General features: G+C 35.2%; 54 protein-coding genes and 1 riboswitch (2 of these 55 only partly in view). Of the genes, 29 read left to right on the top strand and 25 right to left on the bottom strand.

Annotation, left to right across the window (positions count from 1 at the left end):
- From BAZ10_RS03230 to BAZ10_RS03215, 4 genes are all read left to right on the top strand, one after another.
- Nucleotides 1-1,763, top strand: partial view of an FdhF/YdeP family oxidoreductase gene (locus tag BAZ10_RS03230; RefSeq protein ID WP_078770820.1) — the 3' portion only. It extends 631 nt beyond the left edge of the window; 1,763 of the gene's 2,394 nt are visible here — the last part of the coding sequence; its start codon lies off the left edge, out of view; the stop codon is at nucleotides 1,761-1,763.
- 22 nt (nucleotides 1,764-1,785) lie between these two features.
- A complete protein-coding gene (locus BAZ10_RS03225) occupies nucleotides 1,786-2,271 on the top strand; it encodes a molybdopterin-dependent oxidoreductase (protein ID WP_078770819.1) in 486 nt (161 codons plus the stop codon).
- A 29-nt stretch (nucleotides 2,272-2,300) separates the two neighbouring features.
- Entirely contained in the window at nucleotides 2,301-3,212 is a 912-nt protein-coding gene (locus BAZ10_RS03220) for a bestrophin family protein (protein ID WP_078770818.1), read from the top strand.
- A 217-nt stretch (nucleotides 3,213-3,429) separates the two neighbouring features.
- The gene (locus tag BAZ10_RS03215) at nucleotides 3,430-3,837 is read left to right on the top strand and encodes a VOC family protein (RefSeq protein ID WP_078770817.1); all 408 of its coding nucleotides are present in this window, start codon (nucleotides 3,430-3,432) and stop codon (nucleotides 3,835-3,837) included.
- Between the two features lie 10 nt (nucleotides 3,838-3,847).
- Here the strand turns inward: BAZ10_RS03215 and BAZ10_RS03210 are convergent, their stop codons facing one another.
- The 5 genes from BAZ10_RS03210 to moaA are packed head-to-tail and all read right to left on the bottom strand — an operon-like array spanning nucleotide 3,848 to nucleotide 8,161.
- Nucleotides 3,848-4,891, bottom strand: coding sequence for a HesA/MoeB/ThiF family protein (locus tag BAZ10_RS03210; protein WP_078770816.1), 1,044 nt, complete (start codon nucleotides 4,889-4,891; stop codon nucleotides 3,848-3,850).
- A gap of 1 nt (nucleotide 4,892) precedes the next feature.
- Nucleotides 4,893-5,507 carry an NTP transferase domain-containing protein gene (locus BAZ10_RS03205; protein ID WP_078770947.1) on the bottom strand — a complete coding sequence of 205 codons (615 nt, stop codon included), beginning with the start codon at nucleotides 5,505-5,507 and terminating at the stop codon, nucleotides 4,893-4,895.
- Nucleotides 5,485-5,964, bottom strand: coding sequence for a cyclic pyranopterin monophosphate synthase MoaC (moaC, locus tag BAZ10_RS03200; RefSeq protein ID WP_078770815.1), 480 nt, complete (start codon nucleotides 5,962-5,964; stop codon nucleotides 5,485-5,487). Before moaC ends, BAZ10_RS03205 begins: the two co-directional genes overlap by 23 nt.
- A gap of 5 nt (nucleotides 5,965-5,969) precedes the next feature.
- Nucleotides 5,970-7,172 carry a molybdopterin molybdotransferase MoeA gene (locus BAZ10_RS03195; RefSeq protein WP_078770814.1) on the bottom strand — a complete coding sequence of 401 codons (1,203 nt, stop codon included), beginning with the start codon at nucleotides 7,170-7,172 and terminating at the stop codon, nucleotides 5,970-5,972.
- A 2-nt stretch (nucleotides 7,173-7,174) separates the two neighbouring features.
- Nucleotides 7,175-8,161: a GTP 3',8-cyclase MoaA gene (gene moaA / locus BAZ10_RS03190; RefSeq protein WP_078770813.1), complete on the bottom strand. Its 987-nt coding sequence runs from the start codon at nucleotides 8,159-8,161 to the stop codon at nucleotides 7,175-7,177.
- A gap of 212 nt (nucleotides 8,162-8,373) precedes the next feature.
- Between moaA and BAZ10_RS03185 the strand changes: the two genes are divergently transcribed.
- The 3 genes from BAZ10_RS03185 (at nucleotide 8,374) to BAZ10_RS03180 (ending at nucleotide 10,100) form a co-directional block, all read left to right on the top strand.
- The gene (locus BAZ10_RS03185; RefSeq protein ID WP_078770812.1) at nucleotides 8,374-9,258 is read left to right on the top strand and encodes a helix-turn-helix domain-containing protein; all 885 of its coding nucleotides are present in this window, start codon (nucleotides 8,374-8,376) and stop codon (nucleotides 9,256-9,258) included.
- An 80-nt stretch (nucleotides 9,259-9,338) separates the two neighbouring features.
- On the top strand, nucleotides 9,339-9,479 hold the full coding sequence (locus BAZ10_RS18950) for a hypothetical protein (protein ID WP_165690087.1): 141 nt from the start codon (nucleotides 9,339-9,341) through the stop codon (nucleotides 9,477-9,479).
- Nucleotides 9,480-9,908: 429 nt separating this feature from the next.
- Entirely contained in the window at nucleotides 9,909-10,100 is a 192-nt protein-coding gene (locus BAZ10_RS03180) for a hypothetical protein (protein ID WP_059154075.1), read from the top strand.
- Between the two features lie 43 nt (nucleotides 10,101-10,143).
- Here the strand turns inward: BAZ10_RS03180 and BAZ10_RS03175 are convergent, their stop codons facing one another.
- The 7 genes from BAZ10_RS03175 to BAZ10_RS03145 all read right to left on the bottom strand — a co-directional run bounded on the left by BAZ10_RS03175 (nucleotide 10,144) and on the right by BAZ10_RS03145 (nucleotide 16,518).
- Nucleotides 10,144-11,013 carry an AraC family transcriptional regulator gene (locus BAZ10_RS03175; protein WP_078770811.1) on the bottom strand — a complete coding sequence of 290 codons (870 nt, stop codon included), beginning with the start codon at nucleotides 11,011-11,013 and terminating at the stop codon, nucleotides 10,144-10,146.
- 366 nt (nucleotides 11,014-11,379) lie between these two features.
- Nucleotides 11,380-11,925, bottom strand: a complete 546-nt coding sequence (locus BAZ10_RS03170; RefSeq protein ID WP_245803731.1) for a GNAT family N-acetyltransferase — start codon at nucleotides 11,923-11,925, stop codon at nucleotides 11,380-11,382.
- Nucleotides 11,926-11,932: 7 nt separating this feature from the next.
- Nucleotides 11,933-13,585 carry a serine hydrolase domain-containing protein gene (locus BAZ10_RS03165; RefSeq protein ID WP_078770810.1) on the bottom strand — a complete coding sequence of 551 codons (1,653 nt, stop codon included), beginning with the start codon at nucleotides 13,583-13,585 and terminating at the stop codon, nucleotides 11,933-11,935.
- Nucleotides 13,586-13,702: 117 nt separating this feature from the next.
- Entirely contained in the window at nucleotides 13,703-14,737 is a 1,035-nt protein-coding gene (locus BAZ10_RS03160) for a helix-turn-helix domain-containing protein (protein WP_078770809.1), read from the bottom strand.
- Between the two features lie 86 nt (nucleotides 14,738-14,823).
- Entirely contained in the window at nucleotides 14,824-15,513 is a 690-nt protein-coding gene (locus BAZ10_RS03155) for a type 1 glutamine amidotransferase domain-containing protein (protein ID WP_078770808.1), read from the bottom strand.
- Between the two features lie 141 nt (nucleotides 15,514-15,654).
- Nucleotides 15,655-16,011, bottom strand: coding sequence for a DUF7716 domain-containing protein (locus BAZ10_RS03150; protein WP_078770807.1), 357 nt, complete (start codon nucleotides 16,009-16,011; stop codon nucleotides 15,655-15,657).
- Between the two features lie 189 nt (nucleotides 16,012-16,200).
- Nucleotides 16,201-16,518: a hypothetical protein gene (locus BAZ10_RS03145; protein ID WP_078405251.1), complete on the bottom strand. Its 318-nt coding sequence runs from the start codon at nucleotides 16,516-16,518 to the stop codon at nucleotides 16,201-16,203.
- Between the two features lie 256 nt (nucleotides 16,519-16,774).
- On the opposite strand from BAZ10_RS03145, the gene BAZ10_RS03140 reads away from it, so the two are divergent.
- Nucleotides 16,775-17,251, top strand: a complete 477-nt coding sequence (locus BAZ10_RS03140) for a GNAT family N-acetyltransferase (protein ID WP_311316301.1) — start codon at nucleotides 16,775-16,777, stop codon at nucleotides 17,249-17,251.
- Between the two features lie 2 nt (nucleotides 17,252-17,253).
- Here the strand turns inward: BAZ10_RS03140 and BAZ10_RS03135 are convergent, their stop codons facing one another.
- On the bottom strand, nucleotides 17,254-18,363 hold the full coding sequence (locus tag BAZ10_RS03135; RefSeq protein WP_078770806.1) for a hypothetical protein: 1,110 nt from the start codon (nucleotides 18,361-18,363) through the stop codon (nucleotides 17,254-17,256).
- Nucleotides 18,364-18,506: 143 nt separating this feature from the next.
- Between BAZ10_RS03135 and BAZ10_RS03130 the strand changes: the two genes are divergently transcribed.
- The 7 genes from BAZ10_RS03130 (at nucleotide 18,507) to hemN (ending at nucleotide 26,653) form a co-directional block, all read left to right on the top strand.
- The gene (locus BAZ10_RS03130; protein ID WP_078770805.1) at nucleotides 18,507-20,348 is read left to right on the top strand and encodes an alpha-L-fucosidase; all 1,842 of its coding nucleotides are present in this window, start codon (nucleotides 18,507-18,509) and stop codon (nucleotides 20,346-20,348) included.
- Between the two features lie 119 nt (nucleotides 20,349-20,467).
- Complete coding sequence (locus BAZ10_RS03125) at nucleotides 20,468-20,719, top strand: redox-active disulfide protein 2 (RefSeq protein WP_078770946.1); 252 nt, start codon at nucleotides 20,468-20,470, stop codon at nucleotides 20,717-20,719.
- A 258-nt stretch (nucleotides 20,720-20,977) separates the two neighbouring features.
- A complete protein-coding gene (gene typA / locus BAZ10_RS03120) occupies nucleotides 20,978-22,783 on the top strand; it encodes a translational GTPase TypA (RefSeq protein ID WP_078770804.1) in 1,806 nt (601 codons plus the stop codon).
- 223 nt (nucleotides 22,784-23,006) lie between these two features.
- A complete protein-coding gene (locus BAZ10_RS03115; protein WP_078770803.1) occupies nucleotides 23,007-23,447 on the top strand; it encodes a PepSY-like domain-containing protein in 441 nt (146 codons plus the stop codon).
- A 116-nt stretch (nucleotides 23,448-23,563) separates the two neighbouring features.
- The gene (locus BAZ10_RS03110; protein ID WP_078770802.1) at nucleotides 23,564-24,940 is read left to right on the top strand and encodes an APC family permease; all 1,377 of its coding nucleotides are present in this window, start codon (nucleotides 23,564-23,566) and stop codon (nucleotides 24,938-24,940) included.
- 76 nt (nucleotides 24,941-25,016) lie between these two features.
- A complete protein-coding gene (locus BAZ10_RS03105) occupies nucleotides 25,017-25,238 on the top strand; it encodes a putative signal transducing protein (RefSeq protein WP_059325429.1) in 222 nt (73 codons plus the stop codon).
- Between the two features lie 56 nt (nucleotides 25,239-25,294).
- Nucleotides 25,295-26,653: an oxygen-independent coproporphyrinogen III oxidase gene (gene hemN / locus BAZ10_RS03100; RefSeq protein WP_078770801.1), complete on the top strand. Its 1,359-nt coding sequence runs from the start codon at nucleotides 25,295-25,297 to the stop codon at nucleotides 26,651-26,653.
- A 68-nt stretch (nucleotides 26,654-26,721) separates the two neighbouring features.
- On the opposite strand, the gene BAZ10_RS03095 is transcribed toward hemN, so the two are convergent.
- The gene (locus BAZ10_RS03095) at nucleotides 26,722-27,387 is read right to left on the bottom strand and encodes a murein L,D-transpeptidase catalytic domain-containing protein (RefSeq protein WP_078770800.1); all 666 of its coding nucleotides are present in this window, start codon (nucleotides 27,385-27,387) and stop codon (nucleotides 26,722-26,724) included.
- 199 nt (nucleotides 27,388-27,586) lie between these two features.
- Between BAZ10_RS03095 and secD the strand changes: the two genes are divergently transcribed.
- From secD to BAZ10_RS03075, 4 genes are all read left to right on the top strand, one after another.
- Nucleotides 27,587-30,481, top strand: coding sequence for a protein translocase subunit SecD (gene secD, locus BAZ10_RS03090; RefSeq protein ID WP_078770799.1), 2,895 nt, complete (start codon nucleotides 27,587-27,589; stop codon nucleotides 30,479-30,481).
- 96 nt (nucleotides 30,482-30,577) lie between these two features.
- The gene (locus tag BAZ10_RS03085; protein ID WP_078770798.1) at nucleotides 30,578-31,789 is read left to right on the top strand and encodes a TCR/Tet family MFS transporter; all 1,212 of its coding nucleotides are present in this window, start codon (nucleotides 30,578-30,580) and stop codon (nucleotides 31,787-31,789) included.
- A 60-nt stretch (nucleotides 31,790-31,849) separates the two neighbouring features.
- A complete protein-coding gene (locus tag BAZ10_RS03080) occupies nucleotides 31,850-32,275 on the top strand; it encodes a Sec-independent protein translocase subunit TatA/TatB (RefSeq protein WP_078770797.1) in 426 nt (141 codons plus the stop codon).
- Between the two features lie 2 nt (nucleotides 32,276-32,277).
- A complete protein-coding gene (locus tag BAZ10_RS03075; RefSeq protein WP_078770796.1) occupies nucleotides 32,278-32,832 on the top strand; it encodes a phosphatase PAP2 family protein in 555 nt (184 codons plus the stop codon).
- 269 nt (nucleotides 32,833-33,101) lie between these two features.
- Here BAZ10_RS03075 and rlmH read toward each other — a convergent pair whose 3' ends face one another.
- Nucleotides 33,102-33,575, bottom strand: a complete 474-nt coding sequence (gene rlmH, locus BAZ10_RS03070) for a 23S rRNA (pseudouridine(1915)-N(3))-methyltransferase RlmH (protein WP_009093184.1) — start codon at nucleotides 33,573-33,575, stop codon at nucleotides 33,102-33,104.
- Nucleotides 33,576-33,607: 32 nt separating this feature from the next.
- Here rlmH and BAZ10_RS03065 point away from each other — a divergent pair, with 32 nt between their 5' ends.
- Entirely contained in the window at nucleotides 33,608-34,603 is a 996-nt protein-coding gene (locus tag BAZ10_RS03065) for a YihY/virulence factor BrkB family protein (protein WP_165689545.1), read from the top strand.
- Between the two features lie 67 nt (nucleotides 34,604-34,670).
- Here the strand turns inward: BAZ10_RS03065 and BAZ10_RS03060 are convergent, their stop codons facing one another.
- From BAZ10_RS03060 to cdd, 3 genes are all read right to left on the bottom strand, one after another.
- Complete coding sequence (locus BAZ10_RS03060; protein ID WP_245803730.1) at nucleotides 34,671-35,723, bottom strand: YncE family protein; 1,053 nt, start codon at nucleotides 35,721-35,723, stop codon at nucleotides 34,671-34,673.
- Between the two features lie 15 nt (nucleotides 35,724-35,738).
- Nucleotides 35,739-37,562, bottom strand: a complete 1,824-nt coding sequence (locus tag BAZ10_RS03055) for a TonB-dependent receptor plug domain-containing protein (protein WP_078770794.1) — start codon at nucleotides 37,560-37,562, stop codon at nucleotides 35,739-35,741.
- Between the two features lie 31 nt (nucleotides 37,563-37,593).
- A riboswitch (cobalamin riboswitch) is annotated at nucleotides 37,594-37,767 on the bottom strand.
- 7 nt (nucleotides 37,768-37,774) lie between these two features.
- On the bottom strand, nucleotides 37,775-38,260 hold the full coding sequence (gene cdd / locus BAZ10_RS03050; RefSeq protein WP_078770793.1) for a cytidine deaminase: 486 nt from the start codon (nucleotides 38,258-38,260) through the stop codon (nucleotides 37,775-37,777).
- Nucleotides 38,261-38,589: 329 nt separating this feature from the next.
- On the opposite strand from cdd, the gene BAZ10_RS03045 reads away from it, so the two are divergent.
- Together BAZ10_RS03045 and BAZ10_RS03040 are read left to right on the top strand one after the other, a co-directional pair.
- Nucleotides 38,590-41,598 (top strand): TonB-dependent receptor domain-containing protein, encoded by a 3,009-nt coding sequence (locus BAZ10_RS03045; RefSeq protein ID WP_078770792.1) that lies wholly within the window; start codon nucleotides 38,590-38,592, stop codon nucleotides 41,596-41,598.
- Nucleotides 41,599-41,604: 6 nt separating this feature from the next.
- Nucleotides 41,605-43,086, top strand: coding sequence for a SusD/RagB family nutrient-binding outer membrane lipoprotein (locus tag BAZ10_RS03040; protein WP_078770791.1), 1,482 nt, complete (start codon nucleotides 41,605-41,607; stop codon nucleotides 43,084-43,086).
- Between the two features lie 208 nt (nucleotides 43,087-43,294).
- On the opposite strand, the gene BAZ10_RS18945 is transcribed toward BAZ10_RS03040, so the two are convergent.
- Entirely contained in the window at nucleotides 43,295-43,516 is a 222-nt protein-coding gene (locus tag BAZ10_RS18945) for a hypothetical protein (RefSeq protein ID WP_165689654.1), read from the bottom strand.
- 174 nt (nucleotides 43,517-43,690) lie between these two features.
- On the opposite strand from BAZ10_RS18945, the gene BAZ10_RS03030 reads away from it, so the two are divergent.
- The 6 genes from BAZ10_RS03030 to BAZ10_RS03005 are packed head-to-tail and all read left to right on the top strand — an operon-like array spanning nucleotide 43,691 to nucleotide 49,757.
- Complete coding sequence (locus BAZ10_RS03030; RefSeq protein WP_078770789.1) at nucleotides 43,691-44,056, top strand: BlaI/MecI/CopY family transcriptional regulator; 366 nt, start codon at nucleotides 43,691-43,693, stop codon at nucleotides 44,054-44,056.
- Complete coding sequence (locus BAZ10_RS03025) at nucleotides 44,056-46,263, top strand: M56 family metallopeptidase (RefSeq protein ID WP_078770788.1); 2,208 nt, start codon at nucleotides 44,056-44,058, stop codon at nucleotides 46,261-46,263. The genes BAZ10_RS03030 and BAZ10_RS03025 overlap by 1 nt, the downstream gene beginning before the upstream one ends.
- A 41-nt stretch (nucleotides 46,264-46,304) precedes the next feature.
- Nucleotides 46,305-47,126 carry a GLPGLI family protein gene (locus tag BAZ10_RS03020; RefSeq protein ID WP_078770787.1) on the top strand — a complete coding sequence of 274 codons (822 nt, stop codon included), beginning with the start codon at nucleotides 46,305-46,307 and terminating at the stop codon, nucleotides 47,124-47,126.
- Nucleotide 47,127: 1 nt separating this feature from the next.
- Nucleotides 47,128-47,976 carry a GLPGLI family protein gene (locus BAZ10_RS03015; RefSeq protein WP_078770786.1) on the top strand — a complete coding sequence of 283 codons (849 nt, stop codon included), beginning with the start codon at nucleotides 47,128-47,130 and terminating at the stop codon, nucleotides 47,974-47,976.
- Between the two features lie 2 nt (nucleotides 47,977-47,978).
- Nucleotides 47,979-48,866 carry a GLPGLI family protein gene (locus BAZ10_RS03010; RefSeq protein ID WP_078770785.1) on the top strand — a complete coding sequence of 296 codons (888 nt, stop codon included), beginning with the start codon at nucleotides 47,979-47,981 and terminating at the stop codon, nucleotides 48,864-48,866.
- 9 nt (nucleotides 48,867-48,875) lie between these two features.
- On the top strand, nucleotides 48,876-49,757 hold the full coding sequence (locus BAZ10_RS03005; protein ID WP_078770784.1) for a GLPGLI family protein: 882 nt from the start codon (nucleotides 48,876-48,878) through the stop codon (nucleotides 49,755-49,757).
- Nucleotides 49,758-49,879: 122 nt separating this feature from the next.
- On the opposite strand, the gene BAZ10_RS03000 is transcribed toward BAZ10_RS03005, so the two are convergent.
- The 6 genes from BAZ10_RS03000 to BAZ10_RS02975 all read right to left on the bottom strand — a co-directional run bounded on the left by BAZ10_RS03000 (nucleotide 49,880) and on the right by BAZ10_RS02975 (nucleotide 56,568).
- Nucleotides 49,880-50,878: an alpha/beta hydrolase family esterase gene (locus BAZ10_RS03000; RefSeq protein ID WP_078770783.1), complete on the bottom strand. Its 999-nt coding sequence runs from the start codon at nucleotides 50,876-50,878 to the stop codon at nucleotides 49,880-49,882.
- 31 nt (nucleotides 50,879-50,909) lie between these two features.
- Complete coding sequence (locus BAZ10_RS02995; RefSeq protein WP_078770782.1) at nucleotides 50,910-52,175, bottom strand: NAD(P)/FAD-dependent oxidoreductase; 1,266 nt, start codon at nucleotides 52,173-52,175, stop codon at nucleotides 50,910-50,912.
- 10 nt (nucleotides 52,176-52,185) lie between these two features.
- Nucleotides 52,186-53,184 carry a 4-hydroxyproline epimerase gene (locus BAZ10_RS02990; protein ID WP_078770781.1) on the bottom strand — a complete coding sequence of 333 codons (999 nt, stop codon included), beginning with the start codon at nucleotides 53,182-53,184 and terminating at the stop codon, nucleotides 52,186-52,188.
- A gap of 5 nt (nucleotides 53,185-53,189) precedes the next feature.
- The gene (locus tag BAZ10_RS02985) at nucleotides 53,190-54,671 is read right to left on the bottom strand and encodes an aldehyde dehydrogenase (NADP(+)) (RefSeq protein ID WP_078770780.1); all 1,482 of its coding nucleotides are present in this window, start codon (nucleotides 54,669-54,671) and stop codon (nucleotides 53,190-53,192) included.
- Between the two features lie 16 nt (nucleotides 54,672-54,687).
- Nucleotides 54,688-55,593: a dihydrodipicolinate synthase family protein gene (locus tag BAZ10_RS02980; protein ID WP_078770779.1), complete on the bottom strand. Its 906-nt coding sequence runs from the start codon at nucleotides 55,591-55,593 to the stop codon at nucleotides 54,688-54,690.
- 96 nt (nucleotides 55,594-55,689) lie between these two features.
- Nucleotides 55,690-56,568: an AraC family transcriptional regulator gene (locus BAZ10_RS02975; RefSeq protein ID WP_078401905.1), complete on the bottom strand. Its 879-nt coding sequence runs from the start codon at nucleotides 56,566-56,568 to the stop codon at nucleotides 55,690-55,692.
- Between the two features lie 175 nt (nucleotides 56,569-56,743).
- Between BAZ10_RS02975 and BAZ10_RS02970 the strand changes: the two genes are divergently transcribed.
- Nucleotides 56,744-57,671: the 5' portion of an aminopeptidase P family protein gene (locus BAZ10_RS02970; protein WP_078770778.1), read on the top strand. 467 nt of this gene lie beyond the right edge of the window; the window shows 928 of its 1,395 coding nt (coding positions 1-928); it begins with the start codon at nucleotides 56,744-56,746; the stop codon falls past the right edge of the window.

Genomic DNA, 57,671 nt, shown 5'->3' with positions numbered 1-57,671 from the left:
AAACATCAGGGTCTGCATTGCGTCCTACTATAGGTATTGGTAAAGGAACGGTAACTTTAGAGGATTTTCATGATTCCGAAGTTATTGTCATTATAGGACAGAATCCTGGAACCAATGCACCTAGAATGATGAGTGCACTGGCAAAAGCTAAAAAGAATGGTGCAAAAATTATAGCGGTTAATCCATTACCTGAAGCCGGGTTAATGGGATTTATAAATCCGCAAAGCGTTAAAGAAATTATTACCGGTGGTGTTCAGTTGGCAGACCTTTATTTACCTGTAAAGATAAATGGAGATATGGCACTTCTGAAAGCTCTTGAACTTTTATTAATAGAGTTCGAGAAAAATAATCCGGGTATGGTCTTCGATAATCAATTTATAGAGGATAAAACTGCTGGTTATGAAGAATTCCTGAAACAATTTGACCATTACAAACTTGAAGAACTAGCAGAACTTTCGGGAGTTTCTACAGAAGCATTGCGTCAGGCTGCAGAAATAATTGCTTTCAAAAAACGAATTATCATCAGCTGGGGAATGGGTCTTACCCAACAGCCTAATGGTGTAGACATGCTACGCGAAATTCTCAATATTATATTGCTTAAAGGAAGTATTGGTATTCAAGGTGGTGGACTGTGCCCTGTTCGTGGTCACAGCAATGTACAGGGGAACAGAACTATGATGATTGATGAAAAGCCTACCGATGAGCAGCTTGACCGTCTTGAAAATTTCTTTGGATTCAAGGTACCAAGAAAACATGGTTATGATGTTGTCCGTGCAATAAAGGCAATTCATGAGGAAAAAGTAAAAGTAATGTTTTGTATGGGCGGTAATTTTCTCTCCGCAACACCAGATACCACTTACACAGCAAATGCACTTAGAAAGCTTAATTTGCTGGTATGTGTTTCAACAAAACTTAACAGAGGACATTTGGTTCATGGTAAGGAAGCTCTAATCCTTCCAACATACGGACGGAGTGACAAAGATATTGTAAATGGTGAAATACAGATTGTTTCAACCGAAAATTCCATGGGAGTTGTTCAGGATTCCAAGGGTATGCTGGACGCTGTTTCCGATAATCTGGTAAACGAAACTCAGATTGTCTGCCGTATGGCAATGGCTACTTTAGGAAACCGAGCTGTTGTCAACTGGCAGCGTTATCACGATAGTTACGATGCTGTCCGTGATGATATAGAACAGTGTATTCCTGGTTTTGAAGATTATAATATTCGTGTCCGTCAAAAAGGAGGTTTCTACCTGCCCAATGCTGCACGGGATGAACAATATTTCTCAAAAGAATTAGGCGGGCGTGCACCGTTTACTTTAACAGAGATTCCTGATAACACACTTGCTTCCGACGAATACATGATGGCCACTACCAGAACCCATGATCAGTTCAATACAACAATCTACGGACTGGATGACAGATACCGAGGTATAAAGAATGAACGGCGTGTAATTTTCATGAATCAGAAAGATATTGATGAAGCCGGATTTAAAGCCGGAGATAGGGTAGACTTATATAATTATGACGATGGTATCGAGAGAGTTGCACCTTTATTTATTATTGTTTCTTATAAAATTCCGGAGAAGAACACGGTAACTTACTTCCCGGAAACCAATGTATTGGTATCTGTCAACAATGTGGTAAAGGAAAGTAATATGCCGGCATCCAAGTACGTGAAAATAAAAATAAAAAAACACGATCCTGAAGTTTACAAAAAAGTAGATGAAATGCTATATCAGGGAGCTATTCAGAGACCATAAACTTTTTTACAATCTATTATCTATGAAAAAAATACAGCTTTTAGCATTCCTGTTTGTTTTTAGTCTTGCATTCAGCCAGACCGATTTTAAGCTTAAAGTAAGTGGCGATGTCTTACAACCATTGGAGTTTACAATGGCAGATTTATCAAAAATGCCACATAAAAATGCGTCTTTAAAGGATAAAGACGGTAATACTCATATTTACTCTGGTGTTGCTCTGCAGGATATTCTTGCAAAAGCAGGTGTACCTTCCGGTAAAGAGATGCATGGTGAAAATCTTTCCAAATACCTTTTGGTAAAATGTACAGACGGATATCAGGTATTATTTTCTCTTGCCGAATTAGACTCTTCGATAGCTGATAAAAATATAATTATTGCTGATACTGTGGATGGAAAACCTCTGCCGGTTGCAAAAGGTCCGCTCCGGATTATTGCTGAAGGGGAGAAGAAGCCGGCTAGGAGCTCTTATCAGGTAGCTACTTTGATTATAGGGAAAGTCAATAAATAGAATATATTTAAAAGCATTATTGAAGCAGTATGATTATACGAAAGAAAGAAAATTGGTTCAGAATGCTCTTTATCTGGCGAGGTTCTGTACTGCCGGCATTATTGCCACGGTTATTAATCTTGTTTACTTTATCACTGTTAGTAGCTTATTTTCACGGAACTGTATTTTCATTCAAAATACCACTCAATACAGCGCCTCTTACATTATTTGGTTTTGTACTGGCACTCTTTTTAGGATTTCGGAACAACGTTAGCTATGACCGTTTTTGGGAAGGAAGAAAACTATGGGGTGCTTTGCTCAATATTTCACGTTCATTAGTCCGGCAGGCTCTTACTTTAGGCGATGCAAATAAAAATTCTGTATCGGAATTTATTCAGTTAGTCAGCGCCTTTGTCCATGCACTAAAACATCAGTTAAGAGGTACAGATCCAAAAGAAGATTTACAGACACGACTTACTCCAGAGCAATTCAGAATTGCTGAAGAATCAAGGTACAAACCTGTTATACTCATGAAATTAATGGCTGACTGGGTGAAGCTGGCCAAATCTGAAAACAGAATAGATTCTATACAACAGTCCCGTTTTGATGAGAATTTTGACAGACTTTCGGATGTTGTTGGAGGTTGCGAAAGAATTGTATCAACACCAATTCCATATAGTTATCAGGTTTTATTGCACCGTACGGTTTATATCTATTGCTTTTTACTGCCTTTTGCTTTAGTCGATTCTTTAGGTTGGTTTATGCCCTTTATCGTTGTATTTATAGCTTATACCTTTGTTGCTTTTGAAGCCATAGCAGATGAGATTGAAGAACCTTTTGGCACCGAAGCCAACGATTTGGCACTAAATAGTATGTGTAAAATGATTGATGAAACAATTCATGAACTTGCGGGAGAGCATATTCCAACCTTGCAAAAATCAAAGCAAACAATCATTGACTAGCATTTTGAATGATTTAAGTTTATGGCAGGCTGCTTATTAAAACAGGGCTAACATTAAATTAAAACCATTAAGAGACCGAGGTTATTGAGCACATTTGATCTGATAGTTAAATTCTCGAAATCCCTAAATGTTTTAAATAATCTAAGGCAAAACCTGCTGACAGACTGCTGTCATAAGAGCTATATACCTTTGTGTTATAATTTAAAATATTTAGAACATGAATTTAGTATCAGTACGTATTATTACTGCAAATATTGAAAATTTAATCAGCTTCTACGAAAATGTAACAGGAATTGAGGCTGTAAGATACACTCCTGATTTTGCCGAAATACGGACAGCAACAGCAACATTGGCTATCGGAAGTACCAAAACCTTACAGTTTTTTGGCGGTGATACCATTGCTCAGCCAGCAAAGAATCAAACAGCAATCATAGAATTCTTCACGGAGGATGTTGATAAGGAATATATACGTTTAAAGAAATTTCTGGCTTCCTACGTTGTACAGGAACCTACAACAATGCCATGGGGAAATAAATCATTATTATTCAGAGATCCCGATGGTAATCTGATCAATTTTTTTACATCGGTTACCAGAGAATCTGTTGAGAAGTTGGGTTCTGTATAATACACGAATATTACCGTGGTATATTATTAAGACCATCTTTTAAGGAGAAGACTTCTTTGTTGGGGAAAGTTTTTTTAATCTTTCTCGCAGCTTCTATACTGCGTTTTCCCGACTGACAATACACCAGGACAGGCTGCAGGACAGAAGAAATATTATTCAACTGATCCTGTAGTTTTTCTATTGGAATATTCTTACCACCAATATTAAATAGCTGATGTTCTTTTTCAGTTCGTACATCTATAATTTCAAAATAAGTTTTTTCCCGTTCAAATTGCTCAAAAGGGATTAGTGGAATTGTCTGTACCAAATCTGTAATCCGAACAGCAGTTGATTTCTTTAGCTTAATTACCTGAGTTTTTCCGGTCATTACACTTAGCATCCATAATTTTCCGGATAAAAGATCTTCTGATCCGGTTAAATATTTTATAGCTTCATTGGCCTGCATACAACCAATAATACCAGCCAGAGTAGGAATAACACCACCTTCTCTGCAGTTAGGAACCTGTGATTCTTCCACATCAGGAAAAACATCGCGGTAATTAGGACTATAAGTGCCATCATTTTGCAAGACATTCCATAGACTAACCTGACCCTCATGTTGATAAATAGCTCCGTATATCAAGGGCTTTCCGGTTAATACACAAGCGTCATTCAGTAAGTATTTGGTTTCAAAATTATCTGTGCCTTCAATAATCAAATCATATTCCTGGATAAGATCTATTACATTTTCAGAAGTTACTCTGAAATTTAAAGGGATAATATTTACAGAAGGATTCTGTTGCTGCAATCTTCTGGCGGCGACTTCTACTTTAGGAAGGCCTATATCTTCAGGTGTATATAATATCTGGCGGTGCAGATTACTTAAGGAAACAATATCATCATCCACAATACCAATTGTGCCTATACCAGAAGAGGCAAGGTATTGTGAGGAAGGGCATCCAAGTCCGCCCATTCCTACAATCAGAACTTTGGCATTTTTCAGTGATTCCTGAGAACTAATCCCGAATCCTGGCAAAGCAATCTGACATTGATAACGTTCAAAATGATCTTCCATATTAATCTTTTAATGCGCTTAAAATCTGCTGTGCTTTTGCTGCATCTTCAGGAGTATTTACATTCATCAAAGCATCTGGGTTCTGAGATTTTAAAATAAGGGTATCACTGTTTATTAAAACTTTTCTGGGACATGTATTTCCAAGCCCTAAAAAATGAAGTAAAAGTGGATAGCTTTTAGGTTCCCAAATGCTGATTAAAGGTTCTGGTAATCCGTCGAAAGGGCTTTCATAAGTTGTCGCCACTTTTTCTGGATCTCTGGATTCTGTCAGAAATTTTAGTGACTCCTTATCCAGCAAAGGCAAATCACATGCAACAACCAACCATGCTTTATCTCTTTGAGAACGAAGGGCAGAGAGAATGCCTCCAAAAGGTCCCATGTTCAGAAAGGTATCGGTAAGGGTGTTATAACCTGTATCAAAATGATCTAATTGATCCTGGCGGCAAGAAATAAAAACTTCTTCGCAAAACGGTGCCAGTAAATCAGCAGCAAAGTAACGCTGTTCTTTTCCATGCCAATTGAGCTGGTCTTTTGCTGTTCCCATTCTCACACTTTTTCCACCAGCTAAAACCAATCCATTTAGTAAAGGGATATTATTCTGATCGTTTGAAGTCATTTTTTCCACCGGATTTTTCCATTAGTTTAATTTCTTTGATGCTAATATCATGACTTAATGCCTTGCACATATCATAAATCGTTAAGGCAGCTACAGAAGCACCTGTAAGAGCTTCCATTTCTATTCCTGTTTTAGCCTCAACTTCTGCGGTGCAATAAATTTCAATCTCGCTGTTATTGGTAAGTTCAATGCTTACTTCACAATTTTCCAGTCCTATCGGATGGCAAAGCGGAATAAGTTCACCCGTTTTTTTTGCAGCCATAATTCCGGCTATTATTGCAGTCTGAAATACCGAACCTTTAGGTGTTTTAAAGTCACCTTCTTTTAATTTTTCCAATACTTTTTCAGGAAGTTCTACAGTTGCTTTTGCAATGGCCTTTCGTTGGGTTACAGGCTTGCCAATTACATTAACAATCGTTGGTTCCAGTTTTTTATTGAGATGTGAAAAATCTGTCATTGTCTTCAAAAATTATATTTCCATACTTTATATACTTCACCTTTTCTAAATGAATTCTTTTCCAGAGGTAATTCCAGAAAGGCATTGGTTTCCGCAAGATGAGAGAAATCACCAGATCCATTAGTGTTGATAAAGGTTGCAGTTAATTGACCTGTCTGATCAATCAGGAGTTTTACCTGTACAAAATACTGTAAGGCAGCGGCAAAATCAATATCATTCTGTAACACAGCATATAGGGGCGAAGTTGGTGAAATTCCCAGAGATTTTTCCAACCATGGAATAAAGTAACGGTGCAGACACATAAATACTGAAACCGGATTACCTGGGAAGGCGAAAACAAGCTTCTGATTTTCATCCTTACCAAACCAAAATGGCTTTCCGGGTCTTTGCTTTATTTTATGGAATAATTTTTTTATTCCGAGTTCTTCACATACCTGTGGAAGATAATCGAATTTCCCCATAGAAACACCGCCACTCATAAGAAGAACATCATATTGATTTATACAACGGATAAGTTCTTTTTTTATCTCTTTATAATCATCATTCAGGTGAAGAAGATCTGCCTGAATTTTATATTTCTCCAAAACAGAGCGTATAGTAATTCCGTTAGATTGTCTTAGCTGAAATGCTGTCGGAATAAGCTCCGGATTTATCATCTCATCTCCTGTCGAAATGATGACAACCTTCGGAAGTCTTTTTACCAACAAGTTTGTTTTTCCGACTGATGCTGCTATGCCAATTATTGCGGGAGTTATAAGCTGATTAGCTTTAACCAGTACTTCTCCTGCTATTTTATCTTTCCCCTGCAGATGTAGATTTTGCCCTTTACTAATTTCAATATTGATAGTTGCTATTCCGTCATCAATAGATATATCTTCATACCGGATAACAGTATTCAAGGTATTGTTCAGAGCCGCTCCTGTCATTATTTCAATACATTGATCTTCTGAATCAATAGCAACAGATTCTTCACCTGCCGACTGAACAGTTTTAATTCTAAAAGAGTGTATGCCTTTTTCATAAGAACCAAAATTGATAGCAATACCATCAACCGTTGGTCTGTCAAACGGAGGTAAATCACGGTCAGCGAGAATATCTTCAGCTAAAACTCTGCCTATAGCCAAATCATAGGAAATACTTTCTTCCCCATAATCCTGAAATTGAGAAAGAATAATATCTTCTGCCTGCTGTACACTAATCATTTCCATATTTATCCACCTATTGTAGCCATAGACTGATGTACTTGTGAAGAGGAATGATTAAGCTTTTCAGCTTCCCATCCGTCTTTTGGCTTATCTTGTATACTGTTGATAATAATATTTTTTAGTTCCTGATCGGTTTTGCCTGCGCGTAAAGCTTCTTTCAGGTTAATTCCTTTCTCTTCATACAGACAGGTACGGAGTTCACCTGTAGGCGTAATCCGTATTCTGTTGCAATCCCCACAGAAGGAGCGGGTATATGCTGCAATAATTCCGATGCTTCCGGCAAATCCGGGAATTCTGTAATTATATGATGTAGAACTTTTCGGATCCTCAGTTTTCATTATGTCAGGAAAGTAAGTTTTAATGTGTTCGTAGATCTGTTTATAATTCCATTTTAGAGATACTGTGGTATTAGTTCCGTTAAAAGGCATTTCTTCTATAAACCGTGCATCAACAGGAAGCTCTTTAGTAAGCGTTACCAGAGGAATAATATCTTCAATATTCTGGTCTTCCATTACCACAGCATTGATTTTTACTTTGATCTGATGTTCTAATAAACTGTCCAGTGTCTTCATTACTTTATCAAAATTTCTACGCCGCGTTATTGTATAAAAACGTTCAGGATTGAGAGTATCAAGACTCAGATTAACCGATTTTATTCCGGATGTTTTAAGTCGTGGGATATATTGTTCTGTAAGAAGGCCGTTTGTTGTTATGCTAAGATCATTAAGGCCATCGAGCTGTGCTATTTGTTCAATAAGCTCCATGCTGTTTTTTCTTACAAAAGGCTCACCACCAGTGATTCGGATTTTATCAATACCCAGCGATGTAAAAACAGAACATATTCTGATTATTTCTTCATCCGTCATCAGTTCCTGCTGCTTGATCCATGTAAGACCGTTTTCCGGCATACAATAGGTACAGCGCAGGTTACACCGGTCCACAACAGCCAGTCTCAAATAATTAATGTCTCTTCCGAATTTATCTTTCAGCATTGATTAAAAGCATATAAACAAATATACTGATTGTTTTTGCTTGAGGTGTATCAAACTTCATATCCATGTTTAAATTATGATACGATTATCACAATGCATGATATTTATAATAGAATGTTTTAAATGTAAGAATGATTATTATTGCCGGATTAAACCAACCAGCACTTATAGTATAATATTTGGTTGTAAATTAGTATTTGTAATAATTCAGAATGAAAGGAGACAAGGCATCATATGAAAACAATACAGCAAAAAATAGTTCAAAATTTGCAGACCTGCATAATCCGGGAAATATAAATGTAGTATATCAGGATAGTATTACCTCTTCCGAGCTCAATAACTTTCCGGATCATTCTTTTACTATCATTATTATTGATGAATGTGAGGACGGTGAATGTATTACGGATATTAATAGCTACACTCTGAAATCAAAGCAGCTATTTATTCATCTTCCGGGGAAGGTTTACAACTGGAAATTGTCACCCAATACATTAGGGAGACGACTAATTGTTAGCGATATTATTCTTGAAACATTTTCGCCAACACTGAAACATACCTATTCTCCGCTGAACAGACATGAAATGATTTCTCCGGATAATGAAATCTATCAAAAGCTTAGTGCTGAATTTAGTGCAATACGTAAGGAAATCAATTCTGAGCCTGTATTTCCGGAGCTTATTGATGCCAGGGTAAGACTTCTGACGTTAATGATTAATCTGTGGATGGAACATATTTATGGTAATTCAGCTCTTGTTAATACGAACAATCTTGCTTTCAGGTTTCATATGCTGGTAGATAAATATTATAAAAGCCAGAAAAATGTTTCTTTCTATGCTGATGAATTGTGTATTACGTCTAACTATCTTGGGGTATTGTGCAGGAAACAGTACAAAAAATCGCCTTCAGCATTTATCAAAGAAAGAATTCTTTTAGAAGCAAAACAATTATTACATAGCTCGGATAAATCGATTAAAGAAATTGCTTTTGAATTAGGCTTTAGGAATTTTTCTCATTTCTCTTATTTTTTCAGAACAGAGACCGGAACGACGCCTAAAAGCTACCGGCAGACAATGAGCAAGATAAATATTATTTCATAGGTGAGTATTTTTATTATACTAAATCACTTTTTGGTGAAAATTTGTTATATTTACATACTAACCAAAATAAATATTACATTATGAAAAAGTTAACAAGAAAACAAACGAGTGCTATTGTTGGTGGGCAGGCTTGCGGAGAGGATTCTTATTGTCGTAGAAACTATTATTGCTGCACAATCGGTATGCGTTGTCTGGCTTTAACTCAGATTTGTAATGATTAAATCTGTTACGAATATTTAATATTCTCAGATATGAGGGAGTCATTTAGCTCCCTTTTTTGTTGGCTTTTTAATTATTTCCGTTCTACGACAGAAATAATTATTTGTTTTTTTTTAATTGACAAAAATCAATTTTGAATATCCCATAGATATTAACATAAGGGGGCTAATTGCCTCTTTAAAAATTAAATATATCATTCCATCAGGTAATGTAATTACTATTTCGATGACAAAAAAGAAGAATTATAAAGCCAATCTCTAGTTTATCTTCCAATGAAAGATTTTTGAATATTTTCATGTGCCAAGTTTAGTGTTTGGTTTCCGGATCTCCTTGCGGGTTTCCGTATTAATTTTAAAAATTCACCAAATTATGTCACTGAATTTAGATTTTTATTACATTTACTTTCTAATCAATTAAACAAATATTACATTATGAAAAAGTTAACCAGAAAAGAATTGAAGAATACAACCGGAAACGGAGGTCCCAAAAAGCCAGACTTTGGAATTGGATATTGTCCAAATGATTGTAGCAAAGAAGAAAATTTTTGTTTAGGTGGGAAGAGTTGCAGAGGCTATACAATAGGTACAGTAGATGGTCTAATGGATTGTGCAATATGCGAATAATATAAAAGGGATGCACCAGCATCCCTTTTATATTTAATTATTTTTACCATGAAGAAAGTTCTCTGAATTGTGTTGGTGTAAGTCCGGTTTTGGATTTGAAAAACTTTGTAAAATTGGTTACTTCATTAAATCCTAAATTATAAGCTATAGAACTTATTCCAACTTCTTTATAGATCAGATTTCGTTTAATTTCCAGAATCATTCTGTCAATAAGCCATTGTTTTGGGGTCTGTTTTTCTGTAAGCTGAAAGGCATTTTGAAGTGTTCTGAGTCCTACATTCAATTTTTCAGTGTAATAATCCAGATTATACTGCCAGTTCAGATTAGCATTGACAATAGACTTGAACTTCGATACCAAAAGCTTTTCATCATTTACCACCAGCTTAATATCTTTTCTTTCGCAAAGGCTTTCAACAATCAGAAGTATATTGAATAAATAGTTGTTGAGAATTGTTGTCTGGACTTCATTATAAGGTCTATCCAATTCAGCACTGATAAAATTGAATAAAGACATAACCTCTTCATATCTGTCGCCCAGATCAAAATAGGGCAGTAGTAATGGATCATTAAATAAATGTGCCTGACCAAAGAATTGTGTTTGAAATACATTCTTTGCGAAAAAATCTTCAGTAAAGATCAGAATCTTACTTTTATAATTAACAGGATCATGGAGCTGGCTAATCTGATTCTGAGAAATAAACAAAATGTGTTTTTCCTCAATATCGAACGTGTTAAAGTCAACGGTTACTCTGCCTTTCCCTTCGGTGAAAAGGTGGATAATATTGAACATAGTCTTATGTGGCTGAAAGAGTTCTGTAGGCCTTAGTCGCAAAAGTTCATCAATATCCTTGGTATTGATATACTGATTGCTGTTATCGGCATGTAAAAAAGACTCTGTTAAAAAATTCTCCATAATCGATTTATGATTATTTATATTAGCCAATAATTGGATAAATATAAAAATATACTGAATATACTAAACAGTTTTTTACAATATTTATTATACTGAATACAAATATTATTTAACTAACTAATAAAAAGAGAATAGGGGACTATACTATAAAAGAAAGAACCGCGTCTGCTGATGCGGTCCCAAAAACACAAATGATGAAAAAAAATTATAGCATTATTTGCTTTTAGAAAAGCCTGATATGCTATTGCAATTTAATTGATCGGTACAAAGGTACAATCCAGTTGAGTATTCGTTTTGATAAAAATGCGTAAAAGAATGGTAAAAATGCGAAACAGCATGTTCAAACAAATTCCTGCTGTTTCAGTATTACTTCCCTGATTTCTTTGTCAGCATAAGACTTTCAGTGATCATTCCGTCTATTGTAGCCGTCGTATAACTACTGAAACCAAATTTTTCCAATAGTCTTTTTGAAGCTGTATTCTCAGGATCAATATTCCCGATTAAATTCATATCCGGTTTGGTTTTTTCTGCTAAAGCAAGCAGTTCTTTACAGATTAAGGAGCCATAACCTTTTCCCCAGAATTCTTTCTTCAGAATATAACCAATCTCCAGAAGGGTATTGTCATGTTTGTATTTTTCCAATTTGCAATCACCGATAAATACATTCTGATCATTATAAACTTTAAAATATCCCAGAGAATCTTGTGTACTGTTTACATGAAGGATTGAAGTAAATTTAGCTTTTGCCTTTTCTTCAGACAATGCTTCGCCGGAAACATACTTCATCACATCGTCATCATCAACCAGGGACCGGAATATCAAAAAATCTTCCGGATTATATTTGCTCATCGTAATTAAAGCCATTGTCTTGATATTGTTTATTACAAAGATATTATTTTTAGTATTCTTCATCCTTTCCTTATTTTATCTTCTTGAATTCTATATTTGCTAAACCAGCACCAGATAGACTGAACTCTTCAATATTTCCTTTTTCATCAGCTTTAAAATCAATTTTTCCGAAATACTGTTTTCCGGAAGAAAAACTTGTCTGACTGATAGGGAATAGAATAAGGTCTTCATTAATAGCGTGTTTTGCCACCAGGTGGTTATTTTCAACAACCAGTTGATAAATAGTATTGAACTCTTCGTTTCTGTAGAAACCTGTAAACTTATTTAGGTTTACGCTTTCAGCTTTTGGCGGATTAAGCTTTACCCTTTTGCATATATAAGTGAAATCAGCAATTCTGAAATTAACCTGTTCGGGTTTAAATGTAAGATATGCTGTTGGAATACTTGTAATCCTGAATTTATCATCACCTGCTATTTTAAGCTCTTCTCTACCTTTTTCATTATATAATCCCCAATATAGCTGTTTGCCTTTCTCTGACACTTCGATATAATAGCCGGGACTAAGTTCGTACGTACCTTCAAATTTCTTAAGTTCTGCAGAAGTGTATGTCATATTCCGAGGTAGAGCAGGTACTGTTTCTTTATCGCCCAGATACAAATTGACAAGCTGATAAGCCATTATTAATCCTTCAAATCCACTTCTGTTACTTAGAAACACGACGGAGAATTTTTGTGAAGGTACATGTAAGATATAAGATCTGTAACCCGATGTACCACCGCCATGAAATACAATATCCAGTCCTTTATATTTCTCACTTTGCAACCCTAATCCATATTGCACTTCTTTACTAATGTTCTGAAGTGTATTTTTCTGCATCTGATCGTAGATTTCTCTATTTCCGACTGAAGGATTTTGAAAATTAGCAGCCCATTTACAATAATCATTCAGACTTGTATATATATTGGAAGAGCCGTATTCCGCCTGTCCGACAGGAGACTTTAGAAAAGAACCATGTTTCGGTCTATAAGATTCAGATCTGTTTGGGATATTTTTTTCGGGATCACCAAATACGATACTATTATCCATCCTCAGCGGATTGAAAATATATTCTTTCACCAATTGAGCAAAGTCTTTTTTGTAAACCCGGTGCAAGATTTCTGCTAATAGCATAAAGCCTGTATTATTATACTGATATTGCTGTCCTGGCGGGAAAACAATATTTTTAATACTCAGTACTGTACGGATTGCTTCCTCATGGGTAAGCCAGACTTCATCTCCGATACCCTGTAATTTCAGAATATCTGTGAAATTAGGCAGGCCATGTGTATGATTAGCCAATTGTCTTACTGTAATTTTATAAGGTAAGTGTTTTAGTTCCGGAAGATAAGTCTTGATATCATTATCCAGTGACAGTTTACCTTCTTGTTCAGCTCTTAGTGCCATAAATGCAGTAAACTGCTTAGAGCCTGAGGCTATATTGAATACTGTTGAATCTGTTACCGGAGTTTTATATTCAATATTGGAAAGTCCTGTCGTCTTACAGTAAATTATCTGTCCGTCTTTTATAATACCCAGAGCCATACCTGGTGCGTCTGGTTTATAGTAAGAGTATATTAAAGAATCTGTTTTCCTGATCTTATTTTTTAAATCAGACTGACCAAAAAATAATCCGAAAGTTGCAACTAAAAAAATAGACAATGCTGGTTTGAGATGTAGTTTCATTTGTTTCAAGTTTTAAATAATGAAGCAAATCTGAAACTTTACATCGGTGAATATGTCCGGATACCGGAAGTCGGACTATTTTCTCGATAAAAAATAGTCCGATTAAAAGTCGGACAATTATTTAACAGCTGATTTTCTATAATCTGTGGGAGTAATACCTGTTTCTTTTTTGAAGGCTGTATAAAACGAAGATTTAGAGTTGAAACCTGCTTCATATAGTATTTCCAAAACTGTTAATTGGGGCTGTTCCTTCAAAAGAGTTTTTGCATAATTGATTCTGAATTCATTAATGAAATCAAAAAAATGTTTTCCGGCAGACTGATTAATGAGAATGGATAATTGCTTTTCCGGTATATTGATTTTTTCTGCCAGTTTTTGAAGCGTAAGTGCATCATCTAAATATGGTTTTTCAGTTTCCATTAGATGCATAAGAGACTTCAGTTGCTCGGGTTCCTCCTTTGATTTATCTGTCACATCTATAGCAACCAGATCCTGATCTATTCCGGCAAATAAATTGGGACTGTACAAGCAGTTCAGGACAAACCAACTGATAGCAAAGAGGACAAAGAAACTTGTAAAGGTGTACAGATACATCAGAATAGTATCATCTTTTACAATATCCCTTAGTAACACAAAGAAATTACCAATAAGGAAGATTATTGTAATCTGCAGCAACCATTTGTAGGTAATATGATGATTCCCCGAATAGTTATCCCGATAAAGTTTTCTGAATCTCATGAGTACAAGGAGTACTGCAATAATATAGCTGTAATATTGTACTATAGAAACGGTATCAAAAATCTTATGGTTTTGTTTTGAGATTCCGTTAATAGCAAACAATATAAAAAAGCATAGGAAGGGTAGTGTATGTAAAAGATCTTTTGAGTTTAAACGAAAATTGTAATAACAGGCAGATTTAACATACAAGTAATAAAGAGGCATTTGTAACAGGACAGTAGCCAATTTAAAAGCCTGATAAAAATTATTAGCTGGGGCGAGGAAAAAGCCAGATAGATCTACAATAGAGACTAAAAGAAAAGAAGCAAATAAATAATCCGGTAGCTTTCTTTTGTTCTTGGATGTAACCAGAAAAACAATCAACAGCAAATAAAGAAAAACAATGATTTTGCCCAGATCAGCTATTAATGCCATATTATCGTTTTATGCCATATAAAAATACAAATTAAAAACGTCTTATGCATTAAAAATAAAAATGTCCGAATTCTACGCAGGGATTTCTATGATTTATCCAATTGCTCTATGACCACCTTAGCCATTTCTTTAGAGCTAAAAGGGTTTTGCCCTGTAATAAGATTTCCTGCTACTACAACATTAGAAGTCATCGGGATAAAGGCCTTTCTCATATCAGCACCTCTATCTTTTAATGCTGCTTCCAAATTAAAAGGAACTTCTCTTTTTCTCCTGGCAAGAGTTTCTTCAAACCAGTCAAATCCTGTAAGAGCTTTTCCTTTAATCAGGTATTCGCTATTAGAAAGCTTTACATTGAGCAATCCGCCAACGCCGTGGCATATTGCCGCAACTATTTTGTTTCGCTCATATTGTTTTCGGATAATAGTCTGTAATGTAACATCATCAGGGAAATCATACATTGTTGCATGTCCTCCAGCCAGATATATACAATCAAATGATCTTTCAGATACTTCCGACAGACTTTTTGTGTTTTCCAGCTCATGCATAAAAGATGAACTTTCATAATATTGTTTTGATATCTTATCCAGTACCAAAGGTTTTAGGCTTTCCGGATCAATTGGTGTAAGACCTCCTTTTGGGCTTGCAATCGTTATATTCCAGTTTTGTTCTTTTGCGCTATGATAGATATGTGTAAGCTCACTTAACCATAGTCCGGTTTTAAGCCTGCCACTTTTATACATGCCGATATTGGTTACTACTAATAAGAGCTCTTTCATATTTTATTATATTTTGTTTTCCTGTGACAAAATTCGTCATAGAAATTAACTTCAGAGTAGCCAAATAAAGGATTATTGTAACAATATCCCCACTAAGAAATAAAAAAAGCATTTTTAATCAAAAATGCTTTCATGTGTTTATCATAAATCCAGAAAATCATCATTTTCCAGATAGTGGTTCAGTGCTATAATTAACTGTTCATCCGTTACTGCTGGCTGCTGGCGCAAAGCGAGATCCACAACATCCTGAATATCTTCGTCCGAGCACATATACAGCAACCCATTTTCGTATACAACATCCGGAAATATGTCATCATAATCACCATCTATATCTGCTGGTGCACCAATATAAACGGTTATTCCGGGTTCAAAGATATCTTGCTCTGAATAAACAGCATAAACAAAATCAGGATCATAGTCCTCGGAACGTTCTTGCTTATTTCTTACCAATGTAAGAAAATCTTCTATTTTGTAATATTGATCTTTAAAACTGCTCATCTCTAATTCTAAATTATATAGTATTTGTTACAGAAGGTTAGTGTAGTATTTCTCTGTAATGCCTTTCGGCGTTGTAAAGATAAGGAGATAATGTCAATAAGTTCCAGTGCTGTCTAATGCATGTTTTTTTTAGTGTCTCAATTCTTAAGCATAGAAAAAGCAGACTTATGGGTCTGCTTTAAAGTTGATTTATTCTTCGGCCAGGTATTTCCTGAGTTTGTCTATAGCTTGTTCTATTTTGGAGTTCTCTTCTTCTCTCTCTATTTTCCGGATTGCATTTTCCAGCATAATCAAAGAGTTTGTCCAGTCTCCGGTACTGTTTTTAAAAACCAGTTCATCTACAATAACTTCAAAAACAACTTTTTCCTTTGTTTTATAAAGTCGAAAGCTTACCTGATCATCTCCGCCAGAAACCACACCATCAATACTTTTCAGATCATAATTTTTAGGGTTGGCATAGATCTTCTTTAAAAGCATTTGGGCATCCTGCATTTTCAATTCCGGCATATTATAAAGTTTGACAGTTCACAGAAACGATAGTTTTTTTTCATATAATGCATTTAATTAATGCTTGTGTAAAATTAAAAATTTTTATTTAAATCTATTGTTAACAATTTATAGATTTTGTTCTGCTTTAAGAATAATATATCTGTACAATCAGTCTCGGATAGCAAAAAAGAACCATTTCCAAACAGAAAATCAGTATATTTAGTACTCCAAAATGTACATAAACAAGTAATGAATCGGCTTATATGAAGATTGAATATCGAAATCTTTTACCGCACGAAAGCAAAATTTACAGAATGATCCGTTTAGAAGTCTTAGAGAATTTCCGGATGCATTTAGTGCCAGCTATGAAGAATCTGTAAAAATAGAAAAACTCCGACTGGAAGAAGATATAGAAAATCAGATTCCTGAAAGATTCGTAACAGGAGCTTTTGTTGATAATGAACTATCGGGAATTTGTACTTTTGCAAATTTCGGGAATAACACAGGCAATATTCTGCAGATGTACGTGAAGAAAGGATTTCAGGGTAGCAATATCGGAAAGGGACTTGTACAGACCGCTATTCAGGAAGCAAAGAGCAGATTTCATGATATAGCAATAGGACTTGAAGTAAGGGCTGACAATGTAAAAGCTTTTAATCTTTATAAAAAAGCAGGATTTCAAGAGATTGATAATAATGCTCAGGAGACATCAGATATCATTGTCATGAGATATTCTGGAAATATAATTTAATATTATTTCTTTACTGGAGCAAGCGGCATTGGGGGAGAAGGAATAGTTGTAGGAGGTATTTTTTCATACTGGGCTTCCAATCCGGATTTTGGTATGCCTTTATAACGATAGCTTCTGCCGGAAGGATCATTACATTTACTCAAAAAGACAGGCGTGGACAGAATATCTTTTTCTGATATTCTGCTATTGGATCTTGATTCTGGTTGCAATTTTGAAAACTTTCGGAGGTAGTGAGCATCATTAAATGGATTGTCATTATAATACGCTGCATTTTCATCCACATTCTTACTGATATATTGATTAGAATGGGAATCATAATTGTAAATTGACATATCCGGATCCAAGATCATACTGTAATGTTTATTGGCCATTATAAAGTCTTCTTTTTTCTCTTTATACCTGGTGTATTTGTCTTTCATATCCAAAAGTTCCTTCCATTGGCTTTGTTTTTCTTCATTTTGTTTAAGATCATATTTTGGATAACCATTTTCTCCACCAAAGTTAGACAATTTTAATGTTGTTCCTTTTTCATTAGTTACCATTTTACCACTAAAATTCTCATATTCAGGTCTTGGTTGATTGTAAATAAAAATAAAGTCATTATAGCCTTTGTCATTCTTATATTTCCATGAATTATATGGTCTTATCCGATCTCCAAACTCCTTATCAGCAAGATTGTAAAGTGTAAATTCATTTACGTTCTTCGGTACTTCCGACACAAAAGGTCCGGAGAAGCAATTAGGATTATCATTAAAAATATTTTGTAGACTTTTATCATTATTGAAGCGGATTAATGATATGCTTCCTCTTTCAAATCCGGCATAGTTTATCCGAGTTTTAGAACCCAAGGATTTGTTTTGTGTAGCATATACCTCAAACAATTCCCGTTTCTCAGGGAAGAAGGACAAAATATCTTTATCAATACTATATTCCCCAAAAACAGCAGTGGCATATCCGTATAAAATAAATCTTCCATCTTCAAACAGATATATACCATCATTGCTGCCGTATCCTCCGGAGTATTGTTCATACCCGGGATCTTTTTTGTTTTCCTGTGCAAAAATACTCAGGGCAAATAATAAAGAAAGTACTAATGTGATCTGGTATTTCATCTGTTTATTTGTTTGATTTATGACAAATATACTCTATATCACGTTAAAGTGAAATTGGAAATTCTATCCTTTATTAAGCCTATTGGTGAAAATGTTTTGTAAACCCCTTATTTTGCGTATTTTTAGGCAGAAAAAGTAAAACCATGAAGAACAGAATTACCAGTTTACTGTTATTAGGCCTTAGTATAGGTAGTATAGGAGCACAGGAAAAGAAGAACAACGATGAAGCAAAAATGCAATGGTTCCGGGATGCCAAATTAGGGGTATTCATCCATTGGGGAATCTATTCTGTAAACGGAATATCAGAATCCTGGTCTTTTTTTAATAATTATATTAATCATGATAATTACATGAAGCAATTGGGCGGATTCAATGCTTCCCGCTATAATCCTGATGAATGGACAAGACTGATTAAAGAATCAGGGGCAAAATATTCAGTAATTACCACAAGACATCACGATGGAATTTCTCTATGGGATTCAAAATCGGACAAAGCGATCACTAGCTTCAAAGATGCTGCCGCTAAAGAAGATTTAATAGGTCCTTTTGTTGCAGATTTAAAGAAAGCTGGATTGAAAACCGGACTTTATTATTCGCTTCCGGATTGGAGCCATCCATATTATGACGTCAATACACGTACAAAGAAGCGTTATGATATCGCAAAGGATCCTGTACGCTGGCAGAACTTTATCAAATATTATCAGGGACAGCTAAGCGAATTGTCAACACAGTTTAAGCCTGATTTAATATGGTTTGATGGAGACTGGGAGCATACTTCAGCAGAATGGCAGGCACCACAGACTTTGGCTAATCTAAGAAAACATAATCCCAATATTATTATTAATTCTCGTTTGAACAACCACGGCGATTATGAAACGCCGGAGCAGGGGATACCTGTAGTAGCGCCTCAGAGCAAATATTGGGAATTATGTTATACAATGAACGATTCCTGGGGATATCAGCCATTCGACAGAAATTACAAATCACCAAATATGATTGTAAGAACCCTAGCTGATGTAATCAGTATGGGCGGAAATCTTCTTATTGATATAGGACCTAAGGCGGATGGTAGTATTCCTGCAGAACAGGTTAAAATCCTTGAAAATCTGGGAAGATGGACGAAGAAGAATTCAGATGCTATTTACACAACCCGTCAGGGACTACCGTTCACTAATTACAGAGGAAAATCTTCTTTGTCTGTTGATGGCAAAAAGTTATTCCTGTATTTGGAAGAGGCAAAAGATTTTGCGAAAATTTATGGACTTACTTCAGCTCCTGTTTCTGCACAGGTTATTGGAGATACCAATGCTAAAGTAAATTATAATCAGGATCAGAACGGCAACCTTACGCTTTCATTTTCAAATGCACAGTTTGATAAAGATGTAACCGTTGTACAGCTTAACTTTAGCGAGCCTGTGAAAGTAACCGGTAAAATAAATGATCCGGCACCTGCTCTTCAAAGTGTACTGGAAAATTCTGATGGAAAGAAAGCTGCTTACGAAATAGCGAATCAACTGCATAAAGGCACTAATTTGCTCGATAATGCCGGGATTACTCAGGATGGTATGGATATGAAAATAAAGAAAACTTCCAAAACAAATCCTGAAGTATTGAACTGGATTAGTAAAAATGCTGAAGCTTTATACGAAACAGGAGCGGGACTTCCGGACGGACATTATTCCGGGATGAGCGCTTTGTCGAAAGATAAGCAAACACTTTATTTATTTGTAGAAGGAACCCCTACCGGACCAATAGCACTGAAGGGATTGAAAAATAATATTTCCAGAATAAGAATTGCCGGAGAAGGGTCCATAATCCCGCATCGTATTTATAACAAATTATACTGGAGCGCTGTTCCGGGTATTGTTTATGTCGATGTACCAAAAGAAAGACTAGATAAAAACCTTACAGTAATTGCTGTTCTTCTGGACAAGCCTGTTGATCTGTATCGTGAGAAAATAGGTGCAGTAGAAAGTAATTTATAATATTACTTATATAAAGTTTTACTAAGCACTCTGAATAATTCAGAGTGCTTTTTTATTTTAAAAAATTAATAGCACTTATATTTATTATAGTTAAGTTTATGCCTAGCAAAAAAAGAACCATGAAAAATGAAAACTTTAGTGACCTGAGCACAGAAGAGCTACTTAAAAGACAAAAAACAATAAAACCTTTAACAATATTACTTATCGGAACATTAATATTATTATTTGTGTTATCGCTGTTTATTACCATTAAAAAAGGGTTTACAGCTTTGTTAGTAGTACCCATCGCATTGTCACCTATTGCCATTCTGAATCTGAATAATCTGAAAAACATCCAGAAAGAAATTAATTCGAGAAAGAATCAAAACTAGTCACTAAATGGAATTGTGGTCTCATTAGTACTACTTAATAGATTTTACCAAAGGATATTTCGCAGAATGATTGATAAACAGGAGGAGGGTTTCTTCTTAAAATAGCTTATGTCATGCAGGCGAAAAGCATGTGAATGACTATTCAATCGACTGATAATAAAATATTTAATTTTTTATTTCATCTCTGAAAAATAAATTTCATTCATACTAAAAATAAAAAATAGAAAAATCGTAACTTTGCGTCCGTAAAAATCCTTTATGCAGCAAATTAGAAATATTGCAATTATTGCGCACGTTGACCACGGTAAAACAACCCTGGTTGATAAAATTATCCACGCAACCCACATTTTCAGAGAAAACCAGGAAAGCGGAGAGCTTATCATGGACAACAATGATCTGGAAAGAGAACGTGGTATTACCATCTTATCAAAAAACATCTCTGTTACTTACAAAGATGTAAAGATAAACGTTATCGATACTCCTGGTCACGCCGATTTTGGTGGTGAAGTAGAGCGTGTATTGAAAATGGCGGATGGTGTTGTACTATTGGTTGATGCTTTCGAAGGAGCGATGCCACAAACACGTTTCGTGCTTCAAAAAGCTCTTGAGCTTGGATTGAAGCCAATGGTGGTTATCAATAAAGTAGACAAACCAAACTGTCGTCCTGAAGAAGTTCATGACCAGGTATTCGATCTATTCTTCAACCTTGATGCTACTGAAGAGCAATTAGATTTCCCTACATTCTACGGATCATCTAAACAAGGTTGGTTCAACAGCTCTTTAGAGCAAACTGACAGCATTTTACCATTATTAGACGGTATTCTTGAATATGTTCCAGAACCTAAAGTAGAAGAAGGTAACCTGCAAATGCAGATTGTATCTTTAGATTACTCTTCATTCTTAGGTAGAATTGCAATTGGTAAAGTTATAAGAGGAAGTCTTAAAGAAGGTCAATGGATTGGTCTTGCACAGGAAGGCGACAAAATTGTAAAAGGAAAAGTTAAAGAATTATACGTATTTGAAGGATTAGGTAAGAAGAAAGTTAGCGAAGTACAAGCAGGTGATATCTGTGCTGTAGTTGGTTTCGATGCTTTCCAGATTGGTGATTCTTTCGTCGATCTTGAAAATCCTGAACCATTACCAAGAACATCTATCGATGAGCCTACACTAAACATGACATTTTCTATTAACAATTCTCCTTTCTTTGGTAAAGATGGTAAATATGTTACTTCTAACCACCTTAGAGAAAGATTAGAAAAAGAATTAGAGAAAAACTTAGCACTAAGAGTTCAGCAGACAGGTGATGCTAATACATTCCTTGTATTCGGTAGAGGTATTCTTCACTTATCAGTTCTAATCGAAACAATGAGAAGAGAAGGGTACGAGATGACAATTGGTCAGCCTCAGGTTATCCTTAGAGAAATTGATGGTGTACAATGCGAGCCTTATGAATCTTTAGTAGTAGACGTACCTGAAGAATTTGCTTCAAGAGTTATCGACCTTGCTACACAAAGAAAAGGTGACCTTCATATTATGGAAACTAAAGGTGAAATGCAGCACATGGAATTCGAAATTCCTTCAAGAGGTCTTATCGGATTACGTTCTCAGATGCTTACAGCAACTGCAGGTGAAGCTATCATGGCACACCGTTTCACTGAGTATAAGCCTTTCAAAGGTGCTATTCCGGGAAGAAATAATGGTGTATTAGTAAGTAAAACACAAGGACCTGCAACAGCATATTCTATTGAAAAACTACAAGACAGAGGTAAGTTCTTTGTAGATCCGGGTGAGGAAATCTACGCAGGTATGATCGTAGGAGAACAAAATAAGCCAGGAGATCTTGTTGTAAATATTGTTGAAGCTAAGCAGCTAAACAACATGCGTGCTTCCGGAAAAGATAAAGATGGTGGTATTGCTCCAAAAATCTTGTTCTCACTAGAAGAATGTATGGAATATATCCAACACGATGAGTGCATCGAGGTAACGCCTAACTTCATTCGTATGAGAAAGAAAATTCTTAGCGAAGAGGAAAGAAAACGTGCAGAAAGAATGGCTAAAGATTAATTTTAATCTTAAAGCTTCATATATAAAGCCCCTTTCGAGGGGCTTTTTTATTTATTATAAACCGGAGGGCTATAGACTGGCATAGCTGAAAAACCATTCATTTTTTCTATTATATCCTTTATGGTTTAAAATTTGTTACTTATTACACAGTTTGAGTTTAGACAGCCTTAGTGTTTAGAAAAAAAAGGCTATCTTTATTTTAAGATTAAAACATAATAGTATTATGAAAATGATTTATCTGAAAAGGTTAATGGTAGTAGCAGGTTTAGTTGTTGTGGGTATGGTAGCTGCACAAAAACAAACCATTACCAAAGCGCAACTTCCGTCCAATGCTCAGGACTTTCTGAATAAATACATCAGTGGTAAGCCATTTATTTACATTAAAAATGCAGAAAATCCTAATGATGTAGATTTTACTGTAAAATATAGTAACGGAGTAGAAGTAGAATTTCACAATGATGGTGAATGGGAAGAGGTAGATGGCAAAGGAAATGCGATTTCCACAGGTTTTCTTCCGGCATCTTTAACCAATTACACAAACTCTAATTACAAAGGTGATCCTATTGTATGGGTAAGCCGTGAAAAAAGAAAGTACGAAGTAAAACTAAAAAGTGGGCTTAATTTGGAATTTGAATTGAACGGAACATTTTCCAAAATTAATTAAGGTTACCACATTTATTAATCGATATTTTTAAATTTATTATACAAAGCTGCAAGATTTTGCAGCTTTTTCATTTTTCAATTTGCATTATTTATATATTTGGAATCAAAATTTAAACTATGCAAAGACTCAAACTATGGGATGCCACTATGATCGTTATGGGATCTATGATCGGTAGCGGAATTTTTATTGTTTCATCCGATATTATGAGGCAACTCGGGTCCGGATGGTGGCTATTAGTTGTCTGGCTTATCACAGGAGTTATTACAGTATCGGCAGCACTATGTTATGGTGAATTATCCGCTATTTTTCCAAAAGCCGGAGGCCAATATACCTATCTGACAGAAGTTTTTGGCAAGCTTACAGGCTTTCTATACGGTTGGGGATTATTTACCGTGATACAAACCGGAACTATTGCAGCGGTAGCTGTTGCATTCAGTAAGTTCACAGCCTATCTTATTCCGCAGCTCAATGATGCCGCACCTTTATTTCAGCAAGGTAGTTTTAAGATTACCTGGCTCCAGATTTTAGGCATTGGTATTATTATGTTGCTTACCTATATTAATACAAGAGGAATCAAAAGCGGGAAAATAATACAGTCCGTCTTTACGGCTTCTAAAATTATAGCACTTTTAGGACTGATTGTTTTGGGGCTTATTTTTATTAAAGATTCACACCTGAGCGAAAATTTAAATATTGGTTCTAAAGCTTTCCAGAACCTGAAAGGAGAAGGGTGGATGCCTATTAGCGGTAAAGCTATTTTAGGTGGAATTGCTGCAGCAATGGTAGGCTCAGTTTTTAGTAGTGTTGCATGGGAGAGTGTAACTTTTGTTTCCGGCGAGATAGAGAACCCTAAACGGAATGTAGTTCGTGCCATGGTTATTGGTACGGCATCTGTGATTATACTTTATTTTTTATGTAATGTGGTTTATCTAAGCGCATTATCTCGGGATGAAATTGCTTTTGCTGCCAATGATCGCGTTGCTGTAGCTGCTGCAGAAAAGATTATGGGAAATACCGGAACTATTATCATGGCTATTCTTGTTATGATTTCTACTTTTGGCTGTATCAACGGACTTGTTTTATCTGGAGCCCGTGTTTTTCAGACAATGGCTAAAGATGGTTTGTTTTTTAGCTCAGCTGTTAAGAACAACAAAAATAATGTTCCGGAGAAGTCACTATGGCTGCAGGGAATATGGGCTTCCTTATTGTGCCTTAGCGGCCAGTATGGAGATATCCTGGATATGATTTCTTTTGTTATTGTATTGTTTTATATGCTTACTGTTTTTGCAGTAATATGGCTGAGATTCAAAAAGCCTTTTATTCCGAGATCTTACAAAACTTTTTTATATCCTATAACACCTTTACTTTATCTCGTTATAGGAATTATGTTCTGTGTACTTCTTATTATTTACAAGCCCAACTATACATGGCCCGGATTTATTCTACTTCTTTTGGGATTGCCGGTGTATTTCCTGATCAGAAAGAAGGTGTAGTTTTGTATAGTCTGCCATTACTAAGCTTTAAATATTTATTCTTAAATTTAGTTTAGATAACTTTATTTAATTATTTATGGGAGAGTTTATTAGAATATATCAGTCAAATATATTATTTCAGGTCGAAATTATGAAAGGAAAGCTTGCTGCTAATGGTATTGAAAGCTATGTGAAAAACGAATTTGTAAACAATCTTTCTGTAATGCCGGTTAATCAGGATTACATACTTTATGTTGCTGAAGAGAATGCTGTCGAAGCTGAGAGAATTATTAGTGAAACAGATGATATAGAAAGCTGATTTTTATTTGGTTAAAATTCCGTGCAAAAGCCTGTTATATTTTGTAATTTTGCAGCATGAATTCATTAGTAGATAAATACAATATACCTGGCCCTCGCTATACATCTTATCCAACCGTTCCTTACTGGGATCTTGAAAGTTTTTCTGTAGAGGGTTGGAAGAAGTCGGTGATACGTTCTTTTAAAGAATCAAATGCGGAAGAAGGGATCAGTATATATATTCATCTTCCTTTTTGTGAAGCATTGTGTACTTTTTGTGCATGCCATAAAAGAATTACAAAACAACATTCTGTAGAAGAACCATATTTGGAAACCGTTCTGAAAGAATGGCAGCTTTACCTGAACCTTTTTGACGAAAAACCGAAGCTGAAAGAACTTCACTTAGGAGGCGGAACTCCTACATTTTTTTCTCCTGAAAATCTTAAGAAACTTCTTAGCGGAATTTTTGAAACTGTAGAAATTGCGGAACACCCGGAATTTAGTTTTGAAGGACACCCAAATAATACAACATATGATCACCTTAAAACTCTTTACGACCTGGGCTTTAGAAGAGTAAGCTTTGGAGTGCAGGATTATAATGAAAAGGTACAGAAAGCCATTAACAGAATACAGCCTTTCGAAAATGTAAAAAACGTAACAGAATGGGCTTGTGAAATTGGCTATACAGGAATCAGTCACGACCTAGTATTTGGTTTACCTTTCCAAAACTGGGAGTGTATGGAAAATACCATTCGTAAAACACTGGAGCTAAAACCAGACAGACTAGCATTCTATTCTTATGCGCACGTTCCATGGATAAAAGGTGTAGGGCAAAGAGGCTTTGATGAAAATGATTTGCCTTCCGGTGACGAGAAACGCAGATTATATGAAGAGGGTAAAAGCTTACTGGAAGAATTGGGTTATTTCGAAATAGGAATGGATCATTTCGCATTACCACATGACGACCTTTATCAGTCTATGAAAAAAGGAACGCTTCATCGTAACTTTATGGGGTATACATCTTCTAAAACCCAGCTAATGGTAGGTTTAGGGATGTCCGGAATATCCGACAGCTGGTATGCATTTGCGCAAAATGAAAAAACAGTGGAAGGTTATGAACAGATGGTAAATAACGGTGAATTCCCGGTAGTAAAAGGACATATTCTGAACGAAGAAGATCTTATTATTCGTAAACATATTCTAAACCTGATGTGCAGACTGGAAACCTCTTGGGATGCAGAAACAGCCTTTCCTGAGTTTGAAAATGCAATGGAAAAATTACAGGAAATGCAGAAAGATGGCTTGGTTGAGCTGTCTGAAAATGGTATAAAAATAACTGAAGAGGGAAGAGCGTTTACCCGAAATGTTACCATGACATTTGACCTGAGAATGTTAAGAAAACAACCGGGAACAAGGATATTCTCCATGACAATATAAAAGATTCAGAAGCTTCTTGGCGATGATGATATCGCGGAATAAGAAACTAACATATTAATTCTGCAGAACTAGTTATAAATCCACATTAATACTGGTTTTGCAGAATTTTTTAATTTAAGATCAATAATTTTCATTACATTATTAGATACTGTAGGGCATCCCCAACCTTCCGGACTGCCTTTAGGGAAAACTTCTTCATCACTCATTTTATCCCACGAGTGAAATACAATAACACGTTTTACAGCGTTACTATTTGTTTCCTCTAATCCATGCATTATATATTTTACATTAATTCCCCAATTGCTATATCCACGGGCTCCAATTTTATATTTCCCCAGAGATGATAAGTGACTTCCGTCTTCATTACTGAATTCAGCTTTTCCGGCAGATTCATCCGAAGACCAGCTATTAGTACCACAACCATGTCCTACAAGATATTTTTCAATAATGTTATTTTGCTTGAAATCCCAAATAAAAAAACGATTAAGACCAGAATGTATACTCATGTCTATCAGGATACAGAAATCGGTATTTAATTTATTTTGTTTGTTATATAATAATGCTTCTTCCGCTTTTTGTTTTAGCTTTTTAATATCTGTTTCCTGTTTTACAATTGGCTGTACATCATTGTTTGTAATAAATGGTGTGTGTAGAGATTTTTTCTCTTCTTTTTTCTGACAGCGGGTAGCTAAAAAAGCCATAAAAAGAAATGAACAGATTTTTTTAGACATCATTGGTTTTGTATTAATGACAAAAATAAAGATAATTAAGACAGAATTATTATTACTCTTATAATTCCAGATGTATATTTCTGTCAAATTTATATTCTTACCGCACTTGGGAGCAGTTAAAAAGAAAATTGTTAAAATTTACTAAAAATCATTATATTTGCGCCTTATAATCAATGAAAAATAGTCGTTAAATCATAAAAAAATGCAAGGAAAAGGACTCATTACCACTATTGCGATCATCCTCGGATTGATATGCATTAATGAACTCCTGCCGAGTTTCTATGCGAATAGAATTGAGAAAGAGGCACAAGCTCTTTCCGGAGGCAATGAAGTTAAGTACAAAAAGGAATTAGAAAAGTTGTCCAAAGACACGCTTAATCTAGGGTTTACTAAACTGGATTATCGTTCGGCCAAGGAAAAAGAAATGAAGCTTGGTTTGGATTTGAAAGGAGGGATCAACGTTTTGTTGGAAATTAATCAAAGAGACCTGGTTAATGATTTAACGAATTATTCCACAAACCCTGTTTTAGTAGAAGCTTTGAACAGAACAGATGCTGCACAAAAATTCTCCACTAAAACATACATCGATAACTTTTTTGTTCAGTTTGATGCTGTAAACAAAGAAAAAGGGACAAATGTAAAACTTTCTAACCCTGAAGTTTTCGGTACTCAGAAGCTAAGTGATCAGATTAAATTCAATACACCTGATGACGAAGTAAAAAAGATTATTTCTAAGAAAATTGATGCCTCTGTAGGTTCAGCATTCGAAGTGATCCGTACACGTATCGATAAACTAGGGGTAACACAACCGAACGTACAGAGAGTACCTGGGACAGGTCGTATTTTGGTTGAAATGCCTGGTATCAAAGATATTGACAGAGTAAAGAAATTACTTCAGACTTCAGCAAGACTACAGTTCTGGGAAGTACAGACTGCTGGTGAAGTGGCTCCGTATTTCCAGCAACTAACTTCTGTTGTAATGACAAAAGGAGATTCTATCGGTGTTAATAAGAACATAAATCTTATCAATACTCTGGATATGCAGAATGGTGCAAGACAAAACGGAGTAGCTAATGTTAAACTTTCAGATACAGCTACTGTAAACAAATTATTGAATAGTGCACAGGCTATTAAAGCTCGCCCTGCTAACCTTAGATTTACTAAGTTTATGTGGGCTGCAAAACCTGAATCTAATACTCCTGATAATTTAACATTATATGCAATCCGTGGAACAGCAAATAACAAAGCTCCGCTTGATGGTGCTGTAAAAGATGCACGTGTTAACTACGACCAAATCGGAAGAATTGAGATCGGAATGCAGATGGACTCTGATGGTACCAAGGTATGGAAAACACTTACAGAGAAAAACATCGGAAGACCTATCGCTGTAACTCTGGATGATAATGTATATACTGCTCCAAATGTAAATACAGCTATTCCTAACGGACAATCTGTAATTACAGGAAACTTCAGTCAGGATGAAGCTAAAGACTTAGTAGATGTACTAAACTCAGGTAAACTTCCTGCTACTGCAAAAATTGTTCAGGCGGATGTTGTAGGACCTTCATTAGGCGCTGAATCGATCAATGCAGGGGTTATCTCTTTCATTATTGCATTTGCTCTTATCATGGTATATATTATTTTCTACTATGGTATGGCTGGTGTTTACGCTGTAATTGCAATGATCATTAACTTATTCTATGTGTTCGGTATTATGGACTCTATAGATGCTACGCTTACCTTACCGGGTATCGCAGGTATCGTATTATCTATGGCCATGGCAGTAGATACGAACGTAATCATCTACGAGAGAACTAAAGAAGAATTATTTGCAGGAAAAGGAATCCGTGAAGCATACAACGATGGTTTCAAGCACGCTTTATCTGCGATTATTGACGGACACGCAACAACATTACTAACAGCTGTTGTATTATATATTTTCGGTACAGGACCTATCCAGGGATTTGCTGTAACCTTAATTATTGGTATTCTGATGACTTTCTTTACTTCGGTATTATTATCGAGAGTAATGATCTTCAGCAGACTTGGAAAAGGAAAGAATATTTCAGTATGGACATCGTTCTCTAAGAATCTTTTCAGAAATATCTGGATCGACTTTATCGGGAAAAGAAAATGGTCTTACATCTTCTCTACCGTGTTAATGATTATCTGTATTGCATCTATCGTTACAAAAGGCTTCAAATTTGGAGTTGACTTCAAAGGAGGAAGAAGCTATGTTGTAAGATTTGACAAGCCGGTTGTAGCTTCCGATATTCAGGAAGAATTAGCACCGCTATTCAAAACTAAAGATGGTAAGAACGAAGCAGTAGATGTTAAAACATTTGGTAACTCTAATCAGCTTAGAATAACAACTGATTACAAAATTGATGATGTTAATACAACTATTGACTCTGAGATTGAACATAAATTATATGACGGATTAAAGAAACACCTTCCGGCTAATGAGACATTCGAAGCTTTCAAAAGTTCTGATGTCGGACACGCAGGAATCGTTTCCTCTACAAAAGTAGGACCTACAGTAGCAGATGATATTCAGGTTCACGGTACATTAGCAGTATTAGCTGCTTTAGCGGGGATCTTCATCTATATCTTATTAAGATTTAGAAAATGGCAATTTTCTCTTGGTGCTGTTGCAGCATTGTTCCACGATGCAGTAGTAATCTTAGGGGTATTCTCCTTATTCTACACAGTAGCGCCATTCAATATGGAGATCAACCAGGATTTCATTGCAGCTGTACTAACAGTATTAGGATATTCCATTAACGATACGGTAATTGTATTTGACCGTATCCGTGAATACCTTAGAGAAAGAAAATCTATCAGCCTTGCAGGTCTGTTTGATGACTCCATCAGCAGCACATTAGGTAGAACATTCAACACTTCATTCACTACGATCTTGGTTATCCTAGCGATCTTCATCTTCGGAGGTGACAATATGAAGGGCTTCATGTTTGCATTATTAATCGGTATTGGTTTCGGTACTTATTCATCCATCTTCGTTGCATCAGCAATTGCTTATGACTGCTTGAAGGGAAGAAAAAAAGACGCCCCGCCAGTACATGAGATAAACAAATAAAAAAAGCCCCGAGATTCGGGGCTTTTTTTATTATTAATTTTAAAATAAACAATAATACAGTAACAATTCATTATTTTTGTTGCGCTTTTTTAAATTATGGAAAATAAAAAAACGAAAACAGCGATAGGTTTTATATTTATCACCATGCTTATCGATATAACAGGATGGGGGATTATTATCCCGGTTATTCCTAAGCTGATAGAAGAACTTATTCATGGTGACATAAGTGAAGCTGCAAAATATGGTGGCTGGCTAAGCTTTGCATATGCATTTACCCAGTTTATCTTTGCTCCTCTGGTGGGTAACCTTAGTGATAAATACGGCAGACGCCCCATTATTCTGATATCCTTATTAGGCTTTGCAATAGATTACGTATTTTTGGCACTATCACCTAATATTATCTGGTTGTTTATAGGTCGTGTTATAGCGGGTATGACGGGAGCCAGTATCACAACTGCGAGTGCTTATATCGCCGATATTAGCACAGAAGAAAACCGGGCAAAGAATTTTGGGCTTATTGGTGCTGCTTTTGGTATGGGATTCATTATCGGACCTGTACTAGGAGGGCTTTTAGGTCAATTTGGTTCCAGAGTTCCTTTTTATGCCGCAGCTGTACTTTGTTTAATCAACTTCATCTACGGTTACTTTATTCTTCCGGAATCTCTGGATAAAGATCACAGAAGAGAATTTGAATGGAAGAGAGCTAATCCTATAGGATCATTATTTATGTTGAAAAAGCACCCTAAAATATCGGGTCTGATATTGGTACTTATTTTGGTATATATTGGTGCACATGCGGTACAAAGCAACTGGTCTTATTTTACCATGTACATGTTTGGTTGGAAAGAAAAAGAAGTTGGCTTATCTCTGGGACTTATAGGGTTATTGGTTGGTTTGGTACAAGGAGTGCTTATACGCTGGATAAATCCTAAAATAGGAAATGAACGAAGCATCTATTACGGGCTCGGATTATATGCAGTTGGAATGTTATTATTTGCTTTTGCTACCGAAAGCTGGATGATGTTTGCCTTTTTAGTACCATATTGTTTAGGTGGTATATGCGGACCTGCGTTACAATCTGTAATTACAGGAAATGTATCCAAACAGGAACAAGGAGAGCTACAGGGAGCTTTAACCAGCCTTATGAGTGCAACAGCTATTATTGGACCACCATTAATGACGAATCTGTTTTTTTACTTCACGCACGATCAGGCACCTTTCCAATTTCCGGGAGCTCCGTTTTTTCTTGCATTCATAATGTTGGGAATGGGAACAGTGATTGCCTATTTTAACTTTAAAAAGAAATAAAATTGCTGAAATTAAACTTAAAAACGGCAAGGTTAAGAATATCTTTTGTAATTTTGATTTATGGAACTTAGCATAGGAGAAATGTTAGTGGTGGCATTAGTCATCGTAGTATTATTTGGACCGGATAAAATACCGAGTATTGCACGCGAATTAGGACAGGGCGTCCGTAAAATGAAAGGTGCAATGGAGGATATTAAAACGGAGATTATGAAGGAGGCTGATAATCCGATTTCAGACATCAAAAAGGAGATTGATAAAGTAAAACAAACCGTTACTGATATTAATCCACTTAACGATGTGCAAAAGCAAATAGAGGATATGAAAAACTCTGTTAATCCGATGGATCAGCATGTAGCTGATACTTCTTCTCCGACTCCGGAAAAGACTTCAGAGAATATTGCCCATACAGAAACTGAACAAGTAGTTTCTGCCGAGAAAAAAGTTGATCCTTTAAGCGATGAACATATTGGTCCGGTAAGCCGATAGATATGGAAGAAATCATTCATTCAGATAAAGAGCTGTTATTATACCTTAACGGTCTTGGATCATCAGGTTTCGATTCTTTCTGGATCTATATGACCAAACCATTAGTTTGGATACCTCTGTATCTTTTATTGATGTTTCTGGTTTATAAAAAGTATTCTGTAAAGAATTTCTTATTTATATTACTTTTCATTGCTGTAGGAATTACAGCAAGTGACCAGATTGCCAATATTTTCAAATATGGCTTCCAAAGGCTGAGGCCTTGCCACGATCCTGAACTGATTAATCATATGCGTTTGGTTACCTGTGGTGGTAAATATGGATTTTACTCTGCACATGCGAGTACTACGTTTTTTCTGGCAACTTTTTTGAGTTTTCTTATCGGAAGAAATTATAAGTTTTTACCTTATTTGCTCTTTATTTGGGCAATAGTGGTCTCTTACAGCAGAATATACCTTGGTGTTCATTTTCCGGGGGACGTTGCTGTAGGTGCTCTAATGGGATTCTTATTAGGTGGATTATTCTCCACGCTGGCACTGAGATACGTTAGAAAAAAATAATATATAAAAAAGGTTCTTCAAAACGAAGAACCTTTTTTAGTTACGGTAACCATATCAATATTAATAGGATTAGACACAAATTTCGGGTTGATATAGAGAAAATAGTCCTGTTTTGAGATAGTATTCCTCCGGAATACCCAACTTCTGATATACATTTTTTTACACAGATCAGGCTCCTATGGAGCATTTTCTAATCTTTCATATCATAAAAATATAATTTATTGTAATGTATGAGGAGCTCCGTTAGGAGCTTTATCTCTTACAGGTTATTAATCGTTATGATAGGGTTTCCCCTGAAGAATTGTGGAAGCACGATAAATTTGTTCTACAAAAAACAACCGGATCATCTGATGGGTGAATGTCATTTTTGACAATGAAATTTTTTCCTGAGCTCTGCTATAGATTTCTTCAGAAAATCCATAAGCACCTCCTACAAGGAATGCAAGATGTCGGGTAGACATATTCATCCAATTATCTATTTTGGATGCAAATTCACGGGATGTAAACTGTTTACCTTTTTCATCTAATAACACAACGGTATCTGTATTATCGAGATAATTAAGGAATAATTTAGCTTCTTCTTTTTTTAACTGGATATCAGTAAGGTTTTTGGCATTTTTAACGTCCGGTATCTCAATAAATTCAAAATTGAAATGTTTCGGAAGACGCGGAATGTAATAAGCAATGAGTTTCTTAATTTCAGCATCATCGGTTTTGCCAATACATATCAGACTTATACGCATTTTAGTATCTTTGCTTTTGCAAATATAGATGAATGCCTTTAAAAACGCCTCAACTTATCATTAGATTTCGTGATTTTCTGGACAGCATACACCTTCCTATGCTGGGAATTTCATTGCTGAAGATGTTTGAAATCTATGGAGAAGGTATTTTTAAAAACCCTGTTATCAGGCAGGCAGCAGCAATTTCATGGGCTTTTTTCCTAAGCCTGTTTCCTTTTTTATTATTTCTGCTTTCAATTCTTCCGTATCTGCCGCATTATGACAAACTCCAGTTTTATATATTCGATGTTATGCTGGCCAACATATTACCGGCTGATATAAAGGTTTATGTTACGGAATATTTGCAGGACACTCTGATTCCGAATCTTAAAGGCATCAGCAACTTTGTAACCATTATATTGGCATTAATATTCGGGACAAACGGAACACATGCCCTGATTATGGGATTTAACCTGAATACAGACGTAAAACGTACTTTCTTCAGAAATTACGGTATTGCATTGCTTATCACCATTGCCTTTGTAAGTATTACAGTTTTGTCGCTTTTGGGAATTTATTATGCAGAAGTTGTAATGAAGTTGTTTAATCCGGTAAACAGTATTTCCTGGTTGGTCAACAACCTAACAAAAATTATCAGTTTCATTTCATTCCCTTTATTCTATTTTATTCTGCTGGCCTTATTTTACTGGGTAGGCTGTCTTAAAATCAAAAGATTCAGAGAGGCAATTCCGGGGGCTATTTTCAGCACTTTGCTATTTGGGTTTATTACTTATGTTTTCGCCTTTTATGTACGGGATATTGCCCGTTATAACTTCTTATATGGTTCTATTGGTTCCATAATCCTGGTTATGATCTGGGTAAACCTGAATATCATTCTTATTTTGTTTGGTAACGAGCTTAATTTGGCAATAAAAAAGGTAAAAATGGACAAAAAGATAGGAGATGAGCTGGCAGCACAAATAGAACAGCAACAGTTTCTGCAAACTTCGCCTGGGCCCAATAATAACGATCACAATATCCAGTTATAAAAAGGGCCGTGATAAGCGAACTTATACACGGCCGAGGATAGATGATTTGGTATTTTAACTATCAGTACTAATTTTTGTAAAATCCATTAGTACCTCTTCCTGCTTCAAAAGTCTTAAGAATATTCCCAGTTGAGCTGTAAACTGTAACAGTACTATTAGCAGTAAACTTATTTGAATCAGCCGTATATATTTTTCCGTCTATTACATCAAACCCATATAATCCAGAATCTTGATCACTAGCAGATGCTGTAATAACTGGTGTTGTAGGAGCATTTGTTGCATTCATATCCATTGCATAAACCTTTACACCGGTAGCAAAATAAAATTTTCCGCTATCAATTCTAAGTTTTGATGCTTGAGATATACCTTTTAAGACAGTTGTTTTAATAATAGCTCCGGTATCAGAAAGTGTGTAAACATATGAATCTGTTGCACTCGCATCTGAAGCTAGTACATAAATATTGTTATTATAAGGAAGAATATTCTGAATCTGACCATTAGGTATTGTTATTTCAGATTGCAGGTTATTAGTACTTCCGTTAACATAAGAAATTTTATTTCCAAAACCGAAAGATGCATTTTGCACAAAAATGTTTCCGTTTGCAGTTGCAATTCTTTCAGCTACGTTAGAAACATCAATTTTTTTAACAAAGGACAAATCAGAAATATTATAGATACTTACGTATTTGCCTCCCTGGTATTTGTCATTAGTCACATATATATATTTGTCAGTAAATGCAATATATCTTGGGCTTACAATTTCTTTGGTAATTTCACCTACTTTTTTAAAAGTATAACGGTTAACTATTTTAATCTGATTAGAGTTATTAATTACCAGATATGCATAATCACCCTTGAAACCAATTGTATTTAATACATCACCGGTTACCTCATTATTAACCTTGTTATATATATCCTGATTTACTGTACCAAAGTCATTTGTAGCAAAGCTTACACTGGCATTAGGTGTAGTGAAATTTCCCTCATTGGATATTATTATTCCCTGACTGTATGCACCTGTTGGGGGATTCGGAATATCATCGGATCTGTCGTTGTTACAAGATACATTTAATAATAATGCTATCCCTAAAAAGACTTGCAATAATTTAGTTACTTTCATTCTCATATTTTATATTTAGAAATTTATATTTACAAAAAGGCTATAATTCCTTTTAGGTAAGGGATAATACAATGTAGTTTCATATATTGTATTGGTTATATTATTAATCTTAAGACCTAATGAATAACGCTTTAATAATGTTCCCGAAACTCCTGCATTTAAAACAAAATAAGATTTTAATGCTTCATTATTACTTTCATCAGATGTAGTATACGTTTTACCATTCCACATTCCCTGAACATATAATTTCATGAATTTATATTCATAACTAATATTACTAAAGAATTTATGCAGGGGAACGTACATAAGTTGCTTTTGAGTATCTGAATTAACAGATTTAGTAAAAGAGTATCCTAGTTGTGCATTGATATTATGATTTTCAGTAATCTTCTTTTTATATTCCATCTGCACTTCGGACCCATAAGACTCCACATTGTCGGTATTGATTGGAGCCCAATATCCACTAGCTGTAGGGAGCCACCTGATCATATCTTTTATCTTGATATAAAATGGTGAAATCACTAGACTAAAATCATTAATTTTAAATTCATGATTCATATCTAATTGAATGGCTGTCTCTGGTTTAAGATTTATATTACCTCCTGGTTGCCAATATAAATCATTGAATGATGGATATCTGAAATTTTTGGAAAAGCTTGTTTTAACATTATAAAACCTTAAAACATTCCATTTTCCAGAAAAAGAAAATAAAATTGGAGAAGAAATATCCTCAATAAAATCTTTTTTTACACCTCCTTCAAAACTTAATTTCTTAAATGGAAAATATCTTACAAGTCCTGCCAAGGAAAATATGTTACGACTTACATCCTGAATTCCTGATTGATAGCCTTCTCCTTTATTCTGTTGAAATTCAGAAATTATATTAATATTCAATTTCTCATTCAGGAAATAATTAAAATCATTTTTAATTATATAATTTTTGCCTGATCCCCCGCTTGATTTTGGTTCAGTAATATTAGTATAGTATTGGAAGTTTTCTTCTGTATATGCTAATCTTAAATTATTATTAATATTTTTTTTGTTGTATTCCCAAGCAATTAGACTTCGAGTATTCTGAGCTTTGTACTTTGTTGGAGTTGTTGTTTCAAAAAAAACAGGATAATGCTGAGAAGAATCAAATAATTGACTTTGCCAGGAAATCTTATTATTATAGTTTAATTTATAAGATAACCCAAAATTAAAAGTCGTATTGTAGTAATTACCGTTTCTGTTTACATAATTTTTTTCTTCAACATTATAATCATTTTTACTAATAGCATAATTACCTGAAAATTTGACACTAAACTTCTCATTGCTATATGATGTTCTTAATAAGGTATTAAAAGTTTCATATGATCCAGCTTCTGAATAAAGAGAGCCTTTTAGTCCTTTGCTAAAATCTAATGTATTATTAAGGTGGATACTCCCTCCAATAGCTCCACTTCCATATACAACACTTCCTCCGCCTGGTTTTATATCTAACTGATCATACCCCAGAAGCCCTGTATTATTAATATCTCCCTGACCCAAGAAAGAAGAATTTATATTGATACCATTCCAAACAAAAGCTGTTTGTTGTGCAGTTGTACCTCTGAAAGATGGAGATGAAACAGCTCCTCTGCCATTTTCTTTAATATAAACAGGAGATTGAAAACGCAGAACCTCTGAAAGGTTTGTCGCATTCTTTTCAAGATCAGAAGAAGTTAATTTAGTGATATTATGAAAATTGCGTACTTTGTTTATTTGATTATCAAATACATAAACTGTGTCAATAATCTTTTCCTGAGCCATACATAATGTAAAGCTAATTAAACAGGATGAAACAAAAACTTTTCTCATACGAATAACTTTTCCTCCGAAAGTTGTTAATTAATAATTATTGTTTCAGGCAGGTCTCCTGGCTTTCACATTTCTGTGCCTTCCCGTAATTACAGTGGCTTTGTACAGAAATACTTTAGTGATCTACAGTTGCGGGGACAGCTCTGGTGTTGCACCAGATTCCCTTTTCATCGGACAATGCCGAACCTGAAATTTTTGCAAATATAAGAAAGTTATAAATAATTTTTGTCGAAAGAAAAAGGTAGTAAATCTTTTACACTGTAGCACTTAACTGTCTTTCCTTGTGTAGACGCAAAATAAATCTCAATAGGGGAGCTTTGCTTACTTTCATATTCTAATATAGATTGCCTGCATGAACCACATGGCGGAATTGGAATATTATTATCGGCTACCTCATTTTTGGGGCCGCCAACTACAAATATTTTTTTAATTTCCTGTCCGGGATGGTTTGCTGCCAACCAGTATATAGCGGTTCTTTCAGCACATAATCCTGAAGGGTATGCTGCATTTTCCTGATTGTTGCCGACAATAATTTCGCCATTTTCAAGAAGGATTGCACATCCTACAAAGAACTCCGAGTATGGAGCATAAGCTATTTTACGAATTTCAGAAGCTGTTTCGAATAGCTTCTTTTCGGTATCATCTAATTCCGATATGTTTTTATAAACTTCAAATTGAATGTTTAAATCTTGTTTCATTCGTTACAAATAAAGGGAGGTAAAATTAATCATAAATATCGAAATACAAACTATTATAATAAAGTTGCATTCTTAATCCACATACAGAAAGAAAATCAGCTGTTTATAATACATGAAAACCGGGTAATTCTAAATATCATACTTCACCTTTCTCCAAAAACCAGATCTATCGACACTATTTTAATAAAATTTAATATATAGAGAGTAGGATATTTTATATTTTCTAAAGCTTTGCTTTTGCATTATTTCTCAAATATAAAGTTAATGAAATGCTAAACAGGTGTTAATATTAACTTAAAATACGAGGAATACTTTTGCAAAAAAACTGAATGAAACGAGTATTATTATCTGCTTCAGTTGTATTACTACCATTTTTACCTTACGCACAGGAAGTTAGTAAAAAAGATACACTGAAACAGAAAGAGAAGAACATTGAGGGAGTTGTAATTACCGCCTTGGGAATTGGTAAGAAAGCTAAGAAAATTGGTTATTCCACTCAGGAGATCAATACCAAACAATTCGAAACTGTAACTACACCTAGTGTAGGAAATCTTTTTGCCGGACAGGTTGCAGGTCTTAATGTCTCCAATCCTCCGGGGATGCAGCAAAAACCAACTTTTACATTGCGTGGAAATTCTAACGTTATTATTGTAATAGATGGCGTTATTGTAGACGACAAAACATTCCAGGCACTGGATCCTTCTAACATCGAGAATATTAACGTACTGAAAGGAGCTACCGCTTCTGCATTATACGGTTCCAGAGGAAGATATGGTGCTATCTTAGTAACTACTAAAAGTGCCAAGAAAAGTGGATTCACAGTTGAATTTGGCCAGAACACTATGTTTACAGCTGGCTTTACCAACCTTCCAAAAACACAAACAGAATACGGAAACGGTTCTCACGGTAAATATGAATTCTGGGACGGTGCCGATGGTGGTATCAATGATGGAGATATGATCTGGGGTCCAAAATTTGTTCCAGGAAGAAAGCTTGCTCAATGGAACAGCCCAATACTGGATAAGCAAACTGGCCAGGTAATTCCGTGGTATGGTAATGTTGCCAATACTCCGTATAATGATAAATCAAGATACGAAAGAGTACCTACAGACTGGACTTACCATGATAACCTGAATACGTTTTTGACGCCTTCGTTTATCAACAACACCAACTTCGCGGTTAACTATAAGCACAATAAAGATACCTACAGACTTTCCGGAAACTTCATGAATTTTGATGACAGAATCCCTGAGTCTTATCTTAGAAAATATGGAGCGAACTTCTCCAGTAATACATACATCACAGATAAGTTAAGTTTTAATACAAAATTAGCTTACAACAGGACGACTACACCAAGCATGCCTAATTACAATTATGATCCAAGCGGACATATGTATACCATACTTATCTGGATGGGTGGTGATGTAGACGGAAGAGACCTTAAAAATAATCTTTGGGTAAAAGGAAGAGAGGGCTATCAGCAAGCAAACTGGAATTATGCATGGTATAATAACCCATGGTTTGGAGCTAAAAACTTTAAAAACAGTGTTGCTACAGATGTCTATAGCGCCCAAACAGGATTAACTTATGAAGCATCAGACGATTTTACAGTGAAAGGTAAAATCTCCTATGTAGAGAATGATACAAAAAACGAATTAAAGAGTCCATATTCTTATTTCAATTACGATGCTCCAAGAAATGGACGTTACAGAGTAACAAACTCTAAAACTATAAACCTAAACTACGATGTTCTTGCTACCTATAATAAGGCTATTACAGACAATATCAACTTAACAGTTAATGCAGGAGGATCAGGATTCTATTATAAATATAAAGATGATATAACATCAGTTGACGGACTAAAAGTTCCGGGAGTATATTCTTTCGATAACTCTATAAAGCCTTTAACCCGTGACTATAATATAAACGAAAAACTTATTTATAGTGCTTATGGTACAGTCGATTTAGAGTTTTATAAAACTTTATTTGTGAACGTTTCAGGAAGAAATGACTGGTCTTCTACATTACCAAAAAGCAACAGATCTTACTTTTATCCGTCTGCATCCTTCAGTTTATTGCTGAATAATATAATCCCAATGCCAAAAGCATTTGATATTGTAAAACTTTATGGTTCGTGGGCACAGATTGCATACGACTTCGATCCTTATGCGATCAGAAATTATTATCTGAATAATGGCGGAAATACCTTTAATGGAAATCCTTACTACACTTATCCATCTGTACTAAACAAAGAAGGAAACATTGGTCCTGAAAAGACAAGATCTTATGAAGCAGGTTTGAATATTGGTATGCTGAATAACAGAATTAGCCTGGATGTAGCATATTACAATACACTGGACTATAACAATATTTTAAGATTCCCAGGCTCACAGACATCTGGTTTTGCTACAGAAGTGGTAAATGGAAATAAATATACTACAAATGGTGTAGATATATCCTTAAGCCTTGTACCTATTAAGAATAGTAATTTCCAATGGAAATCTTTACTTAACTGGAGCAAATCGGTTCAGAAAATTACCGAAATCTACCAGGGAAGAGATAACTATAATAACATTAAACTTAACGAACGTACTGATAGTTTCTACGGTTATACCTGGAAAAAGAATGCCAACGGAGCACTTATTTTAGATGCTAACACAGGTCTTCCAACAAGAGCAGATGCTCCTTCTTATCTTGGACATTTTAATCCAGACTGGACATTTGGCTTCACCAACACCTTCAAATACAAAAATCTTAGCTTAACTGTAGGTATTGATGGTAGCTTTGGCGGCGTAATGGAATCTGTAGTTGTTGAGAAAATGTGGTGGGGTGGTAAGCATCCAAATTCTGTACAATACAGGGATGCAGAATACGATCAGGGTAAATATACATTTGTACCAAATGGAGTTAATTACAATCCGACAACTAATACCTATACACCACATACAAAAGCGATAAGCTTCCAGGATTGGGCACAGAACTACCCATACCGTGCAATGGTAACAGAAAGCGAGAGCAAAGAATATGCAAACGTTTTCGACAGATCATTTATCAAACTTCGTTCTGTAGTGTTGGAATATGATTTCACATCAATTCTCAATCCTAAAGGATTTGTAAAAGGACTTACAGTAAACTTATCCGGATACAATCTGGCAATTTGGAAGAAATCTAAAAACCTTTATTCAGATCCCGATTATAAAATTGGAGGAACTGGAATTGGCTCAGGTCGAAATAATGTGCAGGGGGGCTCACCACTTAACGCACCACAAACATTATCTAATGATATTCAGGATCCTGCAAGCAGATGGTTTGGTGTTGGTTTTAACTTAAAATTCTAGTAAAAAATGAAAAAATATATTATATCAGTTCTTGCAGTACCCTTTTTAATGCTGAGTTCTTGTGAATCTGACCTGACAAAAATTAATGAGAATCCTAAGGATCCTGCAAATGTAGATCCTAGTGTATTGCTTACGAATGTAGCGAGACAATCTTTCCCTGTTGATAACAGTGCCAACTCGGCTTTGAGAATGCTTGTAAATACAGGAGAAGAGAACGACTACCAATACCTTAAATGGAATAATGCTTCTTTTGATGCCTACAAAAACATTTTACTGAATGATGTAAAAATGATGGAAGAAGCTGCTAAGAGTAATAATAAAAATTATCAGGCTATTGGCAAATTCTTTCGTGCACTTCATTTCTATAACCTTAGCATGAGGGTAGGAGACATCCCTTATTCTGAAGCTTTAAGAGGTGAAACGGATAATATAAGATTACCAAAATATGATAAGCAGGAAGATATTTTTGCAGGAATTCTTAACGAGCTTAAAGAAGCTAATACATTAATCAATACCAATGATAAAATTGGTGGAGATATTGTTTATAACGGAAATATAGAAAGATGGAAAAAATTAATCAACTCATACCGTTTAAAAATCCTTATTACACTGTCTAAGAAGACTAAAGCAGGAAATATTGATATTAAAAATGAATTTGCAAGTATTGTAAATTCTGAAAGATTAATGGAATCAAATAGTGATAATGGACAATTGACTTTCTTTGATTTAGCAAACAGTCGTTATCCAACTTTCAACAGTAGTTCTTATGGTTCCAGCTTATATATGTCCGATACATTTATTCAGTATTTCAAGGACAGAAAGGATCCAAGAATCTTCACATTTGCAGAGCAAACTACTTCTGCAAAAGAGAAGAATCTTGCACTTACAGATTATAATGCATATCAGGGTGGAAATCCTATTTCACCTTATTCAGATAATGCAAAACTAATAGACCAGAAAATTATCTCAAAAGTAAAAACACGTTTCTACCTGGATCCGGTGAACGAACCAAGTAATATTCTAAGCTATTCGGAACTAAACTTTATTTTGGCAGAAGCCGCGGTAAGAGGGTGGATAAACCAGGGAGATGCGAAACGATATTATGAAACGGCAGTTAAAGCTAACTTCGATTTTTATAAGGCTAATGTAAAAGATTCGGATAAATTATTTGCAGGTTTTGATGTTAACAGCTATTTAAACAGTACACTTGTTGCTTACAATACCACAGAAAGTACAGATAAGCAATTAGAGAGAATTCTTACACAGAAATATATGGCGATGTTCCATCAGAGTCAGTGGACAGGTTATTTTGATGCACTTCGTACAGGATATCCAAAATTACCAATCGTAAGCGGTGGAGTATTCCCTAAGAGATTCAGATATCCTCAGGACGAATATAATACAAATGCTCAAAATCTAAAAGCTGCAATCAGCTCTCAGTATGGCGGAAAAGATGACATCTTCCAGACGCCATGGTGGTTACAATAAATTTTTCTTCATAATTACACTTTATTTTTAACAAAAGGCAGGATTTAATATCCTGCCTTTTCATTTATCGGATAAATTGTTATAGAAGCCTTTTTGAGAAATCCTACACAACAACTTATTCACTATTATCTATTATGATAAGTGATTTTTTAAAGTGTAATACATTAAAATTTAGAGACAGAATGAATTATAACGCTCTGAAAATAAATTATAAAGTTTTATATTTAATACTGAGATCTGGCGCCTTATATTTAGCTTTAGCTTTTACCTTAATAGCCTTTATTACGGAGTATAAGACATTAAGCATAAGCAAAACAGGAATTATTCCGCCTATGATCATATTCATTCTGATGGTTTTAGAGAATCCCAAAGCTAAACCCGAGGTAAGTAAAATCATTAGTAGCCCAGAGATAAATAAAGTATTCTTCAATTGATTTGGATTTGAGCTAACGAAATTAACAAAATATTAGATATTCTTTATAGATACATTAACTATATTATGTTAAAAAATCATAAATTTTAAATACTACTAAAATTTTAGTTGATCGAATCAAAATTTTATTTACATTTGTTATACTAAATTTTTAGTTATAAAGTAATCCCTATGAAAAATAAAAGTCTTACAAAAGCAGAAGAACAGATTATGCAGTATATATGGCAACAAAAAAAAGCATTCCTGAAGGATATTCTGGATTTGTTTCCGGAGCCTAAGCCACACACCAATACTGTTTCTACACTTATCAAAATCCTTATAGAGAAAGGATTTGTAGACTATACCTTACATGGTCGTCAGCACGAATACTTTCCATTAATTTCTAAAGAAGCTTACAGTGGAAAGTCATTAAAAGGATTGATGAAAAATTATTTTGACGGATCTTATCGTAATGTTGTTTCATTTTTGGTAGAAAAGAATGAAATGAGTGTAGAAGATCTGGAAATGCTTTTACAGGAACTTAAAGATAAAGAATAATGGAAACACTACTATACCTTGGAAAGATGCTGTTATGCTCTGCTGTTATGTGGAGTTATTACCTGCTTTTCTTAAAAGATAAAACCTTCCACCACTATAACAGATTTTATCTTTTAGCAACAATAGTAATAAGTCTATTTTTACCATTATTAAAGGTAGAATACTTTACTATAGAAACTGACAACAGAATATTCCTTCTTCTCCAGAGTTTCAGTTTACAAACAGCAAATCATACAACTGCTGGGATTGATTGGAAAAGCATCGCACTTTTCATATTATTAGTAGTATCTATAGTGCTCTTCGTAAGATTACTGATTGGTATTTACAAAATTAACCGAATGAAAAATCAGTATGACGGAAAAGAACTAAAAGGCGTTCGCTTCTATATTACAGACTTGCATGATGCTCCGTTTTCATTTTTCAAAAATCTTTTTTGGAAAAAATCTATTGAAATAGATTCGGACCTTGGAAAACAAATACTGAAACATGAAATGGTACATATAGAACAGAAACACAGCTGGGACAAGTTATTTATAGAATTTGTACAGGCCGTATTCTGGTTCAATCCAATTTTCTACTGGCTTAAGAAAGAGCTATTCTTAATCCACGAATATCTTGCCGATAAAAAGGCAGTAAAACAGAATGACACAAAGGCATTTGCGCAGATGCTTTTAGCAAGTAAATTTTCCGGAACACCTTTACCTGCTACGAGTCCATTCTTATCATCTAACCTCAAAAAAAGATTACAAATGATCACTAAACCTCATTACACCAAATTTAGTTATGCGCGCAGGGTAATGGCTCTTCCGGTTTTATTCGGAATTTCTTTCACCTATTTAGTTACAGCTAAAAATAAAGAAATTGCCAAAACCAACCGCGAGATAGCTGTGGCTATTAATGCACTTCAACAAGACACTATCGGATCAGGGAATAATAAAAATGTACAAATCCAGATTAATGAAAATAATAACAGAGGTTCTCTTTTAACAAAAATAGAGCAGGCTTCCGACAATGCTATTTTCAAAATCAATGGTAAAGCTGTTACCAAATCCGAGTTTACTGAATTCTATCAACAAAACAAAAAAGCCCGTTATGCTTACAATCATTCTGGAACTTCTGGTTCGGGTACTACAATTTTTGATGCTTATGATCTAAGCTCGAAAGACCTTTCCGGAGATACTAAATCCAAATTTGCAGAAAATAGCAAAAAATTTAAAAACAATCAAAGAAGTATTATTTATAATGGCAATTATGTTCGTTATGAAGATATGACTGCTGATCAGAAAAAAGATTTTGACAGAGCCATGAAAGAGGCTCAGAAAGCAAAGGATTATATTAATTCTGCTGAGTATAAGAAAATAATTGCTGATGCTAAAAAAGCCGGTGAAGAAGGCAGGAAAGCAGCAGAAAGCGCCAGAGCTTACCTTAATTCTGCAGAATATAAACAGATCATGGAAGATTCCCGTAAAGCTGCTGATATAGGAAGGAAAGAAGCGGAGAAAGCAAGAGCTTATCTTAATTCTGCGGAATATAAGCAAATAATGGAAAATGCCAGGAGAGAATCAGAAAAAGCTAGAAATTACTTAAATTCTCCCGAGTACAAGCAGATAATAGAGAATGCTAAAAAGGCTGCTGAAGATGGAAGAAAGCAGGCCGAAAAAGCCCGTGAATATCTTAACTCTCCGGAATATAAAAAAATGATGGAAGAGAGCAGACTGGCTGTTCAAAACTGGAGTAACAAATTTAAAGACAGCTTTAAAAATGTAGACCTTTCCGGAACTTTTATGACCAAAGAAAGACAAAATAAAGTTTTGGAAGAATTGAAGAATAATCTTAAAGATAAGAATATGAAGGATGAAGATATTCAGAAGATTCTTGATAATGTAAAGAAAAACTTTACTAATTCTTCCAAGTTCAAAACAGCAATTAATATCTCTGCAAAAACAGATTCACCTTTTGTTATGGCTGTAGCAGGTAATGAGCCTAAAAGTTATAGCTTTACTTCAACATATACTACAACTGGAGACGATGTTGATAAACCATCTTTAAAAATATCATCTTTTGGAAAAGACACTGAAGTCTATGTAGATGGAGTAAAAGTGGATTATGATGCTATGAAAGATATCAATCCAAAGGATATCCAAAGTATGAGTATTACAAAAAGCACTGGCAAGAAAACCATTATAAGAATTCAGAAGAAATCATAATAAAAAGGCTGCGGAAGCAGCCTTTTTCAAACACCAAACCCATGAAATTCACAATTACTTTTTTATTGTGCATTAGTATTCTTATGCACTCTCAGACCCGACGATATATCTATCAGCTTACCTATACAGATAATATTACTGAGAATAGTAAACGAAATGCCAATATGGTGTTGGATATTAATCCTAAGGATGTAAAATTCTATGAATATGGATTTCTGGAAACAGATTCTTTGAATAAGCTTCCGGATGCAATCCGGCATTATAGAGGCAGTGAAACGAAACAATTATTAAAGAGAGATCTAAATTCTTTTAATAATACTAACTTTCACAGAGTTAGTGACTATTTTGCTTTTCCTTCAGAAGATCCTATGAAATGGGATTTATCTGATGAAACTAAACAAATAGATACGTATAAAGTTCAGAAAGCTACAACTGATTTTGGTGGAAGGAAATGGACAGCGTGGTTTGCTCCGGATATTCAGATTAATGAAGGCCCATACAAATTCAGAGGCTTACCCGGATTAATTTTCGAAATATCAGACAATGAAGGACATTTTCATTATAAATTAGTAAAAAATAAAAATTTCAGCAAAACTCAGTCTACTGATAATTTTTTAGAAACCTATTATGGCCAGGCACCTACAAGAATATCTATGGCTATGTATAAAAAATTATTTCTAGACTATTACAATGACCCGTTTGCATGGGCAAGAGGAGCACCTGAGGGTAGATGGAGCATAAGAATAGGAGATAAAGAGTATAAGACAAAAGCTGACTTAAAAGAAGCAACCGAAAATTCACAAAAAACAATGCGTGATAGTTACAATCCAATTGAAAAGAATAACGCAGTAACACTAAAATAATATGAAGAAAATCCTTTACTTATTCCTTGCCGGATACGGCATACTCTATGCACAAAATCAGAAATTTGTGTATGAATACAAATTTATACCGGATTCTACCAATGCAAATGATATTAAATCTGAAGTCACCCATCTGGAAGTTACTCCAAAAGGTTCACTGTTTTATAGTTATGAAGTTTACAAAAGTGATTCTTTGGCGAAAGCAGACATGGAAAGGCAGCTTAAAGCAACAAATAGCATTAATGTTAAAACTAATATGCGAAAAGGTCGATTCAGAGATAGAATATATAAAAGCTATCCTGATTTTAAGGTTACACAGGAAAGTTCTACAACAGGAAAAGCTTTAAAGATTATCGATGATCGTAAACTCGATTGGAAGATATTTTCAGATAAACAAAAAGTAGGGAACTATGAGACACAGAAAGCCGAGACAACTTTTGCCGGAAGAAGGTGGACAGCATGGTTTACTACTGAAATTCCGTTTCAGGATGGTCCATATAAATTCCATGGGCTTCCTGGCTTTATTGTTAAAATTGAAGATACAAGCAAATCTCATGTATTTGAACTGAAAGAAGTAAGTAAACTGGTGATTCCTTTCAATAGGGAATTTATTTTATCCCAGAAAGCTGTAGATGTTTCTTACCCACAGTATGTGAAAATCTACAAAATGTACCGAAAGGATCCCACAGCAGAGTTTAAGCAAAGAATGGCTACTATTTCGAACCAGGTTTTAAGAGATTCCAGTGGTAATCCTATAGATATGAATAAAATGATGAAAGAGCGGGAGCTACAAGATATGGAAAGACTGAAAAAGGACAATAATATTCTAGAATTGGATTTACTAAAGTAATTATGAAAAATGCAATATCAATTTTTTGTTTGCTTATTGTATTAACTGTACAAGGGCAGGTTCAGCGGTTTATTTATGAATATAAATTTACCAACGACTCTTTGAAAAAAGATTCTTTAAAATCTGAGTATATGTTTCTGGATGTTCTGAAAACTGGCTCAAAATATTACAGCAAGAAACAATTTGATTCTGATTCTATTCAGACAATTGCTATCATTAAGCAAATGAAAATGAATCCCGGTAGTATCTCTGTAAATAAAAGCTTTGGTGAAGGAAGCATAGATTATATTATAGAAAAAAGCTATCCGGATTTTAAAATTGAGTTCAGCACTTCTGTAGGAATGGGTATTGGAAATACAGATTATAAAGTTTTAGATGACCGTAAACTTAACTGGAAAATATTATTGGATAAACAAAAAATAGGAGAGTTCGATACTCAGAAAGCTGAGACAACTTTTGCCGGAAGAAAATGGATAGCATGGTTCACTACTGAAATTCCTTTTCAGGATGGACCTTACAAATTTCATGGACTTCCGGGACTTATTGTAAAAATTGAAGATGCAAAGCATACTCATATAATGGAGTTAAAAGCGGTAAAGAAAATTCCTGAACGAGAGTTGACAAAAGAAGAAACAGATGCAATTGCTTATAAAGAAAAAATGGGAAAGAGACTATCTGTAAATCAAAGCCAGTATAAAAAACTCATAGCACAATATAAAAATGACCCTGTACAAGGTTATCGCGAAATGATGAACAAACCGAATATGAAAGTAAGCATTAATATCGATGGACGTATTATTAGTGACAATGCCGAAATTCTGAAGCAGATGGAAAAAACAGCTAAAGAGCAAATAAAAAAAGAAAACAACCTTATAGAACAACAATTATAAATATTCTGTATGAAAAAATTATTATTTCTTTTCATCTTTTTTATAGCATTCTGTACCAATATAGCAGCCCAAAGGTTTACCTATGAATATAAATATGCAATTGATTCTACCCGAAAAGACTCATTAACTACTGAGCATATGATTCTAGATATAAGTAAATCCGGTTCTAAATTTTATAGCAAGGCCAAATATGAAAATGACAGTATCATAAAAGCTGAAGTCGAAAAACAAATGAAAACGGGTGCTTCCAATATTCAGATGAAATCAGGATATAAAGGAAGTATTAATTTTTCCGTAGAGAAAGACTATCCGGATTACAAGACTTATCTGCTAACCAATGTCGGGGCAGTTGGTGGAATGTCAAAATATAAAGTTCTGGACGATCGCAAAATAGAATGGAAAATATTAAAAGACCAGCAAAAAATAGGTGAATTCAATGCTCAAAAAGCGGAAACCAACTTTGCCGGACGGAAATGGATAGCATGGTTTACCACCGATATTCCTTTTCAGGATGGCCCTTACAAATTCCGTGGACTTCCTGGCCTGATTGTAAAAATTGAGAGTGCAGATAAAACCCACACTATGGAATTGAAAGGAGTGAAAAAAATGACAGACGAGCAACTCACGGCCAGCAATTCACCCGAATTATCTATACTGAGGAATAAGCCTCTGGATATTTCCCAATTACAATATCTTAAGCTTGTGGATCAGTATAAAAAAGATCCCGGACAGAGTATGCGGGAGCTCCTTAACAGGCCTGGTGTAAAAATGAAATTCAATGTAAATGGTAAAGATGTTACAGATCCAAATGACATGATCCGGCAGATAGAAAAAACAGCAAAAGAAAAACTAAAAAGAGAAAATAATCCGATTGAACTAAAACTCAATTAAAAAAATCCGGCCTGTAAGCCGGATTTTTAGATTGAAAAAGGTTCTGGAATTCCAGAACCTTATATCACAAAATTTTGGTACTAGCATTTTTTGTGATTAACACACATAGATAATTAATATTTTTAAAACGCATTGAACCAGTCTGTAACAGCTTTGAAATAATAATCTGGTGGCTGATGCCCTCTTGCACTTCCACCTCCGGAATATTGACCATAATCATACAAGGTAAGTTTTACTTGTGAAGTTCCCGGATAAGTAAGTGTAACATCTCCTTTATTCCCAATTTGTTTTGATGTATAATCATTGATGTCTCCACCATTTTCGTACACCCAAAAATCAGATTGTTGTTTCCCAAAATCACCATCAATACTATCATTTTTAAAGTAATCATCTTTAAGACCGAAGAATATCCATACAGCTGTATTTCCACTGTAATTAGGATCATGGATGAAGTTTCCATTATTTTCAAACCAATAAGGTTTATTAGCCGCAACCGGAGCCACAGCTCTAAAGATTCCTTTTAAGAAATAAGCTGTAACATTGGTCATATCCCCACCCCAGGAATGTCCTGTTGCAAAAATGCGATTACTATCAATGGAATAGCTTTTTTGTATAAGCTCTAAAAGTTCTTTGGTAAATTGAATATCGTGATTACCGTTGAATGGAGCTGCATAATCTCCCAGTGCCCATCCTTTTATGTCTTTACCATTATTATCCTGCCATACATATTTCTGGTCCGGATAAACAAAAATAGTATTATCCATAAGCTTTTCTAACCCTGAAACATTGGAGTTCCATCCTTTACCCATCCAATCATACATAGATTCACCGGTTGAATCAGTACCTGCAAAAACAAACAAAAGCTTATATTTTTTGGTTTTGTCATAGTTTTTAGGAATGGAAATATAGTAGCTTCTTAAGCCACCAGCTGCTTGTGAGAAAGTGTAAGTTTTCTGTCCGCTCTCCAGATTATCAGCAGAAAGAACAGATGAAGCTTTTACTTTTGCCTGTAATTCCTCTGATGTTCCAAGTTCTTTACTTTCACAAGAAAAGAATAACATAAAACTTATAGAAAAAGCCATCTTTAACGCATAATCTGTAAATACATTTTTTGTTTTCATATATTAAGTAATTTGGATTTCTCAGAATATACTAACCAAACCTTTCAGGCCTGAAAATATCAATGTCAACAGATAGCTTATCCCCATTGGCAATTTCAGAAACCGTTCTTCCAAAAACAGGTCCTAAACTTAATCCCATCATTCCGCCACCGCCAGCAATTATAAGATTTTTCAATTTAGAAGAAGTACCCAAATAGGGAAGACCATCCGGAGCACATGGTCTGTAGCCATACCAGATATCTGATTCTTTTGGAAGGGGTATATTAAAGTCAGGCATATACTTTGGAATAGACGCTACAATACCTTCAACCCGGTTCATATTAATTTTATGCTGATGCTGTGCAAGCTCCATTGTGCCTCCAAAACGTATCTTTCCGCCCATAGGCGTTACGGCAACTCTTGCTTCCAATAATAATGCAGCATGCTCTAGCTTACTTTTCGGATCATCCGGTGTATGAATAAAAGAGTAACCTTTTCCGGGCATTAACTGAATTTTTATCCCGGCTTTTTGAGCTAACTCTGGAAGAAATGAGCCTCCTGTCATAATAACCTGATCTCCTGTAAACTTTATTCCATTAGCAATGACGGCATTTATTTTATTTCCGGAAATCTCAAAACCTGAAACACGATGGTGGGTATGAAAAACAACATTTTTATTCTTAAGATAAGAAATCAGCTGTGACATTAGTTTCATTGGATTTAAATGTCCGTCACATTTGTAATTTACACCACCTATAACATCCAAATTAATATTGGGTTCCAATTCCTGAATCTCCTTTTGATCCAGAATTTCTGTATTTAAACCTAATTCTCTGGCAATATGAGCTAACTCAGCTTCTTCTTCTGCGACTTTTTCAGTTTTGTAAAGCATCAGAATACCATTCTGATTCAGTTCAAAATTAAAACCATCTGTTTTGGCCAATTCATTATACAATGTACTACTGGCCAGATTCAGGTCTCTGATTGCAGATGCAGAAGCATCTACATGTTTCTGATTAGAATGTTTTAAGAACTGTAATCCCCAGGAAATAAGCTTACTGCTTATTGTTGGTTTTACATAAAACGGACTCTTGCTATTGAACATCCAGCGGATTCCCTGTGCAATAACGCCAGGAGCGGCTAATGGTGTAAAATGGCTAGGCACAAGCATTCCTGCATTCCCATACGAACAATTATCAGACAAATCATTTTGCTCCAATATCTCTACCTGCCAGCCTTTCTGTAACAAATAATAAGCGGAACTTAACCCTGCGATTCCTGCACCTATAATTAGTGCTTTTCCTTTATTTTCTGTCATATGTTTATACTTACATAACCTGAAAGCCTAACCAGTAAGGATCTTCATCGTCGATAATGATATGATTATAACCCATAATTCTTGCCCATCCTTCAACCGAGGGGATTATAGCAGGTTTTCCATTTATAGTTGTTGTTCCTTCAATTCTTCCGACAAACTGAGAACCAATATAGCTTTCATGAATAAACTCTTCACCTTGTTTCAATTTGCCTTTAGCATACCACTGAGCCATTCTTGCAGATGTTCCGGTACCACAAGGGGAGCGGTCTAATGCATTTTCACCAACCAAAACAGCATTTTTGCCACTTGCTTTAGGATCTGTAGGATTTCCCGTCCACTGAATATGGCTTAAGCCGTTTATATTTTCATCTTCAGGATGTATAAAGCTGTATTTCTCGTTCAACAATTTTCTAATCAGCTTTCCATAGTGAATCAGTTGGCTCGCAGTGAAATCTGAAATATCTTTAAAATTTTCCTGTGGATCTATAATACCGTAAAAGTTACCACCATAGGCGACATCAACTTTTATCGATCCCAAATCCGGACATTCAACTACCAGGTCTTCTGCATATAGAAAAGATTTTACGTTTGTCAGCTTTACTGATTTCACTTTCTTTCCTTCCTGTATATAATCGATAAGAACCAATCCTGCCGGTGTTTCTAACCGCAGTTTACCTGGAACTTTCGGAATTACCAAACCTTCTTCTATAGCGATAGTTACAGTACCAATGGTTCCGTGTCCACACATAGGCAGACAACCACTGGTCTCTATATACAATACCCCGGTATCATTTGCATCGTCTATAGGCGGATAGAGTATACTGCCACTCATCATATCATGCCCGCGAGGCTCAAACATAAGCCCCTTTCGGATCCAATCATATTCTTTCATAAAATGAAGCCTGCGCTCCATCATGGAATTTCCTTTTAAAACAGGACCACCACCTGCAACAAGCCGCACAGGACAACCACAGGTATGGGAATCTATACAAAAAAATGTTCTGTTCATCGTTTTTAAATTTTTAATGATCCTAAATTCGCCTCACCATCAACAATTCTACTAATCTGGAAAGGGTTTTCATTCTTTAGCTCCTCCGGCAAAAATTCATCTGGCCAATTTTGGAAGGCTATTGGTCTAAGAAATCGTTTTACAGCATCAGGTCCTACAGATGTAAAACGTGCATCAGTAGTAGAAGGATATGGGCCGCCATGCTGCATGGCATAGACGACTTCTACACCAGTTGGCATTCCATTGAACAAGAGTCTTCCACATTTATCTTTTACAGCATTTATTATATCGGTATTCTCGCGTACATCTTCATTTGTTGCAGCAATAGTAGCCGTTAACTGGCCATTTAACTGTTTTGCAATCTGAAGCATTTCTTCTTTGTTTTCACACTTGACAATAATCCCAAACGGTCCAAATACTTCTTCACTCAGGATTTTATTTTTAATAAAGCTTGCTGCAGTTGTTTCAATAACCATAGCACGTCCTTCCCATCGATTAATATCATTATTAACTTCAGAAACAACAGCAATATCGGACTGGGAGCAAACTCTTTTTTTATTGTTTTCAAAACTTTCAAAAATCCCTTTATGCAGCATATTGACAGAAGTTATATTTGGAATTTCACTTTGTAATGTTACTTTAAAACGTTCGAATCCCGACCCATTTTGTGCAATAAAAACTCCCGGATTGGTGCAAAATTGTCCAACACCCAAAGTTAGAGAAGCAACATATTCCTTCGCTAATTCTTCTGCTTTAGAGTTTAATTGATTCTGAAATGCAAATACAGGATTAATACTACCCATTTCAGCAAATACAGGGATAGGTTCTTCACGCTGGTTGGCCAGATCAAATAATGCTTTTCCTCCAACAAATGAACCTGTAAAAGCTACAGCTTTTATTTCTTTATGCTGAACTAAATAGATACCTGTATCATTAGATTTTCCGGTAACATGACTGAATACACCTTCCGGCCAACCGAATTCTTTTACAACTTCAGTTATCGCATCTGCCATTATTTGTGAAGTTTCAGAATGCGCAGGATGTGCTTTTACAATAACAGGGCAGCCTGCTCCAATAGCACTGGCTGTATCGCCGCCGGCTGTTGAAAAAGCAAAAGGAAAATTACTGGCTCCGAAAACTACAACTGGACCAAGACCTATATTATATTTACGTAAATCGGCTTTTATCTGGTTAGGTTGTGGCAAATCTATTCTGGCCTCTGTATAAACTCCTTTTGCTACAGCTTTAGCATAACTTCGCCATTGTCCGATAGTTCTGGCTTTCTCTCCGGTTAGTCTGGCCAATGGTAAAGATGTTTCTGCATGTGCTGTCGTCAGCAAAACTTCATTTAAAGCTTCTATTTTATCGGCTACAGCATTCATAAAGGCTTCCCGATCTTTTATAGTTGTATTCTTCAGAAACTGAAAGGCTTCTGTAGCCAATAAAATTCTTTGATCAATACTCTGAAAGGATGTTTCTTTAATCATAGATTTCTGTTTGACGTTAATCCAACACAGGGCGGTTTGTTATACCATCAGCAATTATTTTATTAATCCTGTGGGCTTCTTCACCATGTAATTCAAGTCTCGGAGCTCTTACATAAGGATTACTGATTCCTTCAGCAGTAGCGGCAAGTTTTATATACTGAATAAGTTTAGGATGTATATCCAGTTCCAATAAAGGCATAAACCAACGGTAAATGGTTACAGCCTTATCATAATTACCTGTTTTAACATGATTATACATTGCCATAGTTTCATTTGGAAAAGCATCTACAAGACCAGCTACCAGACCATCTGCTCCCAACATTAAAGTTTCCAGACAGATTGTATCCACACCTCCCAGTATTTTAATTCTTTTACCAAATCGGTTAATCATTCTGGTAACATTTGCTAAATCCCTTGTTGATTCTTTAACGGCCTGAATAGTAGGGCAGGCTACTAACTCTTCAAACATTTCCAGGGTAACATAGATACCGTAATCTACAGGATTGTTATAAATAAGAATAGGAAGGTCTGTGGCAGATGCTACGGATTTAAAATACTCGGTTACTTCATAATCATCTGCTTTATAGCGCATAGGAGGAAGCAACATTAATCCGTCAGCACCTAGTTCTTTAGCTTTTTTCGCATAGCTTATAGCGCTTTTTGTTGTATTTTCTGAAAGATTAAGAATAACCGGGATTCTTCCATCTGTAATTTTTTTAGCAAATTTCAGAAGCTCAAATTTTTCTTCTGTTTCCAATGCGCTGGCTTCTCCTAATGTACCGGCAAGGATAATACCATGTACACCAGCTTTAATCTGAGCCTCAGTATTTTTAGCAAACATCTCAAAATCTATTCCACCTTCCTTTGTAAAAGGAGTTAACACAGCCGGGTAAATTCCTTCCCAGTTAAGTTTTGTACTCATATCAAATATTTATTTTTCCAAAACTAACAGAATTTAAAACCCCTAAATGTTAATATTTTAATAGATTCTAACCATATTTTAACACCTGTGTAATTTTCAATCAGTTATAGTCTCTTTATATCGCTTTAAATACTCTTTAGGTGAATATTTCATAATCGTCCGAAATACACGATTGAAATTGGTCAAACTATTAAATCCACTATTGAATGCAACAGAAGAAATACTATTCATTCCTGAAGATGTAAGTAATTTACAGGCACGCTGCACACGCAGCTCATTGAGATACTGGATATAAGTAATACCTGTCCGTTTTTTAAAAGATCTGCAAAATGCCTGTGGTGTAAGGCATGCTTGTTCTGCAATATCATCCAAAGTAAGTTTTTGCTGGGCAAAGTTTTTCCTGATATAACTTTGGGCATCTATGATTCTCTTATCGTTATCGGAAATATGACCCGAGAAGTTCTTACCAGCAGACAATGGAATATGAAGTGTTTTGTTCAGCATAAGATCGTTCAGGATTTTTATAAAGCACATAATCTGTTCCACACCCTGCATCTTTTGCAATTCTTTTATTTTACCGCTTATATTAGCTTTTAGCTCTTGTGCTACCTGGAAACCTACCTCCGAACCGGATATAAAATCCTTCAGTTCCTCAAATTCAGGCAAATTAAAAATTCCGGAAATCTTTTTATAAGGATCAAAAAAAATAGATACTGCATGTACTTTGTGTTTTTCATTTTTCTTAAAATCGGCTTTAAAAACATGAGCCTGATTAGCTCCTAAATAAAAGATATCTCCTTCTTTAAAACTGAGTAGATTTTGTTCAATAGCCAATGTTCCGTGTCCTTTTACAATCCACATAATCTGTGTTTCGTCGTGACGGTGGAAATAAGGATAAAAATGAGTCATTATATCTTCCTGGATACTAATACTTTTATTAGTATTGGCGGGTACAGAGAACTGAAGACTTTTCATACAAAAAACTAAACTTTGGGTAAGGTGTTAAAATATTGCCGAATTTAAGCAAAATATAAACATTGAATGTCATATTAAAATACAATCTTTACAAGCGGTTTATTTTTCATAAACAACACCTTGTAAACATTATAAAATCGTAACTTTAAACCTTTAAATAACCAATATTCATAATATGTTTTCACCACAAACTTACCAGAATAGAAGAACCGTATTAAAAGACAATGTTACTAACGGAATCTTGCTATTTTTAGGGAACATAGAAAACCCTGTAAATTTTGAACACAATCCTTATTACTTCCGCCAGGACAGTAGCTTCTTATATTACTTTGGCATTAAGGAACCCAGGATTGCAGCTATTATTGATATAGACGAAAATAAAACCATTATCTTCGGAGACGAACTCAGTATAGACGATATCGTATGGATGGGCAGACAGGAAACCCTGAAAGAAAAGAGTTTGAAATCTGATGTACATGAAACCCTTCCTTATGCAGAGCTTTATAAATATGTACAAAAGGCTCAGGCTTCAGGAAGAAATGTACATTACCTTCCACCGTATCAGCCTTCCAATAAAATATTGCTGGGTGCTCTTCTTGGAATTAAAATCACAGAATTACAACCGTCTGTTGAGTTGATTAAAGCAATTGTAAAACAACGTTCTATAAAAGAACAGCAGGAAATTGCACAAATAGAGCAAGCCATAAACGTATCCAATGAAATGCATTTGCTGGCAATGCGTATTGCCAGACCAGGTATCAAAGAATATGAAGTCGCCAACGCAATTCAGCATCTTGCAGCAAATAAAGAATGCCAGATGTCTTATCCGCCAATTGTAACAATAAACGGAGGTATACTTCATAACCATTATCGACTGAATACTCTAAAAAGTGGCGATCTTTTCCTTAATGATTCCGGTGCAGAAACTTCAATGGGATATGCCGGTGACCTTACCCGAACTTTTCCGGTAGACAATACCTTTACAACCATGCAAAAAGAGATGTATGAAATAGTTCTGAATGCATTTAACAATTCACAACAACTATTAGGACCCGGAGTTAGGTTTAAAGATATTCACCTGAAAGCTTCCCAATATCTGGTAG

Source organism: Elizabethkingia occulta, assembly GCF_002023715.1.
Taxonomy (GTDB): domain Bacteria; phylum Bacteroidota; class Bacteroidia; order Flavobacteriales; family Weeksellaceae; genus Elizabethkingia; species Elizabethkingia occulta.
Note: the sequence above shows the minus strand (reverse complement) of the source record. Positions and strands in the feature narration are given on the sequence as shown.

Bases quoted from the DNA above. Each gene is read 5' to 3' on its own strand.
- BAZ10_RS03020 (WP_078770787.1), top strand. From the start codon at position 46,305: ATGAAATTCACAATTACTTTTTTATTGTGCATTAGTATTCTTATGCAC.
- cdd (WP_078770793.1), bottom strand. From the start codon at position 38,260: ATGAAACAAGATTTAAACATTCAATTTGAAGTTTATAAAAACATATCG.
- BAZ10_RS03115 (WP_078770803.1), top strand. From the start codon at position 23,007: ATGAAAATGATTTATCTGAAAAGGTTAATGGTAGTAGCAGGTTTAGTT.
- moaC (WP_078770815.1), bottom strand. From the start codon at position 5,964: ATGACAGATTTTTCACATCTCAATAAAAAACTGGAACCAACGATTGTT.
- BAZ10_RS03060 (WP_245803730.1), bottom strand. From the start codon at position 35,723: ATGAAAGTAACTAAATTATTGCAAGTCTTTTTAGGGATAGCATTATTA.
- BAZ10_RS02985 (WP_078770780.1), bottom strand. From the start codon at position 54,671: ATGATTAAAGAAACATCCTTTCAGAGTATTGATCAAAGAATTTTATTG.
- rlmH (WP_009093184.1), bottom strand. From the start codon at position 33,575: ATGCGTATAAGTCTGATATGTATTGGCAAAACCGATGATGCTGAAATT.
- BAZ10_RS03205 (WP_078770947.1), bottom strand. From the start codon at position 5,507: ATGACTTCAAACGATCAGAATAATATCCCTTTACTAAATGGATTGGTT.
- BAZ10_RS03135 (WP_078770806.1), bottom strand. From the start codon at position 18,363: ATGAAATACCAGATCACATTAGTACTTTCTTTATTATTTGCCCTGAGT.
- BAZ10_RS03065 (WP_165689545.1), top strand. From the start codon at position 33,608: ATGCCTTTAAAAACGCCTCAACTTATCATTAGATTTCGTGATTTTCTG.
- BAZ10_RS03195 (WP_078770814.1), bottom strand. From the start codon at position 7,172: ATGGAAATGATTAGTGTACAGCAGGCAGAAGATATTATTCTTTCTCAA.
- BAZ10_RS03040 (WP_078770791.1), top strand. From the start codon at position 41,605: ATGAAAAAATATATTATATCAGTTCTTGCAGTACCCTTTTTAATGCTG.
- BAZ10_RS03110 (WP_078770802.1), top strand. From the start codon at position 23,564: ATGCAAAGACTCAAACTATGGGATGCCACTATGATCGTTATGGGATCT.
- typA (WP_078770804.1), top strand. From the start codon at position 20,978: ATGCAGCAAATTAGAAATATTGCAATTATTGCGCACGTTGACCACGGT.
- BAZ10_RS03125 (WP_078770946.1), top strand. From the start codon at position 20,468: ATGAAAAATGAAAACTTTAGTGACCTGAGCACAGAAGAGCTACTTAAA.
- hemN (WP_078770801.1), top strand. From the start codon at position 25,295: ATGAATTCATTAGTAGATAAATACAATATACCTGGCCCTCGCTATACA.
- BAZ10_RS03030 (WP_078770789.1), top strand. From the start codon at position 43,691: ATGAAAAATAAAAGTCTTACAAAAGCAGAAGAACAGATTATGCAGTAT.
- BAZ10_RS03010 (WP_078770785.1), top strand. From the start codon at position 47,979: ATGAAAAATGCAATATCAATTTTTTGTTTGCTTATTGTATTAACTGTA.
- BAZ10_RS03175 (WP_078770811.1), bottom strand. From the start codon at position 11,013: ATGGAGAATTTTTTAACAGAGTCTTTTTTACATGCCGATAACAGCAAT.
- BAZ10_RS03180 (WP_059154075.1), top strand. From the start codon at position 9,909: ATGAAAAAGTTAACCAGAAAAGAATTGAAGAATACAACCGGAAACGGA.
- BAZ10_RS03055 (WP_078770794.1), bottom strand. From the start codon at position 37,562: ATGAGAAAAGTTTTTGTTTCATCCTGTTTAATTAGCTTTACATTATGT.
- BAZ10_RS03215 (WP_078770817.1), top strand. From the start codon at position 3,430: ATGAATTTAGTATCAGTACGTATTATTACTGCAAATATTGAAAATTTA.
- BAZ10_RS03210 (WP_078770816.1), bottom strand. From the start codon at position 4,891: ATGGAAGATCATTTTGAACGTTATCAATGTCAGATTGCTTTGCCAGGA.
- secD (WP_078770799.1), top strand. From the start codon at position 27,587: ATGCAAGGAAAAGGACTCATTACCACTATTGCGATCATCCTCGGATTG.
- BAZ10_RS18950 (WP_165690087.1), top strand. From the start codon at position 9,339: ATGAAAAAGTTAACAAGAAAACAAACGAGTGCTATTGTTGGTGGGCAG.
- BAZ10_RS03075 (WP_078770796.1), top strand. From the start codon at position 32,278: ATGGAAGAAATCATTCATTCAGATAAAGAGCTGTTATTATACCTTAAC.
- BAZ10_RS03000 (WP_078770783.1), bottom strand. From the start codon at position 50,878: ATGAAAACAAAAAATGTATTTACAGATTATGCGTTAAAGATGGCTTTT.
- BAZ10_RS03165 (WP_078770810.1), bottom strand. From the start codon at position 13,585: ATGAAACTACATCTCAAACCAGCATTGTCTATTTTTTTAGTTGCAACT.
- BAZ10_RS03015 (WP_078770786.1), top strand. From the start codon at position 47,128: ATGAAGAAAATCCTTTACTTATTCCTTGCCGGATACGGCATACTCTAT.
- BAZ10_RS03155 (WP_078770808.1), bottom strand. From the start codon at position 15,513: ATGAAAGAGCTCTTATTAGTAGTAACCAATATCGGCATGTATAAAAGT.
- BAZ10_RS03160 (WP_078770809.1), bottom strand. From the start codon at position 14,737: ATGGCATTAATAGCTGATCTGGGCAAAATCATTGTTTTTCTTTATTTG.
- BAZ10_RS02980 (WP_078770779.1), bottom strand. From the start codon at position 55,593: ATGAGTACAAAACTTAACTGGGAAGGAATTTACCCGGCTGTGTTAACT.
- BAZ10_RS03170 (WP_245803731.1), bottom strand. From the start codon at position 11,925: ATGAAGAATACTAAAAATAATATCTTTGTAATAAACAATATCAAGACA.
- BAZ10_RS03145 (WP_078405251.1), bottom strand. From the start codon at position 16,518: ATGCCGGAATTGAAAATGCAGGATGCCCAAATGCTTTTAAAGAAGATC.
- BAZ10_RS03105 (WP_059325429.1), top strand. From the start codon at position 25,017: ATGGGAGAGTTTATTAGAATATATCAGTCAAATATATTATTTCAGGTC.
- BAZ10_RS02995 (WP_078770782.1), bottom strand. From the start codon at position 52,175: ATGACAGAAAATAAAGGAAAAGCACTAATTATAGGTGCAGGAATCGCA.
- BAZ10_RS02990 (WP_078770781.1), bottom strand. From the start codon at position 53,184: ATGAACAGAACATTTTTTTGTATAGATTCCCATACCTGTGGTTGTCCT.
- BAZ10_RS03095 (WP_078770800.1), bottom strand. From the start codon at position 27,387: ATGATGTCTAAAAAAATCTGTTCATTTCTTTTTATGGCTTTTTTAGCT.
- BAZ10_RS03130 (WP_078770805.1), top strand. From the start codon at position 18,507: ATGAAGAACAGAATTACCAGTTTACTGTTATTAGGCCTTAGTATAGGT.
- BAZ10_RS03025 (WP_078770788.1), top strand. From the start codon at position 44,056: ATGGAAACACTACTATACCTTGGAAAGATGCTGTTATGCTCTGCTGTT.
- BAZ10_RS03150 (WP_078770807.1), bottom strand. From the start codon at position 16,011: ATGAGCAGTTTTAAAGATCAATATTACAAAATAGAAGATTTTCTTACA.
- moaA (WP_078770813.1), bottom strand. From the start codon at position 8,161: ATGCTGAAAGATAAATTCGGAAGAGACATTAATTATTTGAGACTGGCT.
- BAZ10_RS03080 (WP_078770797.1), top strand. From the start codon at position 31,850: ATGGAACTTAGCATAGGAGAAATGTTAGTGGTGGCATTAGTCATCGTA.
- BAZ10_RS02975 (WP_078401905.1), bottom strand. From the start codon at position 56,568: ATGAAAAGTCTTCAGTTCTCTGTACCCGCCAATACTAATAAAAGTATT.
- BAZ10_RS03225 (WP_078770819.1), top strand. From the start codon at position 1,786: ATGAAAAAAATACAGCTTTTAGCATTCCTGTTTGTTTTTAGTCTTGCA.
- BAZ10_RS03185 (WP_078770812.1), top strand. From the start codon at position 8,374: ATGAAAGGAGACAAGGCATCATATGAAAACAATACAGCAAAAAATAGT.
- BAZ10_RS03085 (WP_078770798.1), top strand. From the start codon at position 30,578: ATGGAAAATAAAAAAACGAAAACAGCGATAGGTTTTATATTTATCACC.
- BAZ10_RS03005 (WP_078770784.1), top strand. From the start codon at position 48,876: ATGAAAAAATTATTATTTCTTTTCATCTTTTTTATAGCATTCTGTACC.
- BAZ10_RS03220 (WP_078770818.1), top strand. From the start codon at position 2,301: ATGATTATACGAAAGAAAGAAAATTGGTTCAGAATGCTCTTTATCTGG.
- BAZ10_RS03045 (WP_078770792.1), top strand. From the start codon at position 38,590: ATGAAACGAGTATTATTATCTGCTTCAGTTGTATTACTACCATTTTTA.